Source organism: Pseudoalteromonas thalassia (assembly GCF_049257215.1).
Classification (GTDB): domain Bacteria; phylum Pseudomonadota; class Gammaproteobacteria; order Enterobacterales; family Alteromonadaceae; genus Pseudoalteromonas; species Pseudoalteromonas lipolytica_C.
In genome coordinates this window covers 1-56,949 of record NZ_JBMMUE010000018.1, presented here as the reverse complement: position 1 = coordinate 56,949, position 56,949 = coordinate 1, and the positions used below count along the sequence as shown (strand labels likewise).

61 protein-coding genes, 2 tRNA genes and 1 rRNA gene (1 of these 64 only partly in view) are annotated in these 56,949 nt (G+C 41.2%); 38 read left to right on the top strand and 26 right to left on the bottom strand.

What is annotated here, in order from left to right; translation table 11 throughout:
- The 3 genes from AAEU31_RS17775 to AAEU31_RS17765 form a co-directional block, all read left to right on the top strand.
- Positions 1–525, top strand: the 3' portion of a protein-coding gene (locus tag AAEU31_RS17775) for an HAD-IA family hydrolase (RefSeq protein ID WP_421967910.1). Its footprint begins 186 nt before the window's first position; 525 of the gene's 711 nt are visible here — the last part of the coding sequence; its start codon lies off the left edge, out of view; the stop codon is at positions 523–525.
- A gap of 262 nt (positions 526–787) precedes the next feature.
- Positions 788–1,762: a retroviral-like aspartic protease family protein gene (locus AAEU31_RS17770; protein ID WP_421967909.1), complete on the top strand. Its 975-nt coding sequence runs from the start codon at positions 788–790 to the stop codon at positions 1,760–1,762.
- A gap of 9 nt (positions 1,763–1,771) precedes the next feature.
- Entirely contained in the window at positions 1,772–2,131 is a 360-nt protein-coding gene (locus AAEU31_RS17765; protein WP_138557876.1) for a HopJ type III effector protein, read from the top strand.
- Here AAEU31_RS17765 and AAEU31_RS17760 read toward each other — a convergent pair.
- Entirely contained in the window at positions 2,124–2,537 is a 414-nt protein-coding gene (locus AAEU31_RS17760) for a GNAT family N-acetyltransferase (RefSeq protein ID WP_281547179.1), read from the bottom strand. The two genes, AAEU31_RS17765 and AAEU31_RS17760, sit on opposite strands and share 8 nt — an antisense overlap.
- A gap of 47 nt (positions 2,538–2,584) precedes the next feature.
- Positions 2,585–2,890 (bottom strand): DUF6482 family protein, encoded by a 306-nt coding sequence (locus AAEU31_RS17755; protein ID WP_063528566.1) that lies wholly within the window; start codon positions 2,888–2,890, stop codon positions 2,585–2,587.
- 80 nt (positions 2,891–2,970) lie between these two features.
- On the opposite strand from AAEU31_RS17755, the gene AAEU31_RS17750 reads away from it, so the two are divergent.
- The 3 genes from AAEU31_RS17750 to AAEU31_RS17740 all read left to right on the top strand — a co-directional run bounded on the left by AAEU31_RS17750 (position 2,971) and on the right by AAEU31_RS17740 (position 5,315).
- Positions 2,971–3,657, top strand: coding sequence for a pseudouridine synthase (locus AAEU31_RS17750; RefSeq protein ID WP_281547187.1), 687 nt, complete (start codon positions 2,971–2,973; stop codon positions 3,655–3,657).
- A 68-nt stretch (positions 3,658–3,725) separates the two neighbouring features.
- On the top strand, positions 3,726–4,100 hold the full coding sequence (locus AAEU31_RS17745; RefSeq protein ID WP_054554650.1) for a BlaI/MecI/CopY family transcriptional regulator: 375 nt from the start codon (positions 3,726–3,728) through the stop codon (positions 4,098–4,100).
- A 9-nt stretch (positions 4,101–4,109) separates the two neighbouring features.
- On the top strand, positions 4,110–5,315 hold the full coding sequence (locus AAEU31_RS17740; protein ID WP_421967908.1) for a M56 family metallopeptidase: 1,206 nt from the start codon (positions 4,110–4,112) through the stop codon (positions 5,313–5,315).
- 79 nt (positions 5,316–5,394) lie between these two features.
- Here AAEU31_RS17740 and AAEU31_RS17735 read toward each other — a convergent pair whose 3' ends face one another.
- A complete protein-coding gene (locus AAEU31_RS17735) occupies positions 5,395–5,778 on the bottom strand; it encodes an MAPEG family protein (RefSeq protein ID WP_135923156.1) in 384 nt (127 codons plus the stop codon).
- A 234-nt stretch (positions 5,779–6,012) separates the two neighbouring features.
- Between AAEU31_RS17735 and AAEU31_RS17730 the strand changes: the two genes are divergently transcribed.
- On the top strand, positions 6,013–6,891 hold the full coding sequence (locus AAEU31_RS17730) for an EamA family transporter (protein ID WP_421967907.1): 879 nt from the start codon (positions 6,013–6,015) through the stop codon (positions 6,889–6,891).
- Positions 6,892–6,931: 40 nt separating this feature from the next.
- On the opposite strand, the gene AAEU31_RS17725 is transcribed toward AAEU31_RS17730, so the two are convergent.
- On the bottom strand, positions 6,932–7,249 hold the full coding sequence (locus tag AAEU31_RS17725; RefSeq protein WP_235384264.1) for a DMT family transporter: 318 nt from the start codon (positions 7,247–7,249) through the stop codon (positions 6,932–6,934).
- Positions 7,249–8,781 (bottom strand): carbon-nitrogen hydrolase family protein, encoded by a 1,533-nt coding sequence (locus tag AAEU31_RS17720; RefSeq protein ID WP_421967906.1) that lies wholly within the window; start codon positions 8,779–8,781, stop codon positions 7,249–7,251. Before AAEU31_RS17720 ends, AAEU31_RS17725 begins: the two co-directional genes overlap by 1 nt.
- A 258-nt stretch (positions 8,782–9,039) precedes the next feature.
- Between AAEU31_RS17720 and AAEU31_RS17715 the strand changes: the two genes are divergently transcribed.
- Positions 9,040–10,140, top strand: coding sequence for a GGDEF domain-containing protein (locus tag AAEU31_RS17715; RefSeq protein WP_421967905.1), 1,101 nt, complete (start codon positions 9,040–9,042; stop codon positions 10,138–10,140).
- On the opposite strand, the gene AAEU31_RS17710 is transcribed toward AAEU31_RS17715, so the two are convergent.
- A complete protein-coding gene (locus AAEU31_RS17710; protein ID WP_421967904.1) occupies positions 10,133–12,415 on the bottom strand; it encodes a penicillin acylase family protein in 2,283 nt (760 codons plus the stop codon). The genes AAEU31_RS17715 and AAEU31_RS17710 overlap by 8 nt on opposite strands.
- Before the next feature lie 193 nt (positions 12,416–12,608).
- Between AAEU31_RS17710 and AAEU31_RS17705 the strand changes: the two genes are divergently transcribed.
- The 6 genes from AAEU31_RS17705 to folX all read left to right on the top strand — a co-directional run bounded on the left by AAEU31_RS17705 (position 12,609) and on the right by folX (position 19,528).
- A complete protein-coding gene (locus AAEU31_RS17705; protein WP_421967903.1) occupies positions 12,609–15,974 on the top strand; it encodes an ATP-binding protein in 3,366 nt (1,121 codons plus the stop codon).
- Positions 15,975–15,985: 11 nt separating this feature from the next.
- The gene (locus tag AAEU31_RS17700) at positions 15,986–16,606 is read left to right on the top strand and encodes a YceH family protein (protein ID WP_135923150.1); all 621 of its coding nucleotides are present in this window, start codon (positions 15,986–15,988) and stop codon (positions 16,604–16,606) included.
- An 88-nt stretch (positions 16,607–16,694) separates the two neighbouring features.
- Positions 16,695–17,531 carry an NAD(+) synthase gene (gene nadE, locus AAEU31_RS17695; protein ID WP_135923149.1) on the top strand — a complete coding sequence of 279 codons (837 nt, stop codon included), beginning with the start codon at positions 16,695–16,697 and terminating at the stop codon, positions 17,529–17,531.
- A gap of 342 nt (positions 17,532–17,873) precedes the next feature.
- Positions 17,874–18,593: a dihydromonapterin reductase gene (folM, locus tag AAEU31_RS17690; protein ID WP_135923148.1), complete on the top strand. Its 720-nt coding sequence runs from the start codon at positions 17,874–17,876 to the stop codon at positions 18,591–18,593.
- A gap of 18 nt (positions 18,594–18,611) precedes the next feature.
- Positions 18,612–19,166 carry a GTP cyclohydrolase I FolE gene (gene folE / locus AAEU31_RS17685; RefSeq protein ID WP_135923147.1) on the top strand — a complete coding sequence of 185 codons (555 nt, stop codon included), beginning with the start codon at positions 18,612–18,614 and terminating at the stop codon, positions 19,164–19,166.
- A gap of 2 nt (positions 19,167–19,168) precedes the next feature.
- A complete protein-coding gene (gene folX, locus AAEU31_RS17680) occupies positions 19,169–19,528 on the top strand; it encodes a dihydroneopterin triphosphate 2'-epimerase (RefSeq protein ID WP_054554637.1) in 360 nt (119 codons plus the stop codon).
- Here the strand turns inward: folX and AAEU31_RS17675 are convergent.
- Together AAEU31_RS17675 and AAEU31_RS17670 are read right to left on the bottom strand one after the other, a co-directional pair.
- Complete coding sequence (locus AAEU31_RS17675) at positions 19,525–19,959, bottom strand: YqaA family protein (RefSeq protein WP_135923146.1); 435 nt, start codon at positions 19,957–19,959, stop codon at positions 19,525–19,527. The genes folX and AAEU31_RS17675 overlap by 4 nt on opposite strands.
- 56 nt (positions 19,960–20,015) lie before the next feature.
- A complete protein-coding gene (locus AAEU31_RS17670; protein ID WP_421967902.1) occupies positions 20,016–20,387 on the bottom strand; it encodes a DUF4870 domain-containing protein in 372 nt (123 codons plus the stop codon).
- A gap of 223 nt (positions 20,388–20,610) precedes the next feature.
- Here AAEU31_RS17670 and AAEU31_RS17665 point away from each other — a divergent pair, with 223 nt between their 5' ends.
- From AAEU31_RS17665 to AAEU31_RS17650, 4 genes are read left to right on the top strand one after another with little or no spacing between them, the layout of a single operon-like run.
- Positions 20,611–21,312, top strand: a complete 702-nt coding sequence (locus AAEU31_RS17665; RefSeq protein ID WP_135923144.1) for a spondin domain-containing protein — start codon at positions 20,611–20,613, stop codon at positions 21,310–21,312.
- Positions 21,313–21,321: 9 nt separating this feature from the next.
- Positions 21,322–22,050, top strand: coding sequence for a spondin domain-containing protein (locus tag AAEU31_RS17660; protein WP_235384273.1), 729 nt, complete (start codon positions 21,322–21,324; stop codon positions 22,048–22,050).
- A 58-nt stretch (positions 22,051–22,108) separates the two neighbouring features.
- A complete protein-coding gene (locus AAEU31_RS17655; RefSeq protein WP_421967901.1) occupies positions 22,109–22,837 on the top strand; it encodes a response regulator transcription factor in 729 nt (242 codons plus the stop codon).
- Positions 22,837–24,312: a sensor histidine kinase gene (locus tag AAEU31_RS17650; RefSeq protein ID WP_421967900.1), complete on the top strand. Its 1,476-nt coding sequence runs from the start codon at positions 22,837–22,839 to the stop codon at positions 24,310–24,312. The genes AAEU31_RS17655 and AAEU31_RS17650 overlap by 1 nt, the downstream gene beginning before the upstream one ends.
- Positions 24,313–24,333: 21 nt before the next feature.
- Here the strand turns inward: AAEU31_RS17650 and AAEU31_RS17645 are convergent, their stop codons facing one another.
- Together AAEU31_RS17645 and AAEU31_RS17640 are read right to left on the bottom strand one after the other, a co-directional pair.
- A complete protein-coding gene (locus AAEU31_RS17645) occupies positions 24,334–26,499 on the bottom strand; it encodes a S9 family peptidase (RefSeq protein WP_421967899.1) in 2,166 nt (721 codons plus the stop codon).
- Positions 26,500–26,628: 129 nt separating this feature from the next.
- Positions 26,629–30,327 (bottom strand): S8 family serine peptidase, encoded by a 3,699-nt coding sequence (locus tag AAEU31_RS17640; protein ID WP_421967898.1) that lies wholly within the window; start codon positions 30,325–30,327, stop codon positions 26,629–26,631.
- 232 nt (positions 30,328–30,559) lie between these two features.
- On the opposite strand from AAEU31_RS17640, the gene AAEU31_RS17635 reads away from it, so the two are divergent.
- On the top strand, positions 30,560–31,030 hold the full coding sequence (locus tag AAEU31_RS17635) for a DUF2721 domain-containing protein (protein ID WP_135923138.1): 471 nt from the start codon (positions 30,560–30,562) through the stop codon (positions 31,028–31,030).
- 91 nt (positions 31,031–31,121) lie between these two features.
- Complete coding sequence (locus tag AAEU31_RS17630; protein WP_135923137.1) at positions 31,122–31,574, top strand: c-type cytochrome; 453 nt, start codon at positions 31,122–31,124, stop codon at positions 31,572–31,574.
- A gap of 60 nt (positions 31,575–31,634) precedes the next feature.
- Here the strand turns inward: AAEU31_RS17630 and AAEU31_RS17625 are convergent, their stop codons facing one another.
- On the bottom strand, positions 31,635–32,285 hold the full coding sequence (locus AAEU31_RS17625) for a cytochrome b/b6 domain-containing protein (protein ID WP_135923136.1): 651 nt from the start codon (positions 32,283–32,285) through the stop codon (positions 31,635–31,637).
- A 141-nt stretch (positions 32,286–32,426) separates the two neighbouring features.
- On the opposite strand from AAEU31_RS17625, the gene AAEU31_RS17620 reads away from it, so the two are divergent.
- From AAEU31_RS17620 to AAEU31_RS17610, 3 genes are all read left to right on the top strand, one after another.
- Positions 32,427–33,134, top strand: coding sequence for an AzlC family ABC transporter permease (locus AAEU31_RS17620; RefSeq protein ID WP_421967897.1), 708 nt, complete (start codon positions 32,427–32,429; stop codon positions 33,132–33,134).
- Positions 33,131–33,430, top strand: a complete 300-nt coding sequence (locus tag AAEU31_RS17615) for an AzlD domain-containing protein (RefSeq protein ID WP_135923134.1) — start codon at positions 33,131–33,133, stop codon at positions 33,428–33,430. Before AAEU31_RS17620 ends, AAEU31_RS17615 begins: the two co-directional genes overlap by 4 nt.
- A gap of 185 nt (positions 33,431–33,615) precedes the next feature.
- On the top strand, positions 33,616–34,098 hold the full coding sequence (locus tag AAEU31_RS17610; RefSeq protein WP_421967896.1) for a glutathione peroxidase: 483 nt from the start codon (positions 33,616–33,618) through the stop codon (positions 34,096–34,098).
- Between the two features lie 56 nt (positions 34,099–34,154).
- On the opposite strand, the gene AAEU31_RS17605 is transcribed toward AAEU31_RS17610, so the two are convergent.
- Complete coding sequence (locus tag AAEU31_RS17605) at positions 34,155–34,343, bottom strand: PA3496 family putative envelope integrity protein (RefSeq protein WP_036974357.1); 189 nt, start codon at positions 34,341–34,343, stop codon at positions 34,155–34,157.
- Between the two features lie 392 nt (positions 34,344–34,735).
- On the opposite strand from AAEU31_RS17605, the gene AAEU31_RS17600 reads away from it, so the two are divergent.
- A complete protein-coding gene (locus tag AAEU31_RS17600) occupies positions 34,736–35,536 on the top strand; it encodes a YggN family protein (RefSeq protein ID WP_235383899.1) in 801 nt (266 codons plus the stop codon).
- Between the two features lie 62 nt (positions 35,537–35,598).
- Here the strand turns inward: AAEU31_RS17600 and AAEU31_RS17595 are convergent, their stop codons facing one another.
- Positions 35,599–37,041: an aminotransferase-like domain-containing protein gene (locus AAEU31_RS17595; protein WP_421967895.1), complete on the bottom strand. Its 1,443-nt coding sequence runs from the start codon at positions 37,039–37,041 to the stop codon at positions 35,599–35,601.
- Positions 37,042–37,142: 101 nt separating this feature from the next.
- Here AAEU31_RS17595 and AAEU31_RS17590 point away from each other — a divergent pair, with 101 nt between their 5' ends.
- The gene (locus tag AAEU31_RS17590) at positions 37,143–38,072 is read left to right on the top strand and encodes a DMT family transporter (RefSeq protein ID WP_135923129.1); all 930 of its coding nucleotides are present in this window, start codon (positions 37,143–37,145) and stop codon (positions 38,070–38,072) included.
- A 54-nt stretch (positions 38,073–38,126) separates the two neighbouring features.
- Here AAEU31_RS17590 and AAEU31_RS17585 read toward each other — a convergent pair whose 3' ends face one another.
- Positions 38,127–38,975, bottom strand: coding sequence for a diacylglycerol/lipid kinase family protein (locus AAEU31_RS17585; protein WP_421967894.1), 849 nt, complete (start codon positions 38,973–38,975; stop codon positions 38,127–38,129).
- Between the two features lie 324 nt (positions 38,976–39,299).
- On the opposite strand from AAEU31_RS17585, the gene AAEU31_RS17580 reads away from it, so the two are divergent.
- From AAEU31_RS17580 to AAEU31_RS17560, 5 genes are all read left to right on the top strand, one after another.
- Positions 39,300–39,440: a hypothetical protein gene (locus AAEU31_RS17580; protein WP_167350231.1), complete on the top strand. Its 141-nt coding sequence runs from the start codon at positions 39,300–39,302 to the stop codon at positions 39,438–39,440.
- Positions 39,441–39,667: 227 nt separating this feature from the next.
- Positions 39,668–39,758: transfer RNA gene (locus AAEU31_RS17575), tRNA-Ser, on the top strand.
- Positions 39,759–39,811: 53 nt separating this feature from the next.
- Positions 39,812–39,904: transfer RNA gene (locus tag AAEU31_RS17570), tRNA-Ser, on the top strand.
- A 111-nt stretch (positions 39,905–40,015) separates the two neighbouring features.
- Positions 40,016–40,495, top strand: coding sequence for an RNA-binding protein (locus AAEU31_RS17565; protein ID WP_281547353.1), 480 nt, complete (start codon positions 40,016–40,018; stop codon positions 40,493–40,495).
- A 64-nt stretch (positions 40,496–40,559) separates the two neighbouring features.
- Positions 40,560–41,327: an MBL fold metallo-hydrolase gene (locus AAEU31_RS17560; RefSeq protein WP_421967893.1), complete on the top strand. Its 768-nt coding sequence runs from the start codon at positions 40,560–40,562 to the stop codon at positions 41,325–41,327.
- 12 nt (positions 41,328–41,339) lie between these two features.
- Here AAEU31_RS17560 and AAEU31_RS17555 read toward each other — a convergent pair whose 3' ends face one another.
- Both AAEU31_RS17555 and AAEU31_RS17550 read right to left on the bottom strand, forming a co-directional pair.
- The gene (locus AAEU31_RS17555; RefSeq protein WP_421967892.1) at positions 41,340–42,455 is read right to left on the bottom strand and encodes an aminotransferase class V-fold PLP-dependent enzyme; all 1,116 of its coding nucleotides are present in this window, start codon (positions 42,453–42,455) and stop codon (positions 41,340–41,342) included.
- The gene (locus AAEU31_RS17550) at positions 42,455–43,624 is read right to left on the bottom strand and encodes a PrnB family protein (RefSeq protein ID WP_135923124.1); all 1,170 of its coding nucleotides are present in this window, start codon (positions 43,622–43,624) and stop codon (positions 42,455–42,457) included. The genes AAEU31_RS17555 and AAEU31_RS17550 overlap by 1 nt, the downstream gene beginning before the upstream one ends.
- Before the next feature lie 113 nt (positions 43,625–43,737).
- Between AAEU31_RS17550 and AAEU31_RS17545 the strand changes: the two genes are divergently transcribed.
- The 3 genes from AAEU31_RS17545 to AAEU31_RS17535 all read left to right on the top strand — a co-directional run bounded on the left by AAEU31_RS17545 (position 43,738) and on the right by AAEU31_RS17535 (position 46,771).
- Positions 43,738–44,199, top strand: coding sequence for an Lrp/AsnC family transcriptional regulator (locus AAEU31_RS17545; protein ID WP_138557897.1), 462 nt, complete (start codon positions 43,738–43,740; stop codon positions 44,197–44,199).
- A gap of 68 nt (positions 44,200–44,267) precedes the next feature.
- Positions 44,268–45,635, top strand: a complete 1,368-nt coding sequence (locus AAEU31_RS17540) for an alpha/beta hydrolase (RefSeq protein ID WP_421967891.1) — start codon at positions 44,268–44,270, stop codon at positions 45,633–45,635.
- A complete protein-coding gene (locus tag AAEU31_RS17535) occupies positions 45,632–46,771 on the top strand; it encodes a GNAT family N-acetyltransferase (protein ID WP_421967890.1) in 1,140 nt (379 codons plus the stop codon). Before AAEU31_RS17540 ends, AAEU31_RS17535 begins: the two co-directional genes overlap by 4 nt.
- Here AAEU31_RS17535 and AAEU31_RS17530 read toward each other — a convergent pair.
- The gene (locus tag AAEU31_RS17530; RefSeq protein WP_421967889.1) at positions 46,748–47,338 is read right to left on the bottom strand and encodes a DUF938 domain-containing protein; all 591 of its coding nucleotides are present in this window, start codon (positions 47,336–47,338) and stop codon (positions 46,748–46,750) included. The two genes, AAEU31_RS17535 and AAEU31_RS17530, sit on opposite strands and share 24 nt — an antisense overlap.
- 183 nt (positions 47,339–47,521) lie before the next feature.
- Here AAEU31_RS17530 and AAEU31_RS17525 point away from each other — a divergent pair, with 183 nt between their 5' ends.
- The 5 genes from AAEU31_RS17525 to AAEU31_RS17505 all read left to right on the top strand — a co-directional run bounded on the left by AAEU31_RS17525 (position 47,522) and on the right by AAEU31_RS17505 (position 50,591).
- Positions 47,522–47,716, top strand: coding sequence for a hypothetical protein (locus AAEU31_RS17525; RefSeq protein ID WP_054554610.1), 195 nt, complete (start codon positions 47,522–47,524; stop codon positions 47,714–47,716).
- A gap of 145 nt (positions 47,717–47,861) precedes the next feature.
- A complete protein-coding gene (locus tag AAEU31_RS17520) occupies positions 47,862–48,188 on the top strand; it encodes a hypothetical protein (RefSeq protein WP_421967888.1) in 327 nt (108 codons plus the stop codon).
- 8 nt (positions 48,189–48,196) lie between these two features.
- Positions 48,197–49,573: a class II fumarate hydratase gene (locus AAEU31_RS17515; RefSeq protein ID WP_135923119.1), complete on the top strand. Its 1,377-nt coding sequence runs from the start codon at positions 48,197–48,199 to the stop codon at positions 49,571–49,573.
- A gap of 123 nt (positions 49,574–49,696) precedes the next feature.
- On the top strand, positions 49,697–50,176 hold the full coding sequence (locus AAEU31_RS17510; protein WP_421967887.1) for a hypothetical protein: 480 nt from the start codon (positions 49,697–49,699) through the stop codon (positions 50,174–50,176).
- A 13-nt stretch (positions 50,177–50,189) separates the two neighbouring features.
- Entirely contained in the window at positions 50,190–50,591 is a 402-nt protein-coding gene (locus AAEU31_RS17505; RefSeq protein WP_138557902.1) for a hypothetical protein, read from the top strand.
- Here the strand turns inward: AAEU31_RS17505 and AAEU31_RS17500 are convergent.
- The 9 genes from AAEU31_RS17500 to rrf form a co-directional block, all read right to left on the bottom strand.
- Positions 50,584–50,769, bottom strand: coding sequence for a hypothetical protein (locus AAEU31_RS17500; RefSeq protein ID WP_054554683.1), 186 nt, complete (start codon positions 50,767–50,769; stop codon positions 50,584–50,586). The genes AAEU31_RS17505 and AAEU31_RS17500 overlap by 8 nt on opposite strands.
- A 65-nt stretch (positions 50,770–50,834) precedes the next feature.
- Positions 50,835–51,152 carry a hypothetical protein gene (locus tag AAEU31_RS17495; RefSeq protein WP_063700569.1) on the bottom strand — a complete coding sequence of 106 codons (318 nt, stop codon included), beginning with the start codon at positions 51,150–51,152 and terminating at the stop codon, positions 50,835–50,837.
- Positions 51,149–51,787, bottom strand: a complete 639-nt coding sequence (locus tag AAEU31_RS17490) for a DUF4178 domain-containing protein (protein ID WP_135923116.1) — start codon at positions 51,785–51,787, stop codon at positions 51,149–51,151. Before AAEU31_RS17490 ends, AAEU31_RS17495 begins: the two co-directional genes overlap by 4 nt.
- A gap of 71 nt (positions 51,788–51,858) precedes the next feature.
- Positions 51,859–52,551, bottom strand: coding sequence for a PspA/IM30 family protein (locus AAEU31_RS17485; RefSeq protein ID WP_135923115.1), 693 nt, complete (start codon positions 52,549–52,551; stop codon positions 51,859–51,861).
- Between the two features lie 24 nt (positions 52,552–52,575).
- On the bottom strand, positions 52,576–52,989 hold the full coding sequence (locus AAEU31_RS17480) for a YjfI family protein (RefSeq protein WP_063700564.1): 414 nt from the start codon (positions 52,987–52,989) through the stop codon (positions 52,576–52,578).
- A 79-nt stretch (positions 52,990–53,068) separates the two neighbouring features.
- A complete protein-coding gene (locus tag AAEU31_RS17475; RefSeq protein WP_421967922.1) occupies positions 53,069–54,721 on the bottom strand; it encodes a polyamine aminopropyltransferase in 1,653 nt (550 codons plus the stop codon).
- A 72-nt stretch (positions 54,722–54,793) separates the two neighbouring features.
- The gene (locus AAEU31_RS17470) at positions 54,794–55,693 is read right to left on the bottom strand and encodes a DUF350 domain-containing protein (RefSeq protein WP_135923113.1); all 900 of its coding nucleotides are present in this window, start codon (positions 55,691–55,693) and stop codon (positions 54,794–54,796) included.
- 30 nt (positions 55,694–55,723) lie between these two features.
- A complete protein-coding gene (locus AAEU31_RS17465) occupies positions 55,724–56,656 on the bottom strand; it encodes a CHAD domain-containing protein (RefSeq protein ID WP_135923112.1) in 933 nt (310 codons plus the stop codon).
- Positions 56,657–56,835: 179 nt separating this feature from the next.
- Positions 56,836–56,949 (bottom strand): 5S ribosomal RNA (rrf, locus tag AAEU31_RS17460).

Below are 56,949 nucleotides of genomic sequence, written 5' to 3'. Positions count from 1 at the left end.
GCGCTAGATCCAAGCCTCATTGACGATGTGACTCGCTGGCGACGTGCGGCACTACTCTATGCCATGCACGATCTGGGGTTTAAAAATGATTTAGCACAACAACATGCTAACAACGCCTATCAAGCATTTGCAGATGCCCGTAGCCAAATTACCGTGTCAAAAGAAGTGTTAGAGCTATTAAAAGCTCTCAGCAAACAATTTCGCTTAATAGCAATAACCAATGGCAATGTCGAAGTCGACAAGTTTAACCTCAAAGGGGTATTCGAACTTGTCTTACAGGCAGGCCCTCATGGTAAAGCAAAGCCCCATCCCGGCTTATTCGACATTGCAGCTGAAACGCTAAATGTAGCTCACAAAGAGATTTTGCATATTGGCGATAGTCTCGACACAGATGTTCAAGGTGCAAATAACGCTGGCTGTCAAAGTGTTTGGTTGAATAATCAGGCAGCAAATTACAAATACAAGGGATTAGCTGACATCGAAATTAACGATATCTTTTTATTGAATCATTTAGTTAAAAAGTAACCAATTTTTGTAATTTGTTTTATGCTTAATAAAGTATGGAAGATACATGGCAGTGTTAAATTTAAATATGCCTACACTTCTCGTATGGAAAATTAATTAGTTAAGTAAGGCGAAGGCACAAGTGAATTATCTACTAAAGTTACTTCTCGTGTGCTCTCTTAGCCTTAATGGCTATTTCCTATGGCAATATGATAATTATAAACGATCAGCTGAGAAGCTAACCGAAAAAAACACTGTTATAAAGCCCAGTAAAGTAACGAGGTTGCCAGAGAAGTTTCAACATGCTGTCGCCTTATTTCGCAATAATCTATTTGATGAAGCAGTTCTTGAGTACACGCAACTTTTAGAAAATAACCCAAGCTTTGCACTGCAATTAAAGCGTGCTTGGCAACAGCAACTTGAGTCTTGGCTATCCCACCATGATGACGAACTTAGCGAGCAATTTTTAACTGCCTTTTTGAATAGTCACCCTTATGATGCATCAATGTTAGAACTCGATGCAAAACGAATGATCAATCAGGGCCATGTTCAACAGGGAATTATTAGTTTAATGGCTTTACATAATCAGCTTGGGAAAAGTAAGCAAGCGCGATTCGCGAAGAGAATTTCGGAGCTAACAAAGTTAAAAGCAGAGTCATTGATTGAAGAACAAAACTGGCAAGAACTTCTCAATCACAGCCAACAATGGCTAGATTATATGCCGCAAAACACCTTTTATTTATTAGTTCAAGCGCAGGCTTATTTTCACCTAGGTGACTTAGTCGCAAGCCAAATTGCGCTTGAGCAACTTCCTGAAAACCATGAGCATAAGCAAGAAGCTGACGAATTATATCGTTTGATACAGCAAGCATTAGCAGGGGTTGAGGTTGTGCCTCTCATCCCACATGGCTCACATTATTTAGTTAATAGCATAATCAATGACGACACCGACGCTAAGCTAATGATAGACACTGGCGCAAGCTTTACGGTATTAACGCAATCACTGCTAGAACAACTAAAAGAACCCGCCCATTATCTTGGTACTATGCAAATAAATACCGCAAATGGACTCGTTGAAGCGCAGCATTATCAAGTACACTCTTTTCAAATCGGTCAACAGCGGCTCTATAACTTCGATGTTCTAGTACTTAAAAGTCATGGCAGTTATGGTTTGCTAGGTATGAACTTCTTAGAGAATTTTAAGTTTAATATCAATCAACAAGTGAATGAGTTAGAGTTGATAAAAGATAACTATTAAGGACAGGTAATGACACTTAACGATTTCTTATCGAAATTAGCTAACACGCCACAGCAGATAGAGTTTAACGATACAATGGCTGTGATAGAGAGTAACTACCATTTCACTCCTAGTGGCTTTAACAATCATGGATTGATCAGTGCAGCAAATGAAAATAATGGCTCATGTAAAATTTTCGCCTTTGCAAAACTTAACCAACTAAGCAAACAAAATACCCTAGATTGTTTTGGCGCGTTTTATCGTGATGATGTGTTGAAGAATCCTGAAGGGCAAGACCACATGAACATTCGCACCTTTATGCTTGCTCCTGAAGCAACTCCTTTTTTAGGAGTTACTTTTACCGAGCAAGAAGTACTGAAAGCTAAGTAAGCAAAGATTTTTCCATAAAATAACGGCAACCATCGAGTGGGTAATTACTCATTTCATATTTAACTTGGTAGCCGTTTTTTTCGTAAAAGGGTTTGGCTTGGAAATCGAGTGTATCGAGTTGTGCAGTGTTTGCGCCAAGCGCTTTAGCTTTGCTCTCTAATTCCGTTAGTAAGCGGGTTGCAAGCCCTTTACCACGCGTTTTATCATCACACCAAAGCCAACTAATTAGCAGCCAGTTACCAAATACTTGGCCATGAATACCCGCCACAACGGTGTTATGCTTATTAACAAACTTAAAACCAACGGGAATACGTTCAGCATTAAAATGTGCCGCATTGTAGGCAACAACATGTTCTCTTAGCTGGTTATTTAAGTCAGCTGAGTCATCACTTTTTAATTGATACATAGCATACCTATAAAATGTTATGACTCAGTATACGCTTATATCGTTAATCAGTATAAGTGGTTCTTACCATAGGGTACTTCGAGCATATTGCTGGCCAACTTTTCTGGCTGACCGCACATTTCGTCATAAGCACTGGTGTGGCGTAAAACCATATCTCCGTAACTTAAATGATCTAGGCGCTTTTGAATATGCAACGGACTGAGATCTCGTATAAATTCACCTTTCTCATCAGTAACATAATACTCAACGTTATTAATTACCACAGACACTTGATACAGCGCCATTTCCAACGAATGAAGGATAACTTTTTGCAGTGGCTGATGATCTGCAAGCTCTGATAACTTGATAGGCATGTGCGTTCCTCTTTGGTGGTGGAACTATTTATACGTGATTTTGGTATACTGTGATCAAATTAATTGTACAAAAAGCATCCATGACTGAAAAAGTGCGACTCGCCAAATTTATTGCCCATGCAGGCGTCTGCTCACGAAAGCAAGCATCGCGCTTGATTGACCAAGGTGAGGTAACAGTAAATGGTCGTGCTGCAAATCATATAGATCATGTTGATGAACAAGATGATGTAATTGTACTTGGCGAAAAAATTTCAACTAAAGCACCACTCACCTACTTTGCGTATCACAAGCCTGTTGGTATAGATTGCAAATTAAATGCTGCAGACCCAGCAAGCCTTATCCATAGCCTGCCTAAAACCACTCGGGTTTATCCAATTGGCCGGCTCGACAAGGACTCTCGTGGGTTGTTAATTTTGACCAATGACGGTGAATTTTGTAATCAACTGATCCACCCTGATTACCATCAACCCAAACGCTATTTAGTCACCGTAGATAAACCTCTCGATAGTGATTTTTGTCAAAAAATGGCAAACGGTGTGCCAGTAGATAAACAAATAACCCTCCCTTGTGAAGTGACCCAAGTCAACGAAACGCAGTTTTGCATCGTATTAAAACAAGGTTTAAACCGGCAAATACGTAAAATGGCACGTTTTTGTGGCTATAAAGTCATCGATCTTTTCCGCACTGATATCGCACAGCTATCACTAACCACGTTAAATTTGCCCGAAGGACAGATAGTCAGTATCAAAAAAAGTGACATTCTCTAACAAAAAAGTTTGCATTAATTGATTACGCGTGTAATCTTTAATTAAAGATTACATCTGTAGGCATAAAAATGATTGAACTTTCTAAAGCTGAATTCGAAGTATTAGATGCGGTATGGCTTGGCTACCCAGCCACGGCTAGTGAAGTAATCGCACGTTTAAGTGACGATAAAGAATGGCACGAAAAAACCATTAAAACGCTACTGAGCCGTTTAGTTAAAAAAGGCGCACTAAGCTTCGAGAAACAAGGTCGCCAATATAACTACACCCCTTGCATTGCCCGTGAAGAATACACATTAAAAGAAAGCCAAAGTTTTATTGAACGCTTTTTTAATGGTCGTATTGCGCCATTGGTGAGCGGTTTTGCTAAATCAGAGCAACTCTCACAACATGATATTGATGAGCTAAAAAAGGTCATTGATGATTGGGAAAAACAGCAAAAGTAAGGCTTTGTTATGTTAGATGCATTTTTTAATTGGCTGTTAGAACAACAGCTTTTGATCTCATCTGCAATTTTGTTTTTATTGCTGCTAGAACGAAAATTATTGAGCCAGTTATCAGCGCGCTTGGTTTATACGCTGTGGGCACTACTACCTATTAGCTTACTGTTAGCGAACCTGCCAAACCACTTAAAGCCGATACAAAACGACTTTATCAGTAAGCTGACCATTACGCCAAACACAGCAATAATGCCGCAATTTACGCTAACGTGGTTCGCTATTTATGGCTTTATTACAGCTACTATGCTGATCACTGCCGTGTACTTTCATTATCGTTTTTTAGCGAAACTGCAACTAGAGCCAATTACGGTTGTTCATCACAACAGCCAAAGTATGCGCTTATACCAAAGCAAACAGGTGAGCTCACCTATGGTTGTAGGCGTTATAAATACCAAGCTAGTGCTGCCTACAAACTACCAAAGCCACTACGATAACCATGCTTTAGCGCTTATTTTAGAGCATGAATCTGTGCACATTAAACGTAAAGATAATCTGATTAATGCCATTGCTTTGAGTGCCACTATTGTGCAGTGGTTTAACCCAATCGCTTGGCTTGGCTATGCAAGCCTGCGCCGTATTCAAGAGCTTTCATGTGATGAGCAGGTACTCAAAAATAAATCGACAGAGCAACGAATTTTATACAGTAAGGCATTAGTGCACTGTGCAAGCTTTAGCAGAACAGGCTTAATGGCTTATTCACAATACGGAGATAAAAACACCATGTTACAACGTCTAAATCAAATAAAGCAGATCGACAACAGCTCATTTATCGCAAAAACAGCATTAGTTATTTTTACAGCGGGCATGCTTAGCAGCTTTGCCATTGCAAAACAGCCAATGTCAGTTGAAAAGACAAAAGACTATCAAGCGGTTATGCGCGTAGAACCGATATACCCAATTCAAGCTGCGGAGCAAGGCATTAGCGGTTCAGTCGTTTTGAAATACGATATTTTACCAAGCGGCGCCACCAGCAATATTAGTGTGGTAAGTGCAGAGCCTGAAGATGTTTTCAATCGAGAAGCGAAAAGAGCATTAAAACAATGGCAATATGCGCCATCTGAATCTGGCTTTAAAAACGCCCTAGTGCAACTCGATTTTGCCTTAGACGAAAACTATCAAGCTAAGGATTTAATTGAGAAAGTTAAAGTCAGTTCTAAATAAGCTGTAGCAACTTAAGACCCTAAAGCAAGCGCCTTATTTAAGCCGCTTGCTTTGTGGTTTTTAACTATTTACCTTATGACTAGAGGCAAAGAGCGATCATCGCAACAGCGCAAACATAACCAATAAACCAGACTAATGAGCGCAATATATCTTGGTTTATGTAGTAGAAAATACAGTACAGAACGCGAGCAATAACATGCACAATCGCAAGGGTTTCAGTCACCTGATAGATATTATTACTACCGATTACCACCGCCAGCGCTACTGCAAAAATAATCAGCGATTCAAAGCTATTTTGATGTGCTGCTAATGCACGAGCACCAAAGCCGGTTAGTTTTGCTTGTTGTTCGCGAGGGTGCTTATTGTCGTAGCCTGCTAGCTTATTTTGTGCAAAAGCCACGGGGGCTTTAGCTAAATAAGGTATGAGTACTGCGATGAGTGCGCAGATAATCAGTGTTGTCATGATATTTCCTTATTTTTAACTGTAATAGCTTACCCTACAGCAAACAAAAAAAAGCCGCTACTTCTAAAAGCAACGGCTAGCAATAGCATCATTGTCACTATAACCTAATGATTACTTAAAAGCCCTGCGACATATTGTCACAGCTGAGTTTTTCTCAAGTTGGTCGATAAGCTAATGCCCTAATACTTTGGTTTTGATACTCTAATTACCTCTCCCCATTAATATATTTTCAATATGACTTGGATTTTCTTAACTATTTTTGCAGCGTTTATGCAGTCGTGGCGCAATGCTCTGCAAAGTAAACTCAGTGCAACAGTGAGTGTTGCAGGGGTGACGCTTGCCCGCTTTATTGTTGCCAGCCCGATTGCTGCCCTCTATTTATTTGCACTTTATCAATACCAAGACGCTGCACTTCCTGACTTTAATCTGGCTTTTATTGGCTACATTGTTGGCGCCAGTATCGTCCAAATCCTTGCCACAGGTTTAATGGTAAAACTATTTAAAATGAATAACTTTGCAGTCGGTGCTGGGCTTGCCAAAAGTGAAGCGCTGATGGCTGCTATTTTAGGTGTAATGTTTTTTGGCTCCGCACTATCATTACTAGGCTGGATTGGGGTATTTATTGGTGCAATTGCGGTATTGCTATTAAGTGGCATCGCGAATGTTAAACACTTTAATTTGGGCACTGCACTTCTTGGGCTTGCTTGCGGTACTTCATTTGCTCTTTCATCGTCGTGGATCCGCGAAGCAAGCTTAAATTCAGGGCTGACTTCCCCACACTCGGCGGCTTGGGTATTGGTACTGATAATCAGCTTACAAACGTTGATGCTGTGCGTTTATATTGCCCTCAAAGAGCGCGATACATTTAACAAAATGTGGCATCACAAAGGCACCACGACCGCTGTTAGTGTGTGTAGCTGTTTAGGTTCCATCGGTTGGTTTAGCGCCATGAGCTTGCAGCATGTTGCTTATGTAAAAACACTGGGGCAAATTGAAGTGTTTTTTACCATTATGGTATCGATTCTTTGGCTAAAACAGCCGTTAAAACGCCAAGACACGGCGGGGCTTGTGTTAATTGCACTGGCAGCCATTCTGGTAATGCTACCCAATTAGGCTTATTCCTAGTCATTAAAAAAGCGGCTATGCCGCTTTTTTAATGACTAATTTTTAGGGTTATTACACCACTAATTATCAAAAGTACTCCGGCAATGCGGCCAAATGTGGCAGCATCCCCATAAAATAAAATACCAACCAAGAAGGTGCCTGCGGCTCCTATGCCTGTCCATACCGCATAGGATGTCCCCATCGGAATATCCTTTTGCGCCAACCACAACATAAACCCACTGGCGACCATAAAGGCGACAGCTATTGCAATACCTAACCAGCGACTATCTGGCTGTTGAGACATTTTAAGGCCGACTGGCCAACCAATCTCTAACAGTCCTGCGACAATTAAATACAGCCACGCCATTATTGCTCTCGCTTTTTCAAGATCACGTCATACAGATCTTCACGGCGGTCCTTTAAGTTTCTTACCGTACCTTCACTGTGAAGGATTTTCAGTTTATCCATATCTAAATCACTGAATAACAACATTTCGGTATTAGGTGTTGCTTCATTCAAGGTCGCATCATGCGGGAATGAGAAATCTGATGGCGTAAGCACTGCCGATTGCGAGTATTGTACGTCTAAACTCTCTACTTCAGGTAAGTTACCAACAGAGCCTGCAATCACAACATAACATTCATTTTCGATTGCGCGTGCTTGGGCACAATGACGAACACGTAAGTAACTGTTTTTGGTATCTGTCCAAAATGGTACAAACAAAATATCCAGCCCTTGTTTAGCGAGAATACGTGACAACTCAGGGAACTCAACATCGTAACAAATTTGAATACCAACACGACCCGCATCCGTTTCAAATACGGCAATTTTGTCACCGCCTTGGATCACCCAGTCATTTTGCTCATGGGGCGTAATATGAATTTTGCGCTGCTCATCAATTTTACCGCTACGGTGGCACAAATAGCTGACATTATAAATCTTGTCGTCTTCAGCAAGCGGCATAGAACCGGTGATAATATTGGCGTTATATTCAACCGCCATACGCGACATAGCATCACGGAATGTTTCTGTGTATTCGGCCAGATAGCGAATTGCTTCGGTTTGATTGCTTTGCTCAGTAAGTCCCATTAACGGGGCATTGAAAAACTCCGGAAACAGAATAAAGTCACTCTTATAATCTGATACCGTATCAACAAAATATTCCACTTGCTTAAGCAGCTCTTCAACAGACTCAACACCGCGCATTTGCCACTGTACAGCACCTACGCGCACAATTGATTTGGTCGACTCAAGTACCGTATCAGTCGGCTCAAACATAATGTTATTCCACTCTAGTAAAGTGGCATAACCAACGGATTCCTGATCTTCAGGAAGATACTTTTTAAGTAGACGTTTTACTTGGAAATCATTAGATAGCTGAAAGCTTAAAATCGGATCGTACAGCTCTTTGTGGTCAACTTTTTCGATGTACTCCATCGGAGTCATCTCTGCACTATGATTGTAATAACGCGGAATTCGCCCACCTGCTAAAATGGCCCGTAAGTTATACTGGCGGCACAACTCTTTTCGCGCATCGTATAAACGACGACCAAGGCGCATACCTCGGTGAGTCGATGAAATGACCACATCTAAACCATATAAGGCATCACCTTCAGGGTCACTAAATACACGGTCGTGACCATCAACAATGTCTTCATAAGTATGTGGGTTAGAAAAGCGTCCGTAATCAACCTGTACGCTAAGCGCAATTCCGACCAAAACACCGTCATCAACAATGCCTATTTGCCCTTCCGGAAACTGGTCTATTAACCTAAAAATAGTGTGACTTGGCCAAGCACCACCGAGCCCCGGATACGCTTGATCCATGAGAGTTTTGATTTGTGGATACTGCTCTTTAGTTAAATTACAGATCGCTAAATGCGTTTTTTCCGCCGGCATACTTACTCCTTTTAGGCACGAGAGGATAATCAATAAAACAAGATATTCTCATGTTTCTAGATTGGTTTTATTTAGAGTGGCATCAATTATGAGCTCTGCCAAGCCTTAAACTTAGCAAACTGCAGGTGAACAAGGCTTTAATTAGCATTATACAAAAATTTTATTGTGCTGTTATTAAAAGCATCTGACAACACTGCCGCATTGTTCAAATAATCATCTATACTTTAATTTCTCCCTGTAAGTGTGTATGAGGTTGGTTTGATAAAACATTTACTAAGACAAACCAAACAGTCTGGATTAGAAGAAATAGAGCATGTAAAGTTTCTTATTATTACTAAAATTGCCTATTTCGCATTAGCTGTACATGCTTTACTAATCCCCGCTTTCGCACACATTGGCGCGAACATGCTCGCTATAGTTAACATTTTAAGTGTATCTGCTTGGGGCAGTGGTATTTTCCTTATAAAGCAAGGCTTAACCTCTCTTGCTTTGAGGGTGTTTTGCCTCGAAGTGCTTATTCATGCAGTTATTGTCTGCGCAACTCTTGGCTTAGGTGCTGGGTTTCAGTTCTATTTATGGACTGTGTCGTGTATTTTGATGATTGATTACCAGCTTACTTTTAAATGGGCTGCAACATACAGCTTGTTAATGATTGCCACCTTTGCTTCGTTGTATTTATTTTTCTCAGACGTAACCTATGGTTTCGCTTATCCTGAACTCCTTCCATATATCAATGTGATAAACGTCATCATTGCCGGATTACCTATGGTGTATGGGATGGGGCTTATTCGTGAAATTACGCTTTCACAACGCGTTGAGCTCACCGAGATGGCCGCTCGAGATCCATTAACAAAATTATACAACCGACGGTTTGCGAAAAAGCTCATCTCAATGGCACATAAAAAGAGTATCGAGCAAGATGCCAATCTATGTATGGTTATGGCTGACATTGACAGGTTCAAAAGTATTAATGATACCTTTGGTCATGATAAAGGTGACACCATCTTAATAAATGTATCAAAACTAATTAGTGACTTTATCAGTGAGGATGACATTGCTGTTCGTTGGGGAGGTGAAGAGTTTTTATTGATACTTACAAATACTAATGAGCAGCAAGCTTTTGCTAAAATAGAAGCGCTTCGTCAACAGATAGCCGAGCTTGATGCCCATCCCGATTTCCCTGATTTAACGATCACTATGAGCTTTGGTTTAATCGAGTGGCAGCCTCTTGCACCGATAGAAAAAATGCTACAACACGCTGATACGGCCTTGTATCAAAGTAAACACTTGGGTCGAAATCAAACCACTGTCGCGAAAGGTTCCAACCCTACTTTCGATGATATTGATGCGGTTAGTTAACCGCATCAATACGAATACTATGAATAATCTCTTGTGGTAATAGAGGAGTTAAACCGTTACTCACATAGTCGTCAAATCCAGCTCGATAAAACTCCGACAACGGATGCCCTGATTGACCACCAGGAATCGCCATAATCGCTTTATCTAAATGGCCTGGTTGTACTATAAAACGCTGTGAAGCGCCAAAGCTACGACCTTGGACTGCTGGCATGAAGGTATCGCCAAAGCCAGGAGCTGTAGGCATATTTAATAAGCTTTTAAGTGCCGGTATTTGCTTGGCAAACGGGTGCTCAATCACTAATTCGTTGACCTTACCCCATTGCCAACTGTGTGGATTATTACCGTACTGCTCTGTAAGTTTAGTAATAACGCGGTCAAAGGCTCCTACCATTTGCTGTTGCCAGTTTGCATAATCAGGGTTTAACCATGTTTGAGGTTGAGCTTCGATAAGTTGCCAAACGGCAGGCTCTAAATCTCGCTTAACTGGCTTTAAACTACTGTCGAGATCTTTTAGCTTATTTTCTAATGGACTAAATAAGCTATTAATCACTTCACTGCGGTAACGTTTTACTAAGGTGTAACCAATTGAGTCACTACAAGCACACGCCTGCCAGTTATTTAGCTCTTTTAAATACAGCGCATATTTATCGCCTGCAGTGCTAAGCTGTTTAACCAGTAATTGATGCCATGGTGCTAAAAAGCGCGCCTCGTTATCATGCTGTAATGAATAAAAATCTTGCTCGGTAAATTGCTGCTTTTCAAATAAACGATCGCGAATTTGTGCTGATCTTGCCCCCATCGCGTATGCACCATTACCAAATCGCTCATCATCTTTAGCCGAAACAACCCGAGAATTACCAGTCCATAAACGACCGCTCTCAGGATTTTTTACAAAGGGACGATCCGTTTCATTCTCATGCCAAGCTGCAGAGTAAGCTTGTTCAGACACAGCCAGTTGATGAGGCACTTTGCGTGCAGGCACTGCTCCCATATTTTTCCATGCAGCATTGCCTTTATAATCGACCACCATTAAGTTTTGCACCGGAATACCAACGTCTGCAGCAATAGCTAGCGCATCATCAACCGATTTTGCACTTTCAAGCTTTAATAAGTCCATATCAACGGCATAATCATGATGAGCAACCCAACTTAAAGCATAGGGTTTGCCATTAATTTCTTTAACGGGACCATACTCACTCATGGTCAAAGCATAATTTTCAACCTTGTCATCATTAAGTAAAATGGGTTCATCTATTTGCCACGTTTTCTCTTTACTCTCAAGTGCTACCCAATCGGCGGTATCTAAATAACCATTGGTAAAACCCCACGCGATTTTATTATTTGTACCAACCACAATTGCCGGTGCCCCCGGCAATGATACACCGGTAATTTGCTGCATCTGACCATCAACAGGATAATTGAGTTGAGCGCGATACCAAATGATTGGCACCGCAAAAGAAAGGTGCATATCATCAGATAACATTGCAGCGCCCGTTTTAGTTAACTGCCCTGTAACGGCCCAATTATTACTCCCTAATTCTTTTCGGTCGAGAATATCGTTGATTACCCATGATGACTTGTTTAAAGCAGGGATCCCTGCACCGTATGCAGGTAACTGACTGTTATCAAGTGCAGCCTGATAAAGGCTTGGCTGGGTAATAAAGTCAACCATGTCTTTACCGTAAAGCTGCTCAATTTCTATCAGCGTTTTATCTCGTTCAAATGTTGCTGTTTGTAAGTCTAAGTACATACTAAAAATAACCAACAAACTGTCTTCGCTTTGCCAAGGTTGAGCACTCGAGCCTGTTAATATGTATTCAAAGCTATCAAAACCCAATTGCGCATAACCTTCGTTCACGCCATTAGCATAGGCTTTAAGTAGCGTCTTATCTGCAGCAGGTAGTTGCTCAACTAAAAACTGGCTACGCTGACGTAATTGATGAAAACGCATTTTTTTATCAAGCTCTAACGCAGCTTTACCAAACAGCTCACTTAATTCACCCGCCGCGTTACGGCGCAATAAATCCATTTGAAAAAATCGGTCTTGGCCATGCGCAAAACCGAGCGCATAAGCAGCATCTAAGCGGTTTTGAGCGCTAATAACAGCTTGCCCCAAAGCATCACGCTCAATCTTCACTGAGTGAGTAATTGCATTACTTTGTCCTCGACCATCAAGTGCTGGCAAACTTAGATTCAACACCCCATAGATGAGGCCTGTTGCCAATAGTGCGATGATGAGTGAAGCGACTAGTAACCATTTGATTATCTTAAACATGCTTGCTTCCCTTAGCTAAAGTAACACTATATTAACCTAAGTTTTGTGAAAAAATAGTGTATTCATACAAAATAATGATCACTAAACTGAGAAAACGACCCACAGACAAATAACTTACATATCAAAGCCCCCATTGTTAATTACAAGGTAAATTGTCTATAGTAATTAAATAGTAAAAAAATCAATGCTTCTAATGCCATTAATGATCGACACTGATAATAAGAAATTACATAAATTAAAGTTAGCTTTTTGGCTATCTCTCGTGCTTGTTATCGTTATAGGTATCGTAATTGATCGGATAAATTATCACCGTGAAAAAGATGCTTTCCGTGCGCAAGAGCTAGCAAAAGTAAGTGCTTATCGGGCTGAATTAGAAGCGATCCTCGTCTCAAATATTCAACTTGTTCGCGGTCTCGCCGTAGCTATAACGGCGGAGCCAAATTTAGATCAAGCTCGTTACAGCCAAATAGCCTCTCCACTATTTGAAACCTCATCTGAACTAAGAAATATTGGTGCGGCTCCCAATATGGTTATTCGAATGACCTACCCCCTTGAAGGTAACGAAAAATCAATTGGGCTTAATTTTTTAGAAAATGCAGCACAACGCGCAGATGCGCTCAGAGCACGAGATGAAAACCAGATTGTTATGGCTGGCCCATTAGAGCTAGTACAAGGTGGACAGGCACTCATCGCACGTATGCCTGTATTTATTCCTCCAGAACAACAGTTTTGGGGATTATTATCTGTGGTACTTGATATCAATAAAATATATGTAAATTCTGGTTTAGTTTCGCTCAGCGAAAATTATGATGTTGCCCTACAAGGGCGAAATGGTCTGGGCTCACAAGGAGATTTCTTTTACGGAAAAAGTGTAATTTTAAAAAATGATCCTCTCGATTTTATAATTCACTTCCCGGGTGGTAAGTGGCAAATGTACGCATCACCCAAAGCGGGTTGGCACCCCCCTGCTTCAGCCATTTGGCCACTACGGTTAGCCATTATTTTATTTTGTGTTTTATTTGCAGGTTGCTCATGGTTTTTTCTGAAAATGCTTGAGCGGCAATATAAGAGTGAGCGAATGTTAGAGACTATGAGTAGTCTTGCCAAAGTAGGGGCATGGTCGTTCAACCTTGAAACAAAATCTGTGTATTGGTCTGATATGACTAAACAAATTTTTAAATTTCCGCTGAGCAAGCAGCCCGAGTGGCCTCAAAATTATAGTTATTTTAAAGCCGGTGAAAGCCGCGATAAAATCCGCCAATTGAATGAGCGCGCTATAAAAAACGGCGAAAGCTTTGAAACTCAGGTACAAGTCGTCACAGCTGATGGGGATGAAATATGGGTGTTAGTTCACGCCGAAACCGAACATCGTAATGGCCGCTGCATAAAAGTATTCGGCTCACTGCAAAATATTGATGCCCGTAAACGAGTTGAAATTGAAAACAGGAAAGTAGCTTTACACAACGAGATTTTAGCGTCGCTCACAGTTAATGATGCTGTACTAACGGGTAATTTAAATTTATCAAAGCATGTCATTGTACAAGCGATTTGTCATGCTTTTGATGTTGACCGTGCCAGCATTTGGTTATTTAGTGACGACAGAGAGTCTCTCGATACCTTTGCTGTTCATGACGAGAATACACCACAAATACGAGAAGCAACCACACTAAAACAAATTGATTACCCTGATTACTTTGACGCCATTAATAACAATGCCGTTGTAAATGCTAGTGATGCCCCACACCATCCGTTTTTAAAAGAATTACGAACAACTTATTTTGAACGATTTAAAATATGCTCAATGCTCACGGTGATCATTCCCACCGGTAGTAAAACCATGGGGGTTGTGTGCGCAGAAAAATGCAAATCTCGCAGGCAATGGAGCAAAAACGAAGAAAGTTTTTTAATTGCCGTTGCAGCGCTAATTGGTAGTTTACACGCCAGCCAACGCCGTATAGAAACCGAGCAGCAACTAGTGCAAGCTAAAGAAGCAGCTGAACAAGCAGTAAAAGCAAAAAGTGAGTTCTTGGCAAGTATGAGCCATGAAATACGCACTCCAATGAATGGGGTGATTGGCATGCTCAATATCATTAAGCAATCTAAACTAGATAGCCAACAGAGTCATCATCTAGAGCTAGCACAATCTTCAGCCGAGTCGCTTTTGCATATCATTAACGACATATTAGATTTCTCAAAAATTGAAGCCGGTAAACTAGATATCGAAAATGTTAGCTTTAATATTTCAAAACTGTTCGGCAACACCATCGAATCATTTGCAATTAAAGCCGAACAAAACAACACCAAACTTATCCTTGATACGACTGATATTTATCACGAATTTATTGTCAGTGATCCAAACAGGATCAGACAAATTATCAACAACCTCGTTAGTAATGCGGTTAAATTCACTAAAAATGGCAAAATAATTATTATTGCTAAGCTTGATAAATTAGATGACGAGCACTTTTTAAACTGTTCCATCATTGATACCGGAGTCGGTATTAAGCCTGAAAAGCAAGCTACATTATTTGACTCATTTACCCAAGCAGATACCTCAACAACTCGCCAATATGGCGGTACAGGGCTTGGCTTAGCGATTGTTAAACAACTATGTAAACTAATGAAGGGCGATGTGAGTGTAGTCAGCTCATATGGAGAAGGCAGTACTTTTAATTTCTCTGTAAAAGTGAAAATAGATCATAAAAAGAAAGCCCTAGAACCCAGCCATATTATTGATAAAAAACATATATTTATTGCAGATAATTGTAAGTTGAGTAGCAATATAGCGAAAAAACAGCTGCAACTATGGGGTGCCAGCGTTGAAGTATTTACCGATATGACACGTTTATTGAGTCGCGCGGCTATGACGGAACATGTCGAATGTGACGCGATTTTCGTTGATTTCTTGTTTTATACCAACGCAACTAAAGAGCAACAACAAGTTTTTGTTAAACACTTTAATGCCGAACAGTGTAAACGTATTTTAATGGCACCAATGAGTTTGACCGAAGTGCAAAGCAAACAGGCCTTAAAAGCTGAGAGTATCATTTTTAAACCTTTGACCCAGTCAGATTTATTTAACTCACTTGCTAACGAAAAATACATTGAGCAACAACAAGTAAACAACGACACACTGATTACAAAAGTTGCCACTCAAGATGAAAATTCTGCTTCACAAGTGCTGCTAGTTGAAGATAATAAGGTTAATCAAATTGTTGCTGGATCGCTTTTAAAGCAGGTAGGTATCAGCTTCGACATAGCTGAAAATGGCCTTGAAGCAATTGCTAAGCTATCTCGTCGCGAGCAAATGCCTTACCAACTCGTGCTTATGGATTGCCAAATGCCAGAAATGGATGGCTACCAAGCAACTCGGGCAATTCGTGCAGGTGAAGCTGGTAAGGCACATCAAGATGTAACTATCATTGCGCTCACCGCTAATGCAATGCAAGGTGACAAAGAACGCTGTTTAAATGCGGGCATGAATGATTATGTTACCAAACCTTTGAAGTTTGATACGCTCAGTAAAAAACTAACCGTGTGGTTAAGCACTGAAGAATAGAGAGTAAAACAATGCAATTATCAATAAATCAACAACGCGTCATTGGCTGTTTGCTCGAAAAACAAAGTACAACACCTGAACATTATCCATTATCTTTAAATTCACTTACCAACGCTTGCAACCAAAAATCTAATCGAGATCCAGTACTGTCGTTATCTGAATCACAAGTACAAGATACCCTTGATGAACTCATTGCGCAGCGATTAGTAACCTTAGATGAAGGCCTTTCTGGGCGGGTTAATAAGTACGCGCACCGCTTTTGCAATACCGAGTTTGGCAGCTTGCAATTTACCGAACAACAGCGTGCTATTATCTGTTTGCTACTATTACGCGGACCACAAACCCCCGGCGAGCTTAGAACCCGAAGTAACCGCCTTGCTGAGTTTAGTAATGTTAATGAAGTGGAAGCAGCTTTAGCTGCATTAATCGAGAAAGAATATGTCACTCGCTTAGCCCGTGAGCCAGGAAAACGAGAAAGTCGTTATATGCACTTATTCGTTGATCCAGATAGTATCGAAGAGATGCTGAGTGAGCCTGAAGCAATTAACAGTAGCGAAGTTCAACAATTAAGAGCTGAAATAGACGAACTTAAGCAACAAATTAACGAAATAAAAGCGCATTTAGGTCTTTAATAATAACCTGACCCGTAACATAATGTAGTTACCCCATTCGTCTTGGGGCTTCCACGCTGACAACCAAAAGTAAAAAAGGAGCTCTACCATGCGTGCCGACATTCTGGCAGAAATGAAAGTCCAACCCACTATTGATGTAAAAGCGGAAATCACTCGTCGCGTCAACTTTCTAAAAAGCCGTCTCATTGCTGCGCACTCACGCTCGCTTGTATTAGGGATCAGTGGCGGTGTTGATTCATCAACCTGTGGTCGTTTATGTCAATTAGCTGTAGATGAATTAAACCAAGAACATAACACCAACGATTATCAGTTCATTGCTGTACGTTTACCTTACGGTGTACAAGCAGATGAAGACGAAGCACAACTTGCGGTTGACTTTATCAAGCCATCAAAGCGCATGACGGTTAATATCAAAGCAGCTGTAGATGGTATGCATGAACAAGCTATGGCCGCGGTAGTCGGTGCAAGTGCTGAGCTTCCTGAACAAGCTAAAATAGATTTCATTAAGGGTAATGTTAAAGCACGCCAGCGCATGGTCGCACAATATGAAATTGCAGGCTTCTGCCAAGGATTAGTTGTTGGCACCGACCATAGCGCTGAAAATATTACCGGCTTTTACACAAAATTTGGTGATGGTGCATGTGATCTTGCTCCTCTATTTGGTTTATCTAAGCGCCAAGTTCGTGCTCTTGCAGAGCATCTAGGCGCACCAGCAGTGCTAGTCCATAAAGCTCCTACCGCTGATTTAGAATGTGACCGCCCAGGCTTAACCGATGAAGAAGCGCTCGGCCTAACTTATGATCAAATTGACGATTTCTTAGAAGGTAAAGAAGTCTCAGCAGAGGTTGAAGAGAAGCTAACTGCGATTTATCTTCGCACTCAACATAAACGTCAAGCTATTCCAACCGTTTACGACGCGCTGTAAGCAACAATATTATTTGCTGCATTATTTTCTAGCTGTAGGCAATTAACACTGTTTAATTGCCTACAGCTAACTCTTCCCTGATACCTAAAACTTCCTTTAGCCCGGCGTTAAAAGCTGCGAGATAATGATTTTTTGGGTTTGCTTAAGACATGCTTTTCTTATCAAAACCAAGCTAACTACAATAACTCCATTACTAAAAATGATCTGGGTTATCTTCATTTGCGTAGAAAGTTTAGCAACATCATTGCAGTAAAGATGAAATAGTTCTGTAATTTGGTTTATAGTTGATAGTGTTAAACACATTACTCATTACATTAAAAATCTAAGGTTTTATATTAGTTTATGTCATCGCCCATATTAATTACTGGCGCAGGCCAACGAATTGGACTCGCTTTGGCCGAGCACTTTTTAGCGCAAGGGCAAGAAATCATTGTTACCTACCGTACGCGTCATCAAGCCATTGATGTACTAGCTGGACAAGGGGCTACATGTATTCATGCTGACTTTAATAGTGATGAAGCGATAGCCAACTTCATAGAACAATTAAAATCGCATACCAATCAACTTCAAGCCATTATTCATAATGCTTCTAGTTGGGACTGCGAAGCAAGTAATCATGATTATGCAGCGCTTTTCGATAATATGATGCGAATTCATGCAAAAGCGCCCTACCTAATAAATTTAGCAGTGAGCGATTTACTGCTACACCATTACGAAAATACAGGACACCCTGCCGATATTATTCATCTCACCGATTATGTCGTTGAAAAGGGTAGTCCAAAACACCTTGCTTATGCTGCAAGCAAAGCTGCACTTGATAACTTAACAAAATCATTCGCGGCTAAGTTTGCCCCTGCAATCAAGGTCAATGCAATTGCGCCGTCATTAATCATTTTCAACGAAGATGATAGCGACGAATACAAAGCAAAAACATTACAAAAATCACTGATGGGCATTGAGCCTGGTTGCGCTGAAATTATTCACAGCGTAGAGCTATTACTACACAGCCATTACATTACCGGGCGTTCGATGCCTGTCGATGGTGGCAGACATTTAAAATAACGAATTACTGAGAATCCTATGCACGATGATTTAAAAAAGAGTTACCACGAAATTATTAGCGCCGTGGGTGAAGATCCACAACGAGAAGGGTTACTCGACACGCCTAAGCGCGCCGCTAAAGCAATGGAGTATCTGACAAAAGGTTATCGCCAAACGTTAGACGAGATCACTAACAATGCGGTATTTACATCAGACGCCGATGACATGGTACTGGTTCAAGATATTGAACTTTACTCTATGTGTGAGCATCATTTGCTGCCATTCGTTGGTCGCTGTCATATTGCCTATATCCCAAATGGCAAAGTTCTTGGTTTATCTAAATTTGCGCGTATTGTTGATATGTACGCACGCCGTTTTCAAATTCAAGAACAATTAACCCATCAAATCGCTAAAGCGGTTGAAGAAGTAACCGGAGCAAAAGGCGTGGGTGTAATTGTTGAAGCAAAACATATGTGTATGATGATGCGCGGCGTTGAAAAGCAAAACTCAAGCATGCGTACATCGGTCATGCTAGGCAACTTCAGAGCAGATCCAAAAACCCGTAACGAGTTCTTACAACTAGTTAGAGGGTAATGATGGCTAACGCAATTATTAATGTCACTAACCTCAGGCTACGAACCTTCATTGGTTTTAACCCTGAGGAACGCGAGAAAAAGCAAGATGTAGTGATTAATTTAGAAATTCACTACCCTGCTGATCAAGCTTGTGAGACTGACGCAGTCGATAAAGCGCTAAACTACAAGACTATTACTAAAGAAGTGATCAGCCTTGTCGAAGAAGGCCACTTTTTACTGTTAGAAAAATTGGTTGCTGAAATTTTAGCGATTTGCCACCAGCATCAAAGTGTTCACTATGCCAAAGTGCGTGTCGATAAACCGCATGCGCTGCGCTTTGCTGATTCAGTGTCACTGACTCTTGATTGGCAAAAAAGTTAAAATAACTTTTCTAGTCCTACCGCAAAGGCAAGCACAGCTAAATAACGTGCGCCTTTGCCTAGGGTCACGAGTAACAAAAAGATTGAAAACTTAACCCTAAAAATTCCGCCAACAACCGTTAAAGGGTCGCCGACAATAGGCAGCCAAGCAAATAGCAAACTGTAAATACCGTATTTATTAAATTGCTGTTCGGCTTTGTCTATCGAGTTTTGTGAAACGGGAAACCATTTACGGTCTTTAAATCGCATGACTTGCGTGCCCAGCCAATAATTCACACAACTCCCAAGCACATTACCCACGGTTGCACTTAGCCATAACAACCAAAGTAGATAATCACCACTGGCAATCATGGCGGTCATAACTAACTCAGAGGAGCTCGGTAATAAGGTTGCGGAAATAAACGCGCTGAGGAATAAGGAGAAATAGGCCATAAATACCACAAAATAAGCTCAGCAAAGGGCTGAGCTCTCATTATATGGCAATCAGTTTATTTTATAAATTCAATCGTCAATGGGTAATTAACTTCTTTTCCATCACTGGCTTTAATTGCCGAGACAATAACCATAATCAAAGAAAACAGTGCAACGATTGGTAATAAAATGACACCAACAACAACAAACACAAGTAAGAAGCTAACAATGTAAGCAATCATCATGGTGAGTTGAAAGTTCAATGACTTGCGGCCATGCTCAGCAACAAGCGGCATTTCTTCCTTTTTCACCAGCCAAACAATAAGCGGACCAATAACCGAGCCAAATGGGAAAAGTAATCCCGCTAATGCACTTAAATGACAAAACATCGCCCAATTACGCTGCTCTTTATCGGCTACAATTATTTCAACTTTTTGATTATCATCCATTTTAAATTCCTTGTTATGGTCTGTTTATGTTTCTACTATAAACCTTTAGGCTACTTTACCATAGATAATTTGCTTAGATTTAAAACAAAAACGTGCACAAAAGACAAACAAAAGGCTTTTGAGAAGATTTTTTTGGCTGTGATAAAAATGTGATAACTTTGTGAAAGTTTTTGGATATTGCTGTTCGATACTGATTCTGAATCATCAAAAACAGGAATCGATCATGAAAGCTTTACCTTTAACTTTGTTTGCTGCATGTGCAGTCACTAGCCTTACAAGCCAAGCTGCTGAGCTTGATATAAAACTAACTAACCTTACGCAAGGCTTACACTTTACTCCTATCTTAATTACTGCTCACACTAACGATAGCCAGATGTTTAACGTAGCTACACCTGCTTCTATGGCTCTTCAAGCGATGGCTGAAGGCGGTAACATAGAACCATTAATGAATGAAGCAGCTGCAGCAAATAACGATATGGTTGCCAACCCAGCCGAAGGCTTATTAGCGCCAACCAGCTCTACAATGGCTTCGCTTACCACCAGTGAAGGTAACAACTACTTGTCGTTAACAGCTATGTTACTGCCTACCAATGATGGCTTTGTTGGTTTAGACAGTTGGATGATCCCATCAGAAGCAGGGACTTACACCCTGTATTTAAACGCTTATGATGCAGGCACCGAAGCAAATGACGAACGAGTTGTCGATGGCTCTGGTGCTATGGGAATGCCTGGTATTCCGGCTGCGCCGGGCGGTAATGCCGGTATGAATGCAAGCGGTGTAACTAGTAGCGAAAGCAATATGATGGTTCATATTCACCCTGGGAACTTAGGTGACGATGATCCTGAAGGTGGAATGAGTGACCTTAATAATACCGTTCACAGATGGCTTAACCCTGTTGCTATGTTAACTATCACAGTGAAATAGGAGGTTATTATGCGCTTTTCAAAAAGCTTACTCATCATTGCACTCGCAGGAAGCCTCACAGCTTGCGGTGGCTCTGATAAAAAGACTGTTGATATGACAGACAGTGTGGATGAGATGACTAACCAAATGGGAGAAATGGCAGAAAGCCATCAATTTACCGTGCAAGTGACTAATCTCACTGCCGCTCAACCCTTCTCTCCTGTTGCCGTGATTGCCCATACCGATGGCATGCTATGGCAAATTGGCGAACCGGCTTCTAGTGCTCTTGAATTAATGGCCGAAGGCGGCGACAACAGCGAGCTTTTAGCCAGTGAATACACTTTGCAATCCGCTTCTGCAGAAAGCCCACTACCACCGGGTCAACAGGTTACTATGGTATTAACAACCGGGGAGCTTGATTCATTAAAAATCAGTGTTGCAACTATGTTAGTGAATACAAATGATGCGTTTACCGGTCTTAATGCTATAGACGTGTCTTCGTTAGCGGTTAATGAGTCACTGTCTCGTACTAGTTTTTCCTATGATGCTGGCACTGAAGCCAACTCTGAAGCTGCTGGCACTATTCCTGGTCCGGCTGATTCAGGTGAAGGTTTTAACGAAATGCGAGACGACATTAATCGTGTAGCAATGCACCCGGGAGTTGTAACTCAAGATGATGGTTTAGCAAGCTCTGTGCTTACAAGCCAATACAAGTTTGATAACCCCGTTGCTCGAATAGTCATAACGCGGACGCAATAACAATCGCACTCCTTACGCTAAGGTCATAAGGATGTGCCTTAGCTACTTGGATTAAACGATGCGCCCTGAAAAATTACTCATAGTTGAAGACGATAAAACCATTCGCCAACTCATCACCACCCAGTTGACTAGCTTAAACCTGCACATTGACGAAACAGCAAGTGCTGAGGCCGCGATAAAAAAGCTGGCTAATCAAAGTTATGGGTTGGTGTTGCTAGATATCAATCTACCGCAAATGGATGGCCTTAGCTTATGTCGAAAAATTAAAGAGCACTATCCGCAAACAGCTGTCATCTTATTGACTGCACTAAGTAGTGACATGGATCGGGTAATTGGTTTAGAGATGGGTGCAGATGATTATATTTGCAAACCTTTCTTTGCGAGAGAGTTACAGGCAAGGATCAAAACACAACTGCGCCATAGAGCACAATTGCTCATCGCACAATCAACTAATGAACAAGCGCATAATGCAGAATCCATTCAACTTGGGGATCTACATATCGAGTTTTCAAGTCATCAGGCTTTTTTAGCTAATCAAGCAATCAATCTTACTGCCACCGAATTTGATTTGCTGGTGTATTTTGCTAAACACCCAAATCATGTATTTAGTCGCCAGCAATTACTTGATCACGTTTGGGGGTATCAACACTGTGGCTATGAACATACAGTCAATTCACATATAAATCGTCTGCGTAGTAAGTTCGAGCAGTATCACGCTAACAACTTTATTGAAACGGTATGGGGGGTTGGCTACAAACTAAACCCATCGCAACTGAGCACACACTAATGAAAACAATGACACTCTATCAAAAGCTCGCATGGTCGCTTGTACTTATTTTTAGCCTACTATGTGCCCTAGTATTTAGTTGGAGCAAGCATCTTGAGCAAACTTCGCAGCACCATGCACAGCAAAACTTACACTTACAGCTGGCTGATCATCTCGTTCATGACAATCCTTTAATAAAACAAGGTGTGTATGATTATGAAGCCTTAGAGAATTTATTTCATACCCTGATGATATTAGGCCCCAACTTTGAATTTTATTTTGTAGACCCACGCGGAGAATTACTTACATACTCTGCAAAACCGGGCCAAGTTATTAAAAAACAGATCAACCTTACTCCCATTAAAAAGCTCATTAACGACCCCACTGCCACACCTATTTATGGTGACGATCCACGTAGCCATGACGCAAAAAAGATTTTCTCTGCCGCCCCGGTGTTTAATCAACAACAACTGCAAGGCTATTTATACGTTATTATTGGTGGTCAAGCATTTGATACAACCTTAAACAATATCAAAGAAAATGATGCACTGTGGCTAGGTGCGGCTTGGTTTATAACAGCTATGCTCGCGCTTTTTATAGCCATGCTAATATTATTTAGGTTCTTCACATTACCGCTAAAACAACTCAACAAAGAAATTTGCCAGATTGAAGCGGCCAATTACAGCCTAACAAAGATGTCGCTCAGACCAAGTTACACGGGTAACAATGAAATTGGTAATTTAAGCAAAGGCGTACATGCAATGTTGTCGCGCATCGATGAGCAATTTCAATCCCTACAGCATGCAGATAAGCAGCGTCGCGAATTACTAACCCACCTCTCTCATGACTTAAGAACACCGCTGTCGTCATTACATGGTTTTATCGAAGTAATTAATAAGCCTAACAGCCATTTAAGTGAGCAAGAGCAGCAACATTATCTAAATTTAGCGATGGATAATTGCCAACAGTTAAAACAACTCATTGAGCAAATATTTGAATTAGCTAACTTAGAGTGCGGGCAAGTAAAAATAAATGCCGAAACATTTAATCTGGGCGAGTTAATTTATGACTGTGTGGCAAAACTGGAATTAACCGCTCGCTCTGCCGGCATTAAACTTAAGGTTATCCCTGAGATATGCGATTTCACAGTAACTGCTGACATTGCCAAGTTAGAACGAGTGCTAACGAACTTAATCGAAAATGCTATTCGCCATACCCCAGATGGCGGAGTGATTTCAGTTAGCGTTTCTGAGCAAGCTAACGAACTATTTGTAGCGGTATCAGACACTGGTGTTGGCATTCATGCCGACGAGCTCACTGCGATTTTTGAACCACATTATCAGGCTCGCAATAGTATAAAACGTGGCTCTACCGGATTAGGGTTAGCTATATGTAAACAACTACTTATGCTAATGAATAGTAAAATCGAAGTACAAAGTACTGTTGGAAAAGGCAGTGAATTTCGCTTTAATTTAACCATGCAGGCATCCGCTTAATCACGGATGCCTGATGGGTGATTATTTTTCTATACCCGCTAAATCTAACATAAAGGCATAATATAACGCGGTGTCTTGCAAGCTTTTAAAGCGCCCAGATGCACCACCATGCCCTGCTTCCATGTCGGTTTTGAACAGTAATAGGTTATCATCAGTTTTATATTCACGTAGCTTAGCCACCCACTTTGCCGGTTCAAAATATTGCACCTGTGAATCATGCAATCCGGTAGTGACTAACATGTTTGGATATGCCTGCTTTTTAACTTGGTCGTATGGTGAGTATGACAACATATAATCGTAATAGACTTTATCGTTCGGATTACCCCACTCGTCATACTCATTCGTTGTTAATGGTAAGCTGGCATCAAGCATGGTCGTCACTACATCGACAAAAGGCACTGCTGCAATAACGCCTTTATAAAGCTCAGGTGCTTGATTGACAACAGCCCCCATTAGCAAGCCACCAGCACTGCCACCCATGGCAAAAATATTATCTTTATCACCATATTTTTGAGCAGCTAAAGACTTAGTCACATCAACAAAGTCATTAAAGGTGTTTTGTTTATGCAGCAACTTACCATCTTCATACCAAGGACGGCCTAACATTTGCGAGCCACGGATATGCGCAATTGCAAATACAAAACCGCGATCAAGAAGGCTTAAACGCGAACTTGAAAAGCTCGGATCCATGGTTGCACCGTACGAGCCATAGCCATATTGCATAAGTGGATTAGAGCCATCTTTTTTGAACTTGTCTTTACGATAAACAAGGCTAACGGGTACATCAACACCATCTCGGGTCGTTACGTAAACACGCTCAGAGGCATAGTTGTCTGGGTTAAAGTCACCTAACACTTTGCGCTGCTTCAGTAGCGTTTTTTCACCATTTTCAAGGTTGATATCGTAGCTGCTACCTGGGGTCGTCATGCTTGAATAGTAAACACGTAAGTTAGGGTTATCTAACTCACTATTACCATAGCTAAAAACCATGTAAGTTGGGTCATTAAAAGCAACAGCTTGCTCTTGTTGGTTACGAAGGTCGCGAATAGTGATACGGGTTTGACCCTTTTCACGCTCTTCGTAAACCAAATGATTATTGAATAACTCAATATCTTCAAGTTTCACATGATCACGACCAGCAATAAGCGTTTGCCAATTTGCTTTATCATGCGCTTTATCGCGGTGAACTTTCATCAGTTGGAAGTTAACTGCATTTAAATTGGTAACAATATAATACCAATCACCCAATTTTTTGATGTCGTATTCAAGCCCTGCTTCGCGTTCAATAAAACGTTTTGGCATTGCTTTTACATCATTGGCATCAATAACCGAGATGCCCGAGGCACTGGTGCTGCCATGACTAATATAGATTTCTTGTTGATCTTTGCTTTTCGAAATACCCGTGTAGTAACTGGTATTTTTTTCTTCATACACTAGCTCATCGTCGGCTTGAGATGTTCCTAGTGTATGGCGATAAACTTGGTAGCCTAACAGTGTCTGTAGGTCTTTTTTAATGTAGTAAAAGGTTTTGTTGTCATTCGCCCAAACAACTTCACCTTCAGTGCCTTCAAGGCTCTCTGACAACATTTTACCTGTGCTTAAATCTTTTACTTTAATTGTGTAAATACGACGACTCACCGTATCTTCACCGTAAGCAAGCAAATTGCCATTTGGGCTCACTGCCAAACCTGTTACAGCAAAATAATCATGATCTTTAGCAAGGTCATTTACATTCAAGATAACCTGCTTATTCTCACCCTGGCTATCTTTGCTGCGCACATAAACCGGGTATTCGTCATCACCGCGCGTTTGTGAAAAATAGTAATAATCACCTTTTTTGGTTGGCACTGTATCGTCATCTTTCTCAATACGTCCTTTAAGCTCTTCGAACAAGGTGTTTTGCAATGGCAGAGTGTGTGCGAGCATACTTTCTACATACTCATTTTCAGCATTTAAGTGGGCAATGACGGCTTCATCTTTACGCTCATCATCTCGCATCCAATAATAGTTATCGATACGAGTATCACCATGGATGGTCATTTCATATGGTATTTTTTTGGCGACGGGAGCAGATATCTGAACTTGCTCTGTAATAATTGCTTGTTCTTTATTATCTGGAACTTTATTACACGCTGATAGAACAGCTAAAGAGAGTGCAGCAAGGCAAAGTGAATGGCCAACTTTCATAGGGATCCTAAATTAATTTTTATTATTAAGTCCCTAATATAAGTAATTAACCGTGAATTTATAAGTAGCCTTTGTGAAGCAATGTAAAAAGGGAGCTGAAGCTCCCTTTATTAGTTACTTATCAAGCAATTACTTTTGCTTACGACGACGCATAAATGCGAACGGCGCAGCAAGTAATGTTAACCATGCTAGTGAACCTGACGATTTTTTCTTCTTAGGTTCTTCAGCAACAACGTCTTCGCTTGGGTCTTGAGTTACTGCAATAGTAATCGTCACCGCTTCAGACATATTGCCTGCAGAGTCAACTGCTGTCACTGATACTTCGATAGAGGTTGTTTGCTCATAATCGATTGCACCCGCAACCATTAACTCACCTGTATCGCTGATGCTGATGCTATCACTGCCTGTCACTTCATAAGTTGCGATAGGAGTCAGATCTGCATCTGGGTCAGTCGCAGTCACAGTGCCAATTACAGTACCTTCTGCTGCGTTTTCTTGAACCGTGAACTCACCAAGATCAGCATCGATCACTGGATTAACTTCTTCTGGCTCGTCAGCAACGTTCATAACTTCAACAGTCACCATCGCAGGTTCAGAGATATTGCCTGCAGAATCTGCAGCAACAACTTCAAGCTCAATAGACGTAAGGCCTGCATCGTAATCTAGCATCTCTGCATTCATTACCACAACTTCTCCAGCCGCGTTCACAGAAACCGCTGTAGAAGAAGAGCTCAGTACGATGTACTCAGAAATTGGATTTGCAAGTTCAGCACCGTAAGTCGCTTCAAGCATACCGATAACAGTACCTTCAGCGCTATTTTCATCAACGCTGAACGAAGCATCGGCAAGCTCAGGCGCTGTATTAGCATCTGCACTCGGTGTTGCTGCATATGCTTTAGAACCAGAATCAGATAGGATCATGAAGTCTGCACCAGCATTCAATAATGTTGCTGAAGCGCCTGGTTCAATTGAACTTACAGCCTCACCAGATTCATCAACAAGCGCTGCATAGACATCATTTGATGCATCAGTGAATGTATATGTGCCCATTGCAACATCGCCTTCGCCTGATGCTATTGGAGTCCAAGTTTCTTCTTCTGTACGGAAACGTACATTTGCAGTTGCTTTACCAATATCATCAGCCGTTAGACCAAATGCACCTAAACAACTTTGCATCGTTAGATGGTTATTACCAATAATTTGGTAAATGTTATTAAGATTACCTGAAGAGCTACCGTAGCCATGAGTGAAGGTAATAGCAGTGCCTGGCTCAACATCGTAGAACCATTCTAACTTGCCATTTTGTACTGTAACGTCGTACGTGCCATCCTGATCAAGATCGAAGTCAGCCATGAAGCCACCCACATAAGAGTGAGTGATACCATCATTTAGTACCATAGTTGTTAATGTTACATAACCGCTATCACAGACCTCTGCTGGTACTGCAAATGTTTCAATCGATGCGCCAACTAAGTCTAATCGTTGATCTTCATCGACTTCATCAGTCGCTACCGTTGGTGCAAACACTGGCTCTAAAGCAACAGCGCCAGTATTTGTCAGTTGGTGAGCAACACCATCATCAGTCATGACTGGCATAAAGCTCATTGCTGCATTCGCTTTTGGCAATACGTGGTAAACAAGGTGGAATGCTTTCTCGTCACCATCTGAGAATATTAACGCACCGTCTAACTCAAGGTTCGTTAAATCCGTCGTTGAGTCTTGAGAACCAATGTTGTCATCAGTCAAAGTCCACTCAGGTAATGTTGTCGGGTCGATTGTCGCAGTGACATCAAATGACAGCATTTGACCAGCTGGAACTGTGATTGTTTCTGGGTAATCAAGTGAGAATGAACCACGTTCTATATCGTCTTGATAACGCTGTTCAAGTGAAAGCGTATAAACCTTTGCTTCATTTGAGAAGTTTTTAACGTGAACAGTTTTAGTTAGTTCTACTGTTTCTGATGCATTTACTAAACCAAATGAAAGCGCAGCTTGTTTAGTATCTGCAGCCCACGCAGCAACTGGTAAGTTAGCCGCTTTATTTACGTCAACTAAACCTGCCCCGATATAACTAATTGGCGCAAGCTCAGCATCAGGGTTAATCGCTAATGGCTCCATTGTGACATTGAGGTTAGCAGTGTTCATTAGCGTAGCTTTTAACTCAAGTGCATTACGTTCAGGCAGTGCTTCTTTTAATAAACTCACCGCACCAGCCGTGATTGGACCTGAGAATGAAGTACCTGTTGCGCCAGTAAGACCATCACCTAAACCTGGGTGAGCAGTCATGATGTTTACACCTGGTGCTGTAATTTCAGGTTTTAACAGACCACCCATTGAAGGACCACGCGATGTGAAGTCAGCAATAGCGCCAGAAAGAACTAAACGTTCAACTGTTAGGTTAAATGTACCGCCTGCTTTAAGTGCTGTACCTGCGGCAAATGTTACGCCGACAGAAGGGATAGTTACACTTGGATCAGAACCACCCATAGGAGCTGGCGTACCATCATCGTTATTGTTTGCAATAATAACAAACTCTGCACCTTTAGCTTGTGCTGCTAATACTTTAACTGTAAATGCACATGCACCACGGTCGATGATAACTCCCTTACCAGTAAAATCTACGTCATCAGCAAACGCTTCACATGCTGTTTGGTTCGCATCTGGGTAAACAAGTTCAATATCGTCATTTGAGAAACTAAACGCAGTTTGAGGACCAAAACTTGCTGGCTGCACAATTGCTTCTTCGCCATTAACTGTACCACTACCAATTGACTCAGCACCTGTAGGGTGAGTCATTGCCCCAACAGAAAGAGCATGCTCAGTGGTACTTGGGCCACCAACGATAAATGGATATGCGCCATCATTACCTGCAGAGATAACCACGTTGGTACCTAGTTTAACTGCTTGGTTGATGAATAAGCCTACAGCATCATTTGCAATATCACCGTAATCACCACCTAAAGACATGTTGATTACGTCAACACGGTCACTGATATCACCATTACCATCTGGGTCCATTGCACTTTCAAGCGCTAATAATTGCGCAAGACCAGGACAACCACTATTACATACAGAGTAAACGAATAAATCTACGTTTGGTGCGATACCGTTAACCGAGTGAGAAACGTGTGTACCATGATTTGTATCTACATCAATTGGATCATTATCATTATTGATGTAGTCATAACCGCCTAAAACTTTACCTTGTGGCCAATCAACTGATGCAGGATCAGCAATCGCAGCAGCATATGCTTCATCAGTACCTTCACCACCGAATGCTTTGTGTGTGTAGTCGATACCTGTATCAAGTACCGCAACGCGAACACCTTCACCTGTTGCTAAACCATTCGCGACAAGAGGTGTTGCCTCAATATAATCGGCACTGTCTGCAACATGCAATTCATAATCATAAACAGGGTAGATACCCTCAACTTGCGCGTTAGAGAGAAGCTTTGCAACGTCCTGCTTATTACCATTGACTACGATTGAGCTGACAAGTGTTGATGTTTTCGCAACAACTTGCAGTGGTAAATCCATGCTGCTAATCGCTTGCTCTACACTTACTTGTGCCGCTTGTGCTTGTGACTGAATACTCGCAATATCTGCACCACGTGATGTTGCATTTACTGTTGCTGGTGCATTTAACTTAACTAACCAACTTGTTGCTTCGCTGCGAACTTTTTGCTCTTTTTTAGTAACAGCACTTGATTTAATTAACTTTTTGCCTGCTAGATTGTATTTTGAAAAGTCATTGGCTTGTGCACTAGCGCACATTGCACTTGTTACAGCCAAAGCAACTGCTGTTCTTTTTATTAGATTTTTAGACATGGGTTCCCCTGGGATATGTTATTTTATCGTCCTAAATAGTGATTGAAACAAAGTTTCAACACCAATATAAAGCGTAAACACACTCAAGAACAACATTTCAGTTACATTATAGTTACAGTAAATTTGTTGAATGCGAGAAAAAAACTGGCAAGACTTTGTTTTAAAAGCGTTTAATGGAAAAGCATGGGTTGTAAATATTTGTAAATGAATCAAATGCAAAAAGGTAAACATAATGAACTCAGAGGTCATTAATATTCTTACTATGGCTAAGGTGATTCAAACAGCCGTAGCCCCGGTATTCTTAATTACGGGTATTGCTGCCACATTAGGTGTGTTATCTAACCGTCTAGCCCGCATTACCGACCGTGCAAGGCAGCTTGAGCGTAAGTTAAAGGTCAGTACTGATGAAGACTTTAATAAGTCTCTAACGACTGAATTAAGAGCGTTATTGAAGCGCTCGCGCTGTATCCATATTGCATTTAGTGCAAGTGTGCTTAGTGCTTTATTAGTGTGCGCTGTGGTTATGTGTTTATTTCTATCACATATCCAATCTATTAACCTAAGCGTGACAATTGCCAGTTGCTTTGTGGCCGCTATGGCCCTGTTGATCTGTGGTTTTTTATCTTTACTAGGCGAGGTTTTCTTAGCAACCAGAAGTATGCGCCGCGGGATGATATTCGCCGATATTGATATAAATGATTAATTAAGGTTAACCGCAATACACTTGAATATTATATTGAGCTAAGATACAACTCAGTTAGTTTACTTTTATGACATCTTAAGGGGCAAAAGGAATGAAATTAAAACAATTAGTATTAGGTGCAATGCTATCTACAATGGCACTAGGCGCATCAGCAAATTCTGTATTTGAAGAACCAAGTGATGCAATCGAGTATCGTCAGGCAGCATTTTCAATGATCCGCGTACAAATTGGTGACATGGGCGATATGCTAAAAGGAAAAGTACCTTTTGATGCTGAACGCTTTCAAAAGCGTGCCAACAATGCAGCTGCACTATCAAAAATGCCTTGGGAAGCTTTTGTAGCGGGTTCTGATAAAGGCGATACATCTGCACTTGCTGCTGTATGGAGCGATAACGAAACCTTTATGAAAAAAGCAGTTGCTTTCCAACAATATGCTGATGAACTAGCAGTTGCAGCACAGAGTGGCGATGAAAAAGTAATTGGTAAAGCATTTGGCGCATGGGCTAAAGGCTGTAAAGATTGCCATAAATCTTTCAAAGACTAGTCTAGTAATTATGTAAACTAAAAAGGCGCTGATAAGCGCCTTTTTAGTATCTTGAGAAGTCTACCCAAGCAAATAACTGAGCGGCTCTGCACCCCAAGTTGTAAATAGCACCACTAAGCACACAGCAAAAATAATAAAAGCGAGCATAGGTGATTTAGTGACAGGCTCAGTGACTGAAACCTGGTCGCTACTGCCCGTCAGCATAGGTTTGACTAAATTCTTTCCCTTAATGCGGTAAATCACAATAGCTAATACATGCAACACAATGGCATACAACAAAATATCAAAGTTCAAATGATGCAACCAACCCGCAAATTCTACGGTATCTGATGATACATGTGCGACTAGCGGGCCGTCAGTTAAGATATCGTCGCTGGTCATAAGTCCCGAGGTTAACTGCACAAGTATTAAAACAAAAAATGCAATCACCATATAACTGCCCGCCGCACCATGACCTGCCTTATGCTCATTGCTTGTAAATGACTTAATTGCAGCAACAGGTGAGTGAATAAGTGCAGAGAGCTTTGCTGTTTTGCTACCAATAAGCCCCCAAACAAGACGTGTAATAATCAGCGCCAAGGTGAAGTAGCCTGCTGCAAAATGCAGCTCTAACATACCCTCTTCAGCACTAAAATAGAGTGTTGCGATGGCTGCAACTAACAACCAATGGAAGCTTCTTATAAAGCCATCCCATACTTTAACTTTCGACATTGTAATTTTCCCTTTAAAAGACGCAAATGATGAATTTCAGCAACGGGTTCGGCTATACATTATTACAAACTTCAGTTATTTTGACACACCTCTATTTCAGCTGTTTTGATCTGAGCCACAACAACAAACATGAGCGATAAAATGCATAAATCAACAATAAGAGCATTACTAAAAGGGTTTTTCGATATGCTCCCCTTGTGCCTTGCAGTGTTACCTTGGGGCATTTTATGTGGCTCGTTAGCCGTCCAAAATGGCTTTAGTGCTTTAGAAACACAAGCAATGTCATTGTTGGTATTTGCAGGCTCTGCGCAGCTAGTCGCAATTGAATTAATGGCCGGCAATACCCCTTTGCTTACTATATTGTTTACCACACTCATTATTAGCTCGCGGCACTTTCTATATGGTTTAGCTATTCGCCACAAAGTCATTGATCAACCTTTTCGTTGGCGCCTTCCTGTTAGCTTTGTACTCACAGATGAATTATTTGCGTTTTCGCACCATCGCAAAGCCTACCGAACAAAAGTGCGCCTTATTTACGCGCTCAGTGCAGGATTTAGTTTTTATATTGCGTGGAATATATGGACTTTGCTTGGCATAGTCGCGGGTAGCTTACTGCCTGACTTAACAGACCTTGGGCTTGATTTTGCCATTGCTGCCACATTTATTGCCTTAGTTATTCCAGGTGTAAAGAACCTTGCTACGTTGGCTACTGTGCTCACCGCTGGCGTTGTCGCTACGCTTTTAAAAAGCCAAGGCTTTCAGCTATGGTTAGTGACTGCAGCGCTAATAGCCATGACAGTAGGTTATTTAATTAGTCGCTGGCAAGCAAAAGAGGTGCATACACTATGATGACCACCATTTTATTGATGGCGTGTATTACCTTTTTCACACGTTACTTATTTTTGCACCGCGCATTACCGTTTAAAGTCGGCCCGAAAATGCAACAATTTTTAAGTTTTAGCGCCCCTGCGGTACTTACCGCAATTTGGGTACCCATCGTCTTTATAAATGAGGGAGAGATTAACTTAGATTGGCAAAACCCTTATTTAAGTGCGGCTGTATTAGCCATTATTGTCGCATATAAAACACATAACATTTATTACACCACGCTTGCAGGCATGGGGCTATTTATCATTTTAAGTTAATCTTTTTTGTCGCTAAATTTGTACTTTGGCCTTTCAGAGCAACATACTTTGAGTTTAAAAAACTGACATCAACTCTAACACTGCTCACAGTTGGCTATAAGGTATAAAGTGTGATTAAAATTTATACTTTTATACCTATCTAAAGCGGGTTAGAATTAATTCAACAATAATAATAAGTGATACCTATGAGTGAATTTTATCAACTGAGTGCCACCAGCCTTCAAGGTCAAACTATTGATTTTAATGACTTTGAAAATAAAGTCGTTCTAATTGTAAATACGGCGAGTAAATGTGGCTTTACCCCTCAGTATGAAGGCTTGCAAGCACTCCACGAAAAATACCATGATCAAGGCCTCGTCATTATCGGCTTTCCATGTAATCAGTTTGGTAAGCAAGAACCGGGAGATGCTAAAGAAATAAAAGAGGGCTGCCTAATTAACTATGGCGTTAGCTTTTTGATGATGAGCAAGGTCGATGTAAATGGCGAACATGCCCACCCTGTTTTTAGATACCTAAAATCAGAGTTACCTGGGTTTATTACCCGCAAAATAAAATGGAACTTCACCAAGTTTTTAATTGGTAAAGATGGCAAAGCTATTAAACGATTTGCTCCTTTAACAAAACCAGAGCAGATCGAAGCTGAGATTATTGCCGCAATAAACAAATAAAATCACATGCCAATAAGCAATAAAGAGGCAAAATGCCTCTTTATTTAAATTTATGCTTAGTCGTTCATGTACTCGTCAAAGTCGTCTTCGCCTAAGTTTCTGCGTAAGCGTTTTTGCTCAAGATAATCTTCTAGCTTCTTCTTAACGCGTTGCTTTTTTTTGTCATGTTGATTACGCCCAACCATTTCGTACTCGTCTTCAACAAAATCGTCATCTAGCGCATCATAACTAAATGTCTTACCCACAACCCACTCCATAAAGTGTTTGAGACCAATTTCACAAATTTAAAGTTTGCTCTGTGAATTGGCAAAGTTTAAAAAGCTCAGTGATTAATTAGTATGTAAAAAACCACCAAAATAAAGCCATATCGCCATGCTAAATGGGTGATATGTCAATATTGTGAATAAATAGCGCTAAATTCGGATTCTGAAAAGTGAGAGTTTTTTATCGTTTCGATAAAACCCATTTATGCATGTTTATTTTTTAGTTAATTTGACCAAATTTTAGTTAAAAATTTAATCCTCATAACTTCTAACTACACTTAATAAAATGATAACCCTATGAAATAAAATAAAAATATAAATTTGGCATTAAGTTTGATTATGTCTAAATGTCATTTCAAACAGGAAAGAAAAAAATGAAAAAGTTATTGTTAGTAAGTTCTTTATTTATCGCTACCAGCGCAATGGCTCATAACGATAATGATACAAATATTTCATTCAGCGGTGAGCAATGTGATGTTGAATTTAAAAATGATGTACGCATCACACCAAGCGAGTTAGAAGTATACACAGCCGATAATCGCTCTATGAAAATCATCGATCAGCACACTTTGTATATCGATGGTCAAAGCGTATCGCTTGATGCTTCACAACAGCAAGCAATTGCAGATTACTCAGACAGCTTACGCAGCCAACTTCCTGAAGTCGCAAATATCGCACTTGATGGCGTAAAAATAGCAGGCGTAGCAATTGAAGAAGTGTCAAAAGCCTTCAACATTGACGGCCTAAACGACATTTCAGAATTAATGGACGATATCAGCGTAGAAGTGCAAAACGCCTTCTATCAACAAGGTGCGTTCACAATGGGTCAGCAAAATTTTGAAAAATTTGGTCAAAACTTTGAAGACCAATTCGATGAGCAAATCGAATCAGCAGTTGAATCAGCCATGATGCAATCAATGGGCAGTATTTTGGTCGCGCTAGGCTCTGAACTTTTAGGTTCGGGTGGCGACATGAATGAGTTTGAACAACGTATGGAAAACATGGGCGCACAAATAGAAGCGCGCGTTGAAACACAGGCAGCTCAACTTGAAGAGCGTGCAGATGCATTATGCGGCAGCTTTGCTGATATCGCTCATAAAGAGCAAGAGTTAGTGGCGCTAGTACCAGAACTAAAAGAGTATCAACTTTTTATCTTCAAACAAAACGCAGAGTAATGAATTAACATCCCTGAACCAAAACACTTGGTCCTTTCGCGCAGAGCTTGCTCTGCGCTTTTTTATTTTTTGGCCAGCACAGTAAGTTGCGATAACGTTTTAATCGCCTGCTCTAAATTTTCAGACCAAGGCAAGCCATAACTTAAGCGAAAACAGCTACGGTACTTTTTACCCGCTGAAAATATCAGCCCTGGAGTAATACTGATCCCCGCTTCAAGTGCCAAATGAAATAATTTTACCGCATCATATTGGCTACCAAGATCAACCCAAATAACACAACCCCCTTGCGGGTTACTTATACGTGCACAACTTGGCATGTGCTGCTGCAAACACCAGATCATACGCTCTTTGTTGGTACTTAAGCGCTGTCTTAGTAAACGAATATTACGATCGTACTCGCCAGTGGCTATAAATTCATACAAGGTCCACTGATTAATAAGTGGCGCAGAGCAACTAAGCGCCCTTTTATAGCGCCTTGCTTGTTCAGCAAACTTACCGGCAATGATCCAACCAATACGGTAACTGGGCGCAGCTGTTTTTGAAAATGACGCGCAGGTGATCACTAAACCCTTTTTTGAATAAGCTTGTGCAGGAGTCGCTCGCTTAGCTGTAAAATGTAGGTCGCCATAAACATCATCTTCAATAAGCACGACATCGCGCTGCTCTAAAAGTGCCACCAATTGTTCACGCTTGGCATCAGGCATAAAGCTGCCAACCGGGTTATTTAATGAGGTAGAAAATACACACGCTTTTATATCATGTTCATCGAGTGCTTGAGCCAAGTCATCTAGCCATATTCCTTCATCAGGACACAGCGGTATTTCCAGTGCCTTTAAACCTAAGCTTTCAATTAATTCGATAATGCCAAAATAGCAAGGCGACTCGATAGCAATAACATCTCCGGGTTTAGCGACACACTTAAGGGCTATCGCCAACGCCTCTTGAGCGCCATTGGTGATCACTAATTCATCGCTATCAACCCCAATGCCGAAGTCTAAATAACGATGAATGAGTTGTTTTTTAAGTGGTGCAAAGCCATCCATCGGACCGTAATTAATTGCCGAGGCGCCAGCGAGCGTCATAACCCGACGCATGGTTCTTGCCAATGCTTTATCTGTCGGTGCAGCGGCCACAGGATTGGCAATACCAAATGGCACCACATTAGCTTTGTGGATAGCGCTATATACTTGTTCTATTAAGCCTTGTTTGTTGACTGTGGTAGGTTCTCGACTCAGCTTGACTCGCTTTGGCCGCGACTGATTTAATTGTGAAGACTTTAAAAAGTAACCTGACTTTTCTCTGGCTTCAATGAGCCCCTGTCCTTCAAGTAATTGATACGCTTGTTTTACCGTCGGAATACTAATATTAAGCTTGTCAGCCATTTTTCTGAGTGAAGGTAATTTTTCACCTGGTAATAACGAGCCTTGCAAACAAAGATCTCTAACTAACTGAATAACTTGTTGATATAAGAACTCACTGTTACTACGACTGATTACTTGTGACATAGCCCACCAAACTGTATAGGTTGCATTTCTAGTTTTCTGTATATGTTAAGTATACAGAAGCGATTTAAAATGAACATACTTTCAATTTTTAGGTACTAACTATGAAAAGCGCTGCTCTCTACCTTGCTACAGTACTGATCTGGGGATCGACTTGGCTTGCTATTGAGTTTCAACTGGGTGATGTCGCTGTTGAGGTCTCTTTATTTTATCGCTTTGCCATTGCAGCCATTTTAATGTGGGCCTTTGTACTCGTAAAAAAACTTCCTATGCAATATTCACTGCGTGATCACGGCTTTTTTGCATTATTAGCTTTATTTAACTTTGGTTTAAATTATTTAGTACTGTATTGGGCGCAGAACTACCTTACCTCAGCAATGGCTTCAATTGCCTTTTCGATGTTGTTATTGATGAACATTATTAACACCCGCTTGTTTTTCGCAAAGCCAATTGCGAAACGAATTTACTTTGGTGCTCTGCTCGGCGTAATGGGTATTGCAAGCTTGTTTTGGCCACAAATTCAGCAATTCGACTTGAGTAATGGTGCATTGGTCGGGTTACTACTTGCGCTATCTGGGACCTTTGTGGCTTCATTGGGTAATATGGTCAGTGTTCGAAACTCTCAGCGAAACATTGGCGTACTTCAGGGCAATGCCTGGGGTATGTTATACAGCGCTTTAGGCCTAGCAGCGTATGTTTTAGTAAGCGATGTTGAGCTTACATTGAATGCCCCAACCAGTTATTGGGTATCGCTTTTCTATTTAGCTGTGTTTGGTACCGTAATCGCATTTGCTTGTTACTTCGCACTACTTAAAAATATTGGCCCTGAGCGCGCAAGCTACGTAATCGTATTATTCCCACTGGTTGCAGTGGTATTAAGTACCTTATTTGAAGGATTCGAATGGCAAGCGAATACCTTTATGGGCTTTAGCCTAGTGTTATTCGGTAATGCTATCGTGCTAACTCCAACTCGACAAATTAAAGCATTTTTTGCTGCACGTAACCTACAGCAAAAAAGCTCCGTCCCCAGTTAGATGTGGCAAGGTCACCTCTAACACCAAGCGCTGGCAAAATATGCCGGCGCTTTTTTATGGCACATGAAAACGAAGCGCTTGTTTGTGCACCTTAACTTTGGCTGGTGTAAAACCAACGAGCTCTCCATCAGCCTCAATACTAAGCCCTTTGGTGGTTACTTCCGCAGTTGTTAAACAGGTATATTTCAGCCTTTTTAAACTATGATGTTTCACAAGTAGTAAATATAAAAAGCTAATCAGGTTTTTCAACAAACCATCTGCTGGCATGCAGTAACAATCAAGCTGACCATCATTTAACTTTGCCCGAGGAGCAATCTTTAAGCCACCACCAAAGTAATGATGATTAGCAAAAATCGTCGCTAAATTACTGTAGCTAAGTGGTTTACCATTAAATTCACCCTGAAGTGACCGTGCCTGAAATGAAAATAGCTGCTTGATACCCTGCCAAGTGTAGCCAAACGAGCTAAAACTTCCGGCTTTGTTTAATTGAGTTACCACCTCAGCATCAAAACCTATCCCCGCTACATTGATAAAATAACGCTGATTTATTTGCCCAATATCAATGAGCTCAGTACGGCTATTGAAAACAGCGTCATGCCAAGCTTGCTGCTTGCGCGCAAAGCCGCGAGCAAAATCATTACCAGTACCTGCAGGAATTAAGGCGATAGAACAATCGCTCGTCATTAATGCATTAACAGCTAAATGTAGCGTCCCATCACCACCAATTACCACAACTTGTGTCTGGCTTTTAGCTAAAAGGGCAATATTCGCGCAATCTTGAAGAAAATTGCCTATGGTTAAATATAACTCAGGCTCAATCTGTCTTTTTTTACATTCTTTTAGTAGCCAATCAACACTATTTTTATGATTTTTTTTGTCACTTGGCTTTATTATTATCAACATTAATGGCACTTCTTTTCTTGCATGGTAAAAACACCACACTCGTTCAAATTATATTAATCTGAATAATTAGTCACTTTCTTACTCTAAAAACGCATAAATCAAAGTAACGACAATTAAAAACCTTTTATTTACTGATACTTCAACACAAAAACAACTGCATAAGCATGCAAAGCTCTGCAGATATAAAAACTTAACCCTATGTTAATGAAAGACTTTCGGATTAGAAAAAGTTATCCGGCAGACTCAATTTTTATCGTTTTATTTTTGTTCAGTTTGGTTGCAAAATACTCACGTTTTCAACCAAACACAACCCGGAGCAAAGTAATGAACCCAATTAATACATTAAACCAAAACGCAGCAGCTCATGTTGCCGTAAAACCAACAAACCGCAAAGCAAAAATGTTGGCAAAGCTTAATCGCTACGGCAAAAAGTTAGCACTTGGCGGCGCAGTACAACACAAGTAACCCCCAACCATGGTTACTTTATCGGTGCAGTAAACAACCAACCACTAACGAAGATCCTTCTTTAGCTCCTCCGTTTACTGCCCCAACCCTCTTCTTTTAAGTCAAAAACAGCAAAAAATTAAACCTTTTTACAAAAAACGTCCTTATTACGCTCAAAAAACAAGCAAACAAACTTTTTCCTATTTACACAGCCGATTCAGCTAAGTATTATTCTCGCATCACGACGTGGAGAGATGGCAGAGTGGTCGAATGCACCGGTCTTGAAAACCGGCAGGGGTTTGTAGCCCCTCTAGGGTTCAAATCCCTATCTCTCCACCACTTATTTTTATTTGTTGATTAATTTCAGCAAGTTACAATCAGAATTATGCGTTGGAGAGGTGGCCGAGTGGCCGAAGGCGCTCCCCTGCTAAGGGAGTATAGGGTTTGTAGCTCTATCGAGGGTTCGAATCCCTCCTTCTCCACCATTTTATTATTTAAAACCGCTTTTTAGCGGTTTTTTTATGCCTAAAAAACTTGCACACTTCAGCCAATTTCATGCATGCTAAATGTATATATTAGTCAAAGTGATTAGTGCTATGCTCCGTTTTGCCTCTTTCGCTGCAGCCTTGTTGCTCAGCTTTTACAGCCAAGCCACGATCTATAAATGCATGATCGATAATGTTGCCACGTTTTCGCAGCAACCATGTGGTAAAGATGCCGAAATAGTTAATATCACTCCACCACCCAAAACCAAGCTACCACCAGAAAAAACGCAAGAGACAAATGAGCTAAGTGTTGAAAACTTTCTCAAAATCAAAGAAGCTGATCGCGAAATTGAGCGCTTAAAACTAGAAAGTAAAGAATTACAAAAAAAGCAAAACGAGCGTATAAAAAAAGTGTACGAAATGACCCAAGATGCTGCAAATAGACTAGGTGCAGCATCGATCGATGATGCCATTAAAAAACAAAGTGAGCGCATCAATGCCTACTATAACAGCCAGTTAAGTATCATAAATAAGCAGATTGAAAAACTAGAAGAGAGTAAAAGGCTACTTACAGAGAAGCAAGACTTCTAACTTACCTAAACTGGTCAGACATGCTATAACAGGGTTTATTAAATTATTAAGGCCTTATGTAGCAATGCACATTCATACTTTAGAAGGTTATATTCAAAACATCTATTTGGTTGAATATCCAGACAAACTAATGCTGCTTGATGGCTGTTGCCGTGCCGATGTTGATACCGTGTTTGATTATATCACCGAGCAACTAAAGCGCCCTGTTACCGACCTAAAACTAATTGTAGTTACCCACATGCACCCAGATCATGCCGGTGGTGCGCATGCATTAAGAAAGTTAAGCGGTGGCAAAATAGCCACGTCGAATGCCCCTGGCCAATGGTATAGAGGTATTGATGGCTTTTTAATGCATTTAACCGATATCGCTTTGGCTTGGTGGGTTGCGGGGAGGTTAAATAAAAAACGCCACAACCTTTGGTACAGCCGCCACCTCGATGCCGACTATTATCTTGCTACCGATGCAATTTTACCCGGCTTTGATGACTGGCAAGCACTTCACACCCCCGGTCATACCGACCGAGATATCAGCTTATACCATATTCCCAGCAAACGAATTTACATTGCTGATTTACTGGTAAAAGTAAAAGGGCAGCTCGTGCCACCCTTTCCTGTTTTTTACCCAAAGCTGTATTTAAACTCTTTACTGATGTTAAAAGCCTTACAACCAAAACGGATTATGTTTGCCCACAGTAACGAAGTCGGTATTGATGACATCGACTTTGAGCAAATTTTAGCGCTGGTCCCCGAAAAACCAATGACGCACTGGCGTTCAGTCAAAGCAAAAGCCCGACAAGCACTTAATCTAATACCAACTCGCAATAACACTTAATTAAGCGTTTTGTTATAAAGCGCTTTTCACAGTCTTGATAAATGTATCAATATCCTGCTGATCATTATAAATATGAGCAGAGACTCTTAAACCTAAGTGACGCTCATCAACAGCGATATTCGCAGCTTCAAGCGCAGCTTTAACAACCGCTTGTTGCTCGCCAAAATGCATAATGGCCGTTCCAGAGCATTTGTCAGCCTGTATTGGTGAGCGCATATAATCAGCTAATTGGTCATGAAACTGAGCGAGCATAGCTAAGTTATGAGCGCGTACTTTCTCAATCCCAAGCTCTGCAAAGTAATTAATACTATGGGATGCCAAAATATAAGGTGCAACTGAAGGGGTACCGCCCCAAAAGCGTAGCGCGGTTTGATGATAAGCAAAGTGCTTAATATCAAATTCAAACGGGTTTTGATGTGAAAACCAACCAACATCTTTTGGCTGACAAAGGGATAGCTGCTTGCTGTTAACCCATAAATAAGCAGCACCAGACCCACCGCATAGCCATTTTACACTCGAGCCCAGCATAAAATCAGCATCAAGCTTAGTTAAGTCGACCTCTAAAATACCCGCAGACTGCGCAACATCAAGTAAGCTCAATGTGTTGTGTTGTTTCGCGATATTTATAATTTCGTGAATAGGCGCTTGTTGACCCGTGTTTGAGTAAACATGGCTAATAAAGACTAAATCAATATCATTATTCGCTAAATATGACTGCCAAACCTGCGCACTGGTTAAATCTTCATGCTTATCAATAAACACGATTTCAGTACTTTCCGGTAAGGCTTTTTGCATTGCAAAACCCATACTTGGAAAGTCACTTTCGGCCATCAACACTTTACAATTTTCTTGTTGAAGTCGCGGGTGCGACATCAAAAGCTTTGTTAAACCACTCGATAAGTTAACTTGTGGACAAAACAACTCACTGTGCGAGTTAAATAATTTAGCGAGACTACTCGTAAACGCCTCTACACCTTGCAACCACTGTTGCCATGGCTCTTTATTTTCATTTTGCCAAGCGGCAAAAAACTGCTGATGGAAATGCTGCTCAGCAGATTTTAATGGTCGCCCAACAGAGTGGTTAAGTAAATAGCTGCCTTGTGGAATTACAAAATCGTCTTTATTCATTACTTAATCCACTGTTTTAACTTAGTTAAATCATCGAAACGGGTGCGAATATCATCCCGTTTTGCTGCCGCACGGCGATCACGTAACTGCTCTAATGAGTTAAGTAATACATGTAAAGGCGGCCCACTGGCAGTAACTTTATCCATATGTTGTTGCTGCATTTGCTGTGAAGGTTGCGCAATGTATTTACTAACCAATTGATTATGGTGACCAATCGCAGTATCACCATGCAGTTTACACACCTGAATAAACAGCTTTAAGTTAGTTTGTAGCCACTCGCTATCGCGCTCAGCTTCTGCTGCTAAAAAGTCATCCATAATACTTGTCATACGCATACTTTCACGCAGAATCTGCTGATCTTCAGGCATCATATACAAGAATTTATCCACCAGCATTTGCGAGTAGCTAGGTTCATTGGCAAAACAAAGACCAAGCAATAAATCGATGACATTAATGCCCGCAAAATCACCGGCATTCGCACCACGATACACCTCTTTACCTACTCGATAAGGCTTGTAATACGGGCGTACACAATAGAAAAAGCGGTCTGTATCAAGCTTGTTGTATAACGTATTGTTCGACTCAATTACATCAAGCAGTGCTTGCTTTGCCACGGCAAGTAAATCTGCCGTTATAGGGTGCGATATTCCTAACGGCTGAATTTTTAATAAAGCATCCGCTGCACGCTTATACGCTAAAATGCCCTTGGTATTATAATCAACAAAGATTTTCTCATCTTCAAGGTCCGTAAAGCGCTTATACAAACCATCAACCGCTTTGTTGTGGGTGGTTAAATGCGCCGTTGCAAAACGCGGGGTAACACCAATAGATGCACCGATGTGCATTGCCAATGCAGAGGCTTCAACAAGGGGTGAGCTTGTTTCACGAGAAGGCTCAGTAATCTCATGACGGCGGCATGCCGCCATATACAAGCCAACATTACCTAATAAGTCGAAGGCGTTATCAAACCCTTCATCGGTATTACCCTCTGCAAGTAAAGCACGAATATGCTCATTACCTTCTTGCTCTAATTGACGTTTAAGGTGCTCACCGACACCCTCTACATTCGCTTTATCGTCTTGTTGCCAATATAGTTTTTCTAGTTCGCTATTGATCTCAACAAAACGAGTGCGAAGCCAGCTATCAAATGCCTTGGTGTTCTCAGTCACAGGCTCACTCCAAAATAATTATATTGCGATAATGTTAACAGAGTTCAATGAGTGCTAATCGCCAAAATATAGACTAGAATCCACCTAGATTAGTGAAAATCACTCAAATTAAAATGAAATTAGATAAAAAAGACCAACAATTACTTAATGCTCTACAAGACAATGCAAGAACTTCTGTCTCAGATCTGGCACAGTCTGTTAGCCTGTCAGATACCCCTTGTCTGCGCCGCATTAAAAAGCTCGAATCAGCGAATGTGATCAGTGGTTACCATGCTGCAATTAATCCTAAAGCGGTTAATTTAAACGTGTCTGTGTATGCCTTTGTACGCTTAAACCAAAACTCAGTTGCCGCTGCTGAGCAATTTGAACAACAAGTAGCAAAACTTGAACATGTGCTTGAGTGCTCAGTTATTTCAGGTAGTTATGATTATCTACTCAAGATTGTTGCTACAGATTTAGAAAGCTATGAAAGCTTTGTGAAACATAAATTAGGTAGTATTGATTGTATTGCTAACATCGAGTCGACGGTGGTCTTAAAACAAGCATTCACTAAGCGCCATTTACCGCTAGCTTGACGCAGCTTGCTTGCAAATAAAACATAACTCGATAAGCTAAAAACAGGCTTTAAAAGGACGCTTAAAATATGAAATTCATAAACTTAGTTGCTATCTCTTTGGCCATCAGTGGACTATTTAGCAGCCCATTAATGGCACAGCAGCAAACCTGCCTTTCTCAGCTTGAAGACCAAGCTTTGATGATGAAAAGTAAGCGCGAAGGACTGTTTAGAGAGCCATTACCACGCAGCCATAGCACCTTTAGCTATAATATCGAGCAAGCATTTAGTGACTATTTAACCGCTGCTTACCTTGAAATTAGCAGTGAAAATCCGCGAGCGAACTTACCATGCCCAGTTTATACCGATACCTATCAGCAACTTGTTGCACAAGGTTCTCGACCTGCTAACGCAACAATTGCCGATTTAATTAGCCCATTCGAACTTAAACAGGCCGATAGCCGCAAAGCTGTACTTTTAATCCATGGTTTAACCGACTCTCCATTCACCTACCATGACCTTGCACAGGTGTATTATCAACAAGGTTATACAGTTCGCACAATTTTACTGCCGGGGCATGGTACTGCCGCAGCAGCTTTACAAGAGGTTGATGCTGATGATTGGCGAAAAGCCAGTGTGTATGCCATTGAGCGCACATTAAAAGACTTTGATCAGGTAATATTAGGGGGCTACTCAACGGGTGCAGCACTGGTTGTTGATTACTTAACTCAAGCTCCTGTTGATAATAAAATTACTGCTGCGATGTTGTTTTCACCAGCAAGTGAGCCACACAATAAAAACGGTTGGTTGGCCAAATGGGTCGATGCAATTCCATTTGTTAATTGGATTGATAAAGACGCGGATCTGGATTTTGCTAAGTATGAGTCGTTTCCATTTAGTGCAGCTTCAGCTAGCCACGAAGCAATGAGCCGTATTAGCCTTGATGAGCTTCGTTATCGTCAACTGCCGAATGTCGCAATATTTAGCACCTTTAGTGATGTTGACACCACAATAGATAATCAAGCGACCTTTAAATTACTAGCTAAACTGCACGACCCAAAAGCGCGTAAAAATAACCAGCTTGATCGGCTAGTTTACTACGGTGACGACGATAATATTCCAGCCAACTTTCCTGCTGATTACCACATAATCCGTGATGACTGCGATACCGATGACTGTAAAAAGATCAAAGGGATGTCACACATTGGTATCGTTAATAAACCCAGTAACCCTTACTATGGCCGTAAAGCTTCGTATCGCAATTGCGGCAGCTACTTAGATGACGATAAGCTTTATACAGCCTGCAAATACCAAAAAGACATCGTGATGGGTGAGCGCACAGCCGAAAATTTACAAGCACACAAACCCTTTGCACGACTCACGTTTAACCCTTATTTCGATAAGCTAGCTATGCATATCAACAACTTCATCAAAGATATAGAATCGGCTGCACAATGAGTGAGTTTAGTCACCGCTGGTTTAATCAAATAAGCGAGATTGATGCCGCACTTTGGCAGTCATTTTTTGATGATACACCCTTTACTGATCACGCTTTTTTAGCGGCTCTAGAACAAAGTGGCTGTGTGAGTGAAGAGTCGGGCTGGCAACCCATGCACTTAGCAATTTACCAGCAAGAACAGGTCATAGCCTTACTACCGGGGTATCTAAAACATCATTCTTATGGTGAATATGTATTTGACTGGGCTTGGGCTGAAGCTTATCAACAGCATGGCTTAGAATATTACCCTAAATGGCTGTGTGGCGTACCATTCACGCCTATTGCAGGGCAAAGAGTTAGTATTAACTATGTAGCCCCCGCTGAAGTCTTTGCTTACATTCAGCACATACTCACAGCAACAGCAGCGCAGTTAGGCTGGTCAGGTTGGCATATAAATTTTTGCCACCAGCAACAAGCGACTGCATTAACTAGCGACACCGTAATGCAACGTCATGGCGTGCAGTTTCAGTGGTTTAATGAAGACTATAAATGCTTTGATGATTTTTTAGCTTCACTCACCGCAAGAAAGCGTAAATCGCTCAAAAAAGAACGCGCTAAAATAACTGAACAACAGATAGTCATAGAATGGCTCGAAGGTACTGACATCAGCAAGCAGCACATGCAGCAATTTAGTCATTTTTACCGCCAAACCTATTTAAAACGCTCAGGCCACAATGGATATTTGAATACCGCCTTTTTCGAGTTATTGCAGCAAAGCATGGCCGACAAACTGGTGCTAATGTTCGCTAAATATCAAGGAGAGGTGATTGCCGCCACTCTCAGTTTTAAAGATCAGAACTGTTTGTATGGTCGTTATTGGGGAGCGAACTATGAGCTCGATAGTTTGCACTTTGAGCTTTGCTATTACCAAGGCATTGAATACTGCATTGCCAACAAACTTAAACAGTTCCATTCTGGCGCACAAGGTGAGCATAAAATAAGTCGCGGTTTTAAGCCCGTAAATACCTATTCATTGCATCATATTCAGCACACTGAGTTTGCAGCTGCCATTAGCGATTTTATTAGTAGAGAACGCCAACATATGGCGCTCTATAAAGCCCAATGCGAAAGCTTACTGCCTTTTAAACAGCAATAATTGGTTATTCGCTGGCATTTGCACATCTTCAACCAAGGTTAAGCCAGCTTGCTCTGCAAGTTGGCAAATCGCTTCAAAATCACGGATTGCACTATGTGCATCTTGCTGTTTTAAAAACGCATCGAATTCAGCATTACTGGTACTGGTAAACTTACCTTGATATTTAAATGGTCCATAAATACACAGTTTACCTTTTGGCGCTAAATGCTTTGCTACACCTTGGAAAAAGCGCTCCACCAGTGGCCAGCTAATAATGTGCATTGTGTTCGCGGTGAAAATGGCATTCACAGTTTCAACCGGCCAAGGATCATTAAGGTCGAGTGTCAGTGGCGCATGCAAGTTAGTTAATGCAGCTTCTTGATGCCATTGTAAAATCCCTGGGTGATTAACCTCGCGATCACTGCAATGCCACTGCAAATGTGCTAAATGCGTTGCAAAATGCACACTATGTTGCCCAGTACCTGAGCCGACTTCTAATACATCCGTCACATCAGAAAAGAACGCTTCTAATACGTTTAAAATAGGTGACTTATTGTTTTCACAGGCTTGAGAGAAGGGTTTATCCATACAAATTAGTGCACCATGTTTGGTAATTAGTGCACAACAGTAAAGCAAAAATAAATAATAAAGTCGCGGTGAATTTATTAGTTAAAAATATAAAACCATTATTTTCAACAAGTTAAATTTATTGATCAATATTGGTACAGCTTATGCTATTTCCTAAGTGAGTTAACCAATAGGAGCAATATTATGTATATCTCACCCTACACTGCTGTAGATGCAGCACTTGCAGCCAGCGAACGTGCTGAAAGCGAAAAAGCCGCCTTAACAAGTTGTGACGACAGAGCAACCGTGATCGATCTTCTTTCTCAATGTAACAAAGAAAATGTACAGGCGCCGAAAAAACATGAAACAGACCAGATTTTTATTCTCGGCTACAATTAATCACACACAGTTAATCCATTCAGTCTTAGCTACACTAGATAAGACTTGCACTAAAACCGATTAGCTGTAATGATAACTATTATCATTACAGCTAATCGGTTTTTCTATGCACTCTCACAATGCTATGCTCCAGTATCAGCGGCAAATGAAATGTGTTTGCCAAAGACCAGGGCTACATGCCCCTGCACTTGTTGCTAACTATGTTGAAGCGGGTTTGAACATTGCACGCTATTACGAAAAACATCACAACTTTATTTTGCAAGAGCTGTATCTAAGACGCACCTTTCATGAACTACTTGATAAGATGTGTGATTCATTAGTGCATAATGCAATTCGTAAACAATGTTTGGCCCAGCTTTATAAACCGCAACTTGCGCTAAAGCGTTACTACAAAACTCATAACTGTATTGAAAAGTATTTCAGTTTGGAGCGAGAAGCGTGCCTTCTCAGCCAAGAATTTAACCCGATTTAGGAGTGTTTATGAGCCAATTTAGAACCGAATCAGATAGCATGGGTGAACTACAAGTCCCTGCCAATGCTTTGTATCAAGCTCAAACGCAACGTGCTATCAATAATTTTAAAATTAGTGGCTTAGCCATGCCTAAGCAATTTATCACCGCCCTTGCCTACATTAAACAAGCTGCCGCGCAAAGCAATGCAGCTTTAGGCCATTTGAGCCAAGGTAAAGCAAAAGCAATTGAGCAAGCATGCCAAGAGATCATCGACGGTAAACATTTTTCAGAGTTTCCTGTTGATGTATTTCAGACCGGCTCAGGTACTAGCTCAAACATGAATGCCAATGAAGTTATTGCAACACTAGCGAGTAAATTTGCAGGCGAAACCATTCACCCCAACGATGATGTGAACATGGGACAAAGCTCAAATGATGTGATCCCTACTGCGATTGCAGTAAGTAGCGCCATTAACATCATTTATGAATTGTTTCCTAAACTTGATAAGCTCAGTCAAAGCCTACAAAACAAACAAGCCGAAGTGGGTCATATTGTGAAAACTGGCCGCACTCATTTAATGGATGCTATGCCTGTGAGTTTTGCACAAACACTGGCGGCATGGCAGTTACAAGTGGATCATGCAATGGCTGGGATTCGCCAAGCACTTGAGCGAGTTTGTGAACTTGCGCAAGGTGGCACAGCCGTAGGTACCGGTATTAATGCCGACCCTGCGTTTGCCGGTGAGTTTTGCCAGCACTTGAGTGAGAATGTCGGTATTCGCTTTAGCCCAAGCAAAAACTTCTTTTACAACATAGGATCACAAGACGCCATTGTTGCGCTGTCAGGTCAGCTAAAGGTACTTGCCGTAGCACAAATGAAAATAGCCAATGACTTACGCTGGATGAACTCAGGCCCTCTTGCTGGCCTTGGTGAAATTGAGCTTGAAGCCTTACAACCGGGCTCATCAATTATGCCGGGTAAAGTAAACCCAGTGATCCCTGAAGCTGCCGCTATGGTCAGCGCACAAGTCATTGGTAATGACGCCACCATTACAGTGGCTGGTCAAGCAGGTAATTTTGAGCTCAATGTGATGCTACCTGTGATTGCCCTAAACATTTTGCAAAGTATTGAACTGCTGGCAAATAGCAGTGAAGCACTGGCAGATAAAGCGATTGCCAGCTTCAAAGTAAACCAAAGCAATGTTGATAAAGCGCTCGCTAAAAACCCAATTCTGGTTACTGCACTTAATCCGGTGATCGGCTATAGCAAAGCGGCAAAAATTGCCAAATTAGCTTACCAAGAAGGTCGCCCTATTATTGATGTTGCTGCAGAGCATACTGATATTTCGCGCGAAGAATTGAGTGAATTACTTGACCCTGCCAAACTAACCCAAGGTGGTTTATAGAACTTTTATCCTACTGTAGCTCTGTGAATACAGAGCTACTTACTGAAAGCAAACGTTTTTATTGCTCCACTTTGAGCAATGTGTATGATAGTGAGTACTTATTCAACGATTTTTAGGTATGTTATGCGCTATCCTCTATTGGCAATTTTATTTCCTGTGTTATTAACTGCGTGTTCGGACAATAATGAGCAAGCCGAATCAACGGCAACCAGCAATAAACTTGTCGAGGCGCCAAAAGCCGTTGAAATAAAAAACGCTGAAGAAGTGAGCAAAGCAGCCCCAGATAAAGCCACTATTAACTCTGCCCACGAACAACTTAAACAGCTAATCGATGATCCAAGCTGTGATAACAGCAGCCAATGTAAAGTATTACCTGTTGGTAGTCGCGCCTGTGGTGGGCCAAGTAGCTTCATTGTTTATTCAAGCAAAACAGCTAACACTGCTGAGGTTGAAAAACTTGCAAAAGACATCACCGCCCTTGAAAAGCAATTTAACGCAGCAAACGACATGATGAGTATTTGTCAGCATCTAACCGCACCGGGTGCGCAGTGTTCTGAGAATACTTGTGTTAGAATCGAAGGCTCAGCGGCAAGTGTATACTAAGGAATAAGCAATAATGGTTCGTTCATCGACTTTTAAGAAACTTTTCATCACCACAACTGTGTTAGCAAGTATTGCTTTAACTGGTTGTGAAACAACAACGTCAGGTAGTTCTGCACGCGTTGATTTAGGTGATTTAAATGATCAGCTGAACGATATCGTTAGTAATAATAGCTGTAATGCAAGCTTTCAATGTAAGGTGTTAGAAGTCGGTGAACGAGCATGTGGTGGCCCAAGTCGCTATGTGGTCTATTCAACGTTAAACACCGCACAAGAACAAGCGGAGCAACTTGCAGAGCGAATTACAGCAGCTGAGAAGTCATCTGAGCAAGCATTAACCGTTAACGATTGCTCGCCAGTCCTGCCGGTACAATCGCTGTGTATTTCGCAGCAGTGCCAAGCAATCGAGATTAAGTAAACAATGCAATAAGGCCGGATACTATCACCACGCTGATGATACAAATCCCGGCCTTATAAATGTACTTTACCTGCATTGTATTATGCACCCAGTAAGCGTAAATGTAGCGAACAAAGTAACTTGCTGCAGTGCCAAATAATGCAAAAATAACTAAATACGCAAGTAAAATAATATCCAAAGTCATGTCACTTCTTTAAAACATCTCGTCTCAGTGTAAGGGCTTAAAGAAGTAAAGGCAAAACCTTAGCTTTTTTTACTGTGCGCAATGAGTAGTTCTGCCACACGCTGTTTCACAGCTCGCTTATCATCAGCAGCAACACCAAACCGCTCAGCCAATAAGGCAATTTCTTCATCATTTAAGTTAAACGATAAACGCTGTCTAGTTTTTTTCGACTTAACGTCGAGCTCCAAAATCTTACGGATCATATCTGATGGCGTAAGCTCTTGGTCAATGGCTTGCTTTTTAATTGATTTTTGCACTTCAGAGCTTAAATCAAACGCCATTTGTGTGGCTCTAACTGCTTGTTCCTGACGCTGCCACTTAGCTTTTGCATCACTCACTTGGCATCCCCAGGAAATAAGTCAACAATATCGCTAATTGGTCTGGTTAACGTCAGTGATACCTCTGTTTCACCGCCTTCCCAAATTTCAATATTTAAACTATGCGATTCATCATCAGAGCTTAAACAGATCATTTCACACGGCTCACCGCCCTCGTCTTCATAGCGAGGTAAAGGCTTATTACGGTAGTCCTTATTATGGAAATAACACACATAAGGTGCTTCTGTTTGTTTGTAGCTCGATGCCAAAAAGTGACTAAAACGTTCTGGGCTATTTTGTACATTAATTGCCGTTAATTCGTCTTCATCAAAAATACGAGCGAACTCATCAAGAGTAAAAATTTCATCAACATCATCGCGTTGAATTTTGATCGCAAAGTGTGCCCACTGTTCACCGTCATCTGACTCGATTTGCAAAAACACCACTTGGCCCGATTCGCTTTCGAGTACCAACTCATACTCTGCACTACGTTGATACTGATACGTTTGCACATCAGTAACTCGCAAAGTCTGTCCTTTTAACCAGCTTGGGTAAGCAAACGAATCAATCACAGTTAACATATCACCAACGAGTAATTGGCTTGGATCAGTAAGCTGACGCTCTGGAGCTTTTTTAGATTTAAAAAAGTTAAACATTGGCTGACTCCTTGTTGAAGTAAAAAAGGTAACCCAGTGCGTGGGTTACCTTTTGTCTTTCCGTTAACTGATTAGCTATTTTGTTTTGCTTTAATACGCGCCAAAATATCCGCGCTTTTCGGGCTCGTATCACCAATACCCGCTTCAGCCATTTTCGCTTTTAAATCATCGCCGTTAGTGTCAGCTTCTAATTGCTTAGCCGCACCTAACTGGTCTTGGCGGTCTTGCTGGCGTTGTTTAATACGCTCTAGAGACTCACGTGCTGATGTCATTGATGAGCTATTCGTATTTAGCGTGCTGTTTACAGCCATTGTTGCTTGCTGCACACTTTCTGTCGTTTTAACCATCGTTAATTGGCGTTGGTTTTCTTTAATCGACTTTTCAGCTTCTTTAACTTGCTGCTTTAGTTGCACAATGTGGTTACTAAAACCAGCTAACACTTCTTCGTGCTCTGCTTTCTCAGCTTCAAAATCACCGATTTTTTCAGCAATTTCTAATGCAAGAGCTTCGTTGCCTTTTTCAAGCGCTTGGCCTGCATACGCTTCATGTTCAGCAATTGATGCATCTAGTGCGCTAATTTTACGTTTCGTTTGCATCTCTTTTGCCATTACTTCAGTCAGGCTTTTCTTAGCGCGTTGTAAGGCATTTTGTGCATCAGCAATTTCTTGTTCAAAGATACGGATACCGTTTGCATCAACAATTGCTTGTCCTGCTTCACGAGCGCCACCACGTACAGCTGTAAATAGTTTCTTTAAAATACTCATAATCTTAACTCCAGAAATTGCTAATTAATCGTTTAAATAAATGGTCACGGCTTCAAGCGCATCAATCGCATTGTCTGCCAGTGTTACCAACTCATGGGTAATATCATCAAACGATGAATTAACCGATAAGGCGCCAAAAATAGCGTACTTATCATCAATTTTTGCAAATGCACTTAATGGAATTGGTACATTTAAACGTAGTAACGTTTCGTTTAACTCATTACGCATATCTGCTTGTACTTCGTCTTCAGCAAACAGGTAGCTAATACACAGTAATTGCTCTTCTGTTTGAGTAACAAAGATAGGTAACTCATCATTCCCATCGACGATAACTTGTAACACATCTTGCTCACCTTCGTTGGCAATCAAGAAAGACTCAAAGCTCACACCTTCTGTTTCAAAAGAAGCCAGTTTGATTGATAGTTCATTTAATTCCATGTCTCACCTTTTTACGTTTTGACATATTATGTCTGAGTTAAGATTTGCATAGCCGACATATTATGTCAACTATAAAATATCAATTTTTGTACAATTCGGTTTCAACTTGCCACGCTTGACGGTAATAATCATATAAGGTTCCAGAACCTAATCTATTGACTTCAATCGTGTTTACTTGTTCAAAAAAATGATTCGGAAATACAAAAGAAGCCAATAAATATTCTTTACTTACCCAACGAGATGGCACGGGTAATTCGTTAATTTCACGAATTCGCTGACTTGCTGATTTGCCAGCAGTGGTCGCGATTGTCCAACCCCATTGACCAAACGAAGGAATATTTTGCTGGTATTGCTCAACATAACCAAAACCAGCTGCTTTCATTGTTTTAGCAATACTCAAAAATGCTTTCTTCGCATGATAAGGCGATGTTGATTGCACAGCCACAGCCCCGTCAGGCGCCAATAGCTGACGCACATGATTATAAAAATAATCACTGTACATCTTATTGAGATCAGGGTGATTAGGGTCTGGTAGGTCAATCAAAATAGTATCAAAACGCTCACCTTTTGCCAGCATTGCTTCGACTTCTAAAAATGCATCTGCAATACGAATATCAGCGCGAGGATCGCTCATAGAGTGATTATTAAGGCTTGTTAAACGTGTTCTGATCTCTTCTGGCGCATCATAGTCACCTACATCATTGCCAAATAAGTTTAACAGTTGACCATCTAAATCAACCAAGGTGACATGCTTTACAGGCCACTTCAAAACATCACGAAGTGCCAGCCCGTCACCACCGCCGATGATCAGTACACGGTCGTGGCGATTTGAAGCCAACATGGCAGGATAGACAAGCATTGAATGATAAATTTGCTCATCCACACTTGAGAACTGTAAACGGCCATTTAGATAAAGATCAGTAATTGTATTCGGCTGATTGCGACTCAAACGCTCAGTTAACACCAAGTGCTGATACTTAGTTGCTTGCGAGTAGATGACTTTATCTTTGTATAAAACATTACTTAGGTTTTTCATCCAGCTAGTGCCAAGCACAAGCACAAACGCAAAAAACACCAACAACAGTCCATGACAAATTAACAGTAGCTTAGCGAAGCGAACATGTTGATGATAGCGCCATAAGAACACGAGACCGGCAATAATATTAAATAATGCCGTCCAAGCTGCTGCTTGCATAATTGGCATCGCGAGCATAATACTCACCCAAATAGCAGCACCGACACCGGCACCAATATAATCTGCCCCGTAAATGGTACCCGCATTGTTTTCTAAAAAGCGCCCGTAGACTTGCTGACGAATACGCGCAATTAGCGGGATCTCCATACCGATTAATAGCCCAAGCAATAGACCAAACACATAGGGCAAGAAACGCGACCACTCTTGCAGCTTTTCAAACACGTAGCCGTTAAGTACGGTATCTGGAGGCAGGTTAAAAATTTCAGAGAAGATATGTGGTAATGAATAACTGACAGCGATAACACTTGCAATCGCTAAAATACAGCCCATGCCGACCAAAGCAATAATGCTCTCAAGCCAAGCAAAAGCTGTAAATGCATCTTTAAACCAACGCGCTAAAAATGCACCGATACCCATTGCTACAATCATGGTGCCAATCATGGCATATATGGCACTCTCGACCGAGCCTAATACACGACCTGCATAATGAGATAGAAGGTATTCATAAATAAGGCCGCACCCAGCGAGTACGGCCATAACAGATATTAATAGGAAATCATGCCCAAGTAGATTGGCTCTACTTGGGGTGCTTGTTGTAGTAGACACTAATTAGGCACCTAACAAGGTTGCCATAGTCGAACCAATCGCAAATGAAACCGCTGCTGAAATAGCGGCTACACCTACGTTCTTCTGACGGTTCACTTCGTCTGAAATATCACAACCAGATAGGATGATTTTGATAGTCACTAAGTGTAGTAAAATGAAGGCAACTAAACTTACCGCTGCACTTAATGCCCAGTAACCTAAACTAGCTACAATATTGTCAGCCGCATAAGGAGCAATACCTGATGCAGCAGTTAATGCCAATGCACTACCCACTAAAAAGCCAGCGTAACGAATACCTACCGCTAAGTTGCCGTCAATAACCGCCTGTTGTAAGCAGTCACCACTGCGATTAGTGCGCTTAAATAACTGCACTCGATATTGGCTGATCAGTAGCATCGCAATGCTGCCAATTGCAAAGGCCGCGATCACGATTGGAATACCATGCCAGCCTTCGGTTGCCACCCAAAATAAAGCTGAGCGAATCACAATAGCGACACTCACTACATGACCAAAATCAATCAGTGCAGCAGTTGCGTTACCTTTTACGATTTCGTCATGCAGGCTCACTTTACGAAGCGCTACCTTGTCTTGGAAGAAATGACCAAGCTTAATAAGCACAATTGCCATCACACCATAACCTAGCATTTGTAATGCTTCTTGTTGCAAGGTTGGTGCAAATGAGCCGCTGCTTACACCACTAAGAACAATTGCCAGTGCCACAAGCCCCGCAGCAAAACTAATACCAAAAGCAAAATTGTCACGCTCAGTTATTTCATCATTAGCGTGTAAGTTAGACACCCAGCCTTTGATAAATTTTAGGCTGACAAATAAAGCGATAATGATTGCAAAGTCGATTGCTAAAGCTTGCAACGACCAAGTTGTTATTCCATTAAATTCATACATATGTTGTAACTCCGGTGGTTATTCTTTTCACTACTTACCGCGGCTAATGCCACGTGATGTTCTGCTCGAGCTGTTGCGTAATGACCCAGAGCTTTTACTGTAACTACTGCTAGAAGCATAGCTACTACGTGTGCGTGGCGGCGTATAGCTGCTACGGCTTAATCCAGATGCACCACTGCGCTTAGTGGCATACGGACTAGTGAATTGTTTACCTTGGCGTTGATAAGACTGACGAGTTCGCGTCTCTACAGTCTGTTGTGCTTTAATCTGTTTTGGACTCGAATAACGGTAACGGCCATAGTCATTGTAATAACTGTACTTTCTATGACGGCTCCAGCGACCATATTCAACTCGGTCAAATACATCACCCAACATGCGATACATTCCATACCAAACCCAAAAGCTGGTACCGCTGCTATTTGTTTGCCACTGCCCATAGTTAGGGTTGCCAACTAATTGGTTACCAACGCTTTCACCTTCAGCTGCTTCACTAATTGCACCAACCCGCGCTAGTGAGCCCTGCGACATATCGGCAAGCATATTAATAGGATCAGTCAGCGCATCCTGAAATAAAGATGGCTTGGCAGCATCACGAATAAGATCAAGTTGATGAAGGGTATCTTCATAAGGGGGTATCAGATAAGTAGACTTAACATCTGCTAAACGTTGTTTAAGACCTGTATAGATAGCCCCTTCACGAGTGGCATCAAGACTAATTACTCGCGCGATCTCAGAAAGTTGCGGCTGCTGCTCAGCAAGCACCTGTCCGTATTGTTTAAGTATCGTCGCATTACGCAAAGAGCCATTATCAAGCGCTGTACCAAGCTGATTTAATTCAACCTCAGCTTTTTCTATGGATTGTTGTATTGTTTGTTTAAGCTGCTCTTCTTTCGACTCACAGCCCATAAGCAAGCTTACCAAACAAAACAGGCTAATAAGTTTCCAAGCTTTTATTTGAGACATTCATGTCACCTGATTGTGGTTTAAAAACGCAAATAGTTTTACATAGCTCAGGTACTAAACCAAGATTAAAATTGCAACAAAGGGTAAATTGGATTGGTAGGTTGAACAGAGCACATTGTGTAAATAGCTTAAACGCAAAAAAGCCCGACTCTTTCGAATCGGGCTTTCTCTAATTTGGAGCCTGGCGATGTCCTACTTTCACATGGCAAATGCCACACTATCATCGGCGCTGTTTCGTTTCACTACTGAGTTCGGCATGGGGTCAGGTGGGTCCAAAACGCTATTGTCACCAA

Bases quoted from the DNA above. Each gene is read 5' to 3' on its own strand.
- AAEU31_RS17615 (WP_135923134.1), top strand. From the start codon at position 33,131: ATGATGACCACCATTTTATTGATGGCGTGTATTACCTTTTTCACACGT.
- AAEU31_RS17710 (WP_421967904.1), bottom strand. From the start codon at position 12,415: ATGTTTAAGATAATCAAATGGTTACTAGTCGCTTCACTCATCATCGCA.
- AAEU31_RS17525 (WP_054554610.1), top strand. From the start codon at position 47,522: ATGTATATCTCACCCTACACTGCTGTAGATGCAGCACTTGCAGCCAGC.
- AAEU31_RS17475 (WP_421967922.1), bottom strand. From the start codon at position 54,721: ATGGCCGTACTCGCTGGGTGCGGCCTTATTTATGAATACCTTCTATCT.
- AAEU31_RS17630 (WP_135923137.1), top strand. From the start codon at position 31,122: ATGAAATTAAAACAATTAGTATTAGGTGCAATGCTATCTACAATGGCA.
- AAEU31_RS17585 (WP_421967894.1), bottom strand. From the start codon at position 38,975: ATGTTGATAATAATAAAGCCAAGTGACAAAAAAAATCATAAAAATAGT.
- AAEU31_RS17725 (WP_235384264.1), bottom strand. From the start codon at position 7,249: ATGGCGTGGCTGTATTTAATTGTCGCAGGACTGTTAGAGATTGGTTGG.
- AAEU31_RS17480 (WP_063700564.1), bottom strand. From the start codon at position 52,989: ATGGAATTAAATGAACTATCAATCAAACTGGCTTCTTTTGAAACAGAA.
- AAEU31_RS17640 (WP_421967898.1), bottom strand. From the start codon at position 30,327: ATGTCTAAAAATCTAATAAAAAGAACAGCAGTTGCTTTGGCTGTAACA.
- AAEU31_RS17565 (WP_281547353.1), top strand. From the start codon at position 40,016: ATGCTCCGTTTTGCCTCTTTCGCTGCAGCCTTGTTGCTCAGCTTTTAC.
- AAEU31_RS17750 (WP_281547187.1), top strand. From the start codon at position 2,971: ATGACTGAAAAAGTGCGACTCGCCAAATTTATTGCCCATGCAGGCGTC.
- AAEU31_RS17755 (WP_063528566.1), bottom strand. From the start codon at position 2,890: ATGCCTATCAAGTTATCAGAGCTTGCAGATCATCAGCCACTGCAAAAA.
- AAEU31_RS17545 (WP_138557897.1), top strand. From the start codon at position 43,738: ATGAAATTAGATAAAAAAGACCAACAATTACTTAATGCTCTACAAGAC.
- AAEU31_RS17760 (WP_281547179.1), bottom strand. From the start codon at position 2,537: ATGTATCAATTAAAAAGTGATGACTCAGCTGACTTAAATAACCAGCTA.
- AAEU31_RS17595 (WP_421967895.1), bottom strand. From the start codon at position 37,041: ATGTCACAAGTAATCAGTCGTAGTAACAGTGAGTTCTTATATCAACAA.
- AAEU31_RS17535 (WP_421967890.1), top strand. From the start codon at position 45,632: ATGAGTGAGTTTAGTCACCGCTGGTTTAATCAAATAAGCGAGATTGAT.
- AAEU31_RS17740 (WP_421967908.1), top strand. From the start codon at position 4,110: ATGTTAGATGCATTTTTTAATTGGCTGTTAGAACAACAGCTTTTGATC.
- AAEU31_RS17660 (WP_235384273.1), top strand. From the start codon at position 21,322: ATGCGCTTTTCAAAAAGCTTACTCATCATTGCACTCGCAGGAAGCCTC.
- AAEU31_RS17510 (WP_421967887.1), top strand. From the start codon at position 49,697: ATGCGCTATCCTCTATTGGCAATTTTATTTCCTGTGTTATTAACTGCG.
- AAEU31_RS17670 (WP_421967902.1), bottom strand. From the start codon at position 20,387: ATGGATGATAATCAAAAAGTTGAAATAATTGTAGCCGATAAAGAGCAG.
- AAEU31_RS17665 (WP_135923144.1), top strand. From the start codon at position 20,611: ATGAAAGCTTTACCTTTAACTTTGTTTGCTGCATGTGCAGTCACTAGC.
- AAEU31_RS17650 (WP_421967900.1), top strand. From the start codon at position 22,837: ATGAAAACAATGACACTCTATCAAAAGCTCGCATGGTCGCTTGTACTT.
- folX (WP_054554637.1), top strand. From the start codon at position 19,169: ATGGCTAACGCAATTATTAATGTCACTAACCTCAGGCTACGAACCTTC.
- AAEU31_RS17485 (WP_135923115.1), bottom strand. From the start codon at position 52,551: ATGAGTATTTTAAAGAAACTATTTACAGCTGTACGTGGTGGCGCTCGT.
- AAEU31_RS17705 (WP_421967903.1), top strand. From the start codon at position 12,609: ATGCCATTAATGATCGACACTGATAATAAGAAATTACATAAATTAAAG.
- AAEU31_RS17635 (WP_135923138.1), top strand. From the start codon at position 30,560: ATGAACTCAGAGGTCATTAATATTCTTACTATGGCTAAGGTGATTCAA.
- AAEU31_RS17720 (WP_421967906.1), bottom strand. From the start codon at position 8,781: ATGCCGGCGGAAAAAACGCATTTAGCGATCTGTAATTTAACTAAAGAG.
- AAEU31_RS17625 (WP_135923136.1), bottom strand. From the start codon at position 32,285: ATGTCGAAAGTTAAAGTATGGGATGGCTTTATAAGAAGCTTCCATTGG.
- AAEU31_RS17515 (WP_135923119.1), top strand. From the start codon at position 48,197: ATGAGCCAATTTAGAACCGAATCAGATAGCATGGGTGAACTACAAGTC.
- AAEU31_RS17465 (WP_135923112.1), bottom strand. From the start codon at position 56,656: ATGTCTCAAATAAAAGCTTGGAAACTTATTAGCCTGTTTTGTTTGGTA.
- nadE (WP_135923149.1), top strand. From the start codon at position 16,695: ATGCGTGCCGACATTCTGGCAGAAATGAAAGTCCAACCCACTATTGAT.
- AAEU31_RS17620 (WP_421967897.1), top strand. From the start codon at position 32,427: ATGCATAAATCAACAATAAGAGCATTACTAAAAGGGTTTTTCGATATG.
- AAEU31_RS17745 (WP_054554650.1), top strand. From the start codon at position 3,726: ATGATTGAACTTTCTAAAGCTGAATTCGAAGTATTAGATGCGGTATGG.
- folM (WP_135923148.1), top strand. From the start codon at position 17,874: ATGTCATCGCCCATATTAATTACTGGCGCAGGCCAACGAATTGGACTC.
- AAEU31_RS17490 (WP_135923116.1), bottom strand. From the start codon at position 51,787: ATGTTTAACTTTTTTAAATCTAAAAAAGCTCCAGAGCGTCAGCTTACT.
- AAEU31_RS17470 (WP_135923113.1), bottom strand. From the start codon at position 55,693: ATGTATGAATTTAATGGAATAACAACTTGGTCGTTGCAAGCTTTAGCA.
- AAEU31_RS17735 (WP_135923156.1), bottom strand. From the start codon at position 5,778: ATGACAACACTGATTATCTGCGCACTCATCGCAGTACTCATACCTTAT.
- AAEU31_RS17675 (WP_135923146.1), bottom strand. From the start codon at position 19,959: ATGGCCTATTTCTCCTTATTCCTCAGCGCGTTTATTTCCGCAACCTTA.
- AAEU31_RS17540 (WP_421967891.1), top strand. From the start codon at position 44,268: ATGAAATTCATAAACTTAGTTGCTATCTCTTTGGCCATCAGTGGACTA.
- AAEU31_RS17505 (WP_138557902.1), top strand. From the start codon at position 50,190: ATGGTTCGTTCATCGACTTTTAAGAAACTTTTCATCACCACAACTGTG.
- AAEU31_RS17590 (WP_135923129.1), top strand. From the start codon at position 37,143: ATGAAAAGCGCTGCTCTCTACCTTGCTACAGTACTGATCTGGGGATCG.
- AAEU31_RS17610 (WP_421967896.1), top strand. From the start codon at position 33,616: ATGAGTGAATTTTATCAACTGAGTGCCACCAGCCTTCAAGGTCAAACT.
- AAEU31_RS17655 (WP_421967901.1), top strand. From the start codon at position 22,109: ATGCGCCCTGAAAAATTACTCATAGTTGAAGACGATAAAACCATTCGC.
- AAEU31_RS17645 (WP_421967899.1), bottom strand. From the start codon at position 26,499: ATGAAAGTTGGCCATTCACTTTGCCTTGCTGCACTCTCTTTAGCTGTT.
- AAEU31_RS17700 (WP_135923150.1), top strand. From the start codon at position 15,986: ATGCAATTATCAATAAATCAACAACGCGTCATTGGCTGTTTGCTCGAA.
- AAEU31_RS17730 (WP_421967907.1), top strand. From the start codon at position 6,013: ATGACTTGGATTTTCTTAACTATTTTTGCAGCGTTTATGCAGTCGTGG.
- AAEU31_RS17560 (WP_421967893.1), top strand. From the start codon at position 40,560: ATGCACATTCATACTTTAGAAGGTTATATTCAAAACATCTATTTGGTT.
- AAEU31_RS17600 (WP_235383899.1), top strand. From the start codon at position 34,736: ATGAAAAAGTTATTGTTAGTAAGTTCTTTATTTATCGCTACCAGCGCA.
- AAEU31_RS17530 (WP_421967889.1), bottom strand. From the start codon at position 47,338: ATGGATAAACCCTTCTCTCAAGCCTGTGAAAACAATAAGTCACCTATT.
- AAEU31_RS17520 (WP_421967888.1), top strand. From the start codon at position 47,862: ATGAAATGTGTTTGCCAAAGACCAGGGCTACATGCCCCTGCACTTGTT.
- AAEU31_RS17765 (WP_138557876.1), top strand. From the start codon at position 1,772: ATGACACTTAACGATTTCTTATCGAAATTAGCTAACACGCCACAGCAG.
- AAEU31_RS17580 (WP_167350231.1), top strand. From the start codon at position 39,300: ATGAACCCAATTAATACATTAAACCAAAACGCAGCAGCTCATGTTGCC.
- AAEU31_RS17555 (WP_421967892.1), bottom strand. From the start codon at position 42,455: ATGAATAAAGACGATTTTGTAATTCCACAAGGCAGCTATTTACTTAAC.
- folE (WP_135923147.1), top strand. From the start codon at position 18,612: ATGCACGATGATTTAAAAAAGAGTTACCACGAAATTATTAGCGCCGTG.